Here is a 57,671-nt window from a genome sequence, read left to right as displayed (position 1 = left end):
CATTGATAAATTTCAATGCAGAGTGGGTTACGAAAACCATTTAACGCTTGCCGATGTGAATGGAATGTTCGGCGAGGCTTATCATGTCCGCACCCCTCTTCATGCTGCGGGACCATATGAAAATTTCAATCCGCGCCATGGAGATAAATTATATACCCTGGGCTTTCAAAACCCCGCCGCAAAAGGAGTTTTCGTTGAAATTGTTGTTGCAACAAAGAATGATCTAGTATCCCTATCAAGGGATGCCGGCAAGTTCCCTGTTCTTCCTTCTAAAGAAATACTTAAATACGGTCACGATATCCAAGTGGTAATGATAAAATTTTCTATAGACGATTAAAAGACCTGATAGCACCATCTAGGATAACGCCTTCAGGCTCAGTTGACAGAGTGGGGCCTCCATCTGCGCGTAGCGGCACGGCAAGCGCTTGCGATTGCCGACCGGGTTCGGCCTCGAAGCCGGCACTAGGGGTATGGCGATGGAGAGAATTTGGGAATTCGCGCCTTGGATGCCCGATCATATCGAGCCTGCCGAATTCGCAGAGCATTGCCGTTTCCTGAATTCGGATGCGCTATATGATGCGGGGATGACGCCGGGGGAAAAGCGGTCGACGCCGTTTCCCGTGGCGCAGCTTGCACTGACGATGCCGTCCTTCGACGTGGATTGTTTCAGCTGGGAAGCGCATATTCTTGTGTCGGAGCGGCTCCGACGGACGATGGCCCTGCCGGGGGAGATCGTGGACTATTTCCCCGTCGATGCCTCCGCCTCTTCGGCAACCCCGCGATCCCTGAACTACATGATCATGAGCGTTGCCGTGACCGAGTCGATTTCGCGAGCAGGTCTGGGCGACCCCTTCATCTATGAGCCGGAGTCCATTGACATCCGAGCCGTACCTCAATTTCCGCTCTTTCGGGACGAACAATATCTCGGATCGATGTTTTGCTCGGATGCAATGGCAGTCTCAGTTCTGGAGAGTGGTTGCACCGGGGTAAGATTCATTGCCCCCGAGAGCCGGGATTTCATTCGCCCCATGCGTTATCGAACGCTACGCGGCCTGGAAGAGGATGCGGGTTGGGACGAGAATGGCGAGAGGCGACCCACCCTGCTGGTGGAAGCTGTCTCCTAGGTGGCGATCGGGGGCATCGTGGTTGACGCTCCACAAGCGCCACCGCCCCCGCTCAGGGACCGCCGAAGCGCTTCGACAAGGTGACGGCGACGGTTCTGGGATTGGGCGGGTTGTTGTACGGATCATAGCCCACCACCCCGTCGACGATCCGCGGCTGGACCCGGTCGAACACATTGGCAACGACGAGCTCGAGCGTCGTGTCGCGCAGCCAGGATGCGCGCGACAGGCGGCCAAGGTCGAAGCTGGCGAACAGCGAGGCGGTGGTGAAGGATCCGACCCGGCGGCGCGGCTGGCCGGCGCGATCGTCCACGAAGCCGTCGACATAATTGATCATCGACCCGATCGAAAAGCCGTTACGGCCCCAGGCGATCGTCCCGTTGAAGCGCAGGTCGGCCGGCTTGGCATAGCCGTCGAGGCGCGAGATCGCAGTCGCGCCGCCCGCCTTCAGCGCGAGGTTGAGGATATACTGGCCCGACAGGGTGAACGAGGCGGTCCCTCCGAACAGCCGGGTCTTGTAATCCAGATCCAGATCGATGCCGTCGGTGGATTCGATGGCGAAGTTTTGCGAGCGGATGTCCGCGATCAGCTGGATCTGCGACAACAGGCTCGTCGGCACCTGGCCCGCATTGTCGAAAAAGGTCAGCTCGCCGCCATTATAGCCCGGCACTTCGGCAAAGCGCCGGAAGACATCCGGGTTCCCCAGCACGGCCTGCAGCTGCGCCATGCTCGGATTCCTGGTGTTGAAGATCTGGAGATCCGCAACGGACAGGCTGTCATCGGGAGTGGGCTTGCCCACCCGGCCGGTGATCTTGATGCGGTAATAATCCGCCTTGATCGTCAGGCCCGGAATAAAGGCCGGCGTAAGATCGGCGCCGATCGTGAAGGTATCGGCATTCTGCGTCTTGAGCGCGGGATTGGCACCGGCGCGATACATCACCAGCGTCTGGCCCGCCGGAAGCGCCGGGTTCTGCAGCGCGGGATCGAGGAACTTGTAGGGATAGAGCCCGATCGAGACCTGCTCGGCAATGCCGATCGTGCTGCGGAAGCGCGGCACCAGGAACGAGCGCGCATAGGTTCCCCGCAAGGCGATCGAGCGATCGACCTGCCAGCGCAGCCCGAGCTTGGGCGAGAAGGCGGTATCGAAGCCCAGATCCTCGTAGCGGCCGGCCGCCGACAGGGTCAGCGAACGGACCAGCGGGACCGCCTGATCGACACCGACCAGCGGCACGTTGACCTCGCCGAACACCGACTTGGTCTTTCGCGAACCGCCGCTTCGGTTGAAGAAGATCCTCGCATCGGTCCAGAGCGTCTCGGCGCGATATTGCGCACCGGCTGCCGCGATCACCGGGCCCGCGGGCAGGCGGAACAGCTGGGTCTGCCCATGCAGTTCGGCAACGAACAGCGTGTTCGAATAATTGCGGAAGCTGGGCGAGCCCGTGGCGCGGCGTGAATCGCTGTTGGTATCGTTGCGGCCGTAATCGACATAAAGGTCGATGGCCGTCAGCCCCCGCCCCTGCCAGTGCAGATTGTTGTAGAAGGAATAGCCCGAGGTGCCGGTATGGAAGCGCCGATTATATTGGGGCTCGTCCAGGTAGCGCTGCTGCGACCTGCGCTCGCGCTCGAAATAGGAAGCATCGAGCGAATAGGTGAAGTCGCCAAAGGACTGCTGGCCGCCGGCATAGAAGCCGGTGAGCAGTTCGTCGGGCAACTCGTCTATCTGGAGATATTCGTCCGATACGCGGACGGGGTCGCGTGTGAAGGGCGCGCGCTTCTGGTACATCGCCATGCCGTAGATCGAACCGCTGCTCCAGCTGTGCCCGGCGAGCGCGCTGGCCTGGAGGCTGGTCTTGCCGGTCTCGGTCGTCATCGCGTTGCGAATTTCGACTTCGAGGCCCTGTTTGGGCTTGCGGGTGACGATATTGACCACGCCGGCGACCGCATCGGCGCCATAGGTGGCGGAGGCGCCATCCGGAATGATGTCGATCCGCTCGATGAGCATCGAGGGCAGCACCGAAACGGTCGGCGATTCGGTCATCCCGACCGACGGCATGCGCCGGCCGTTGAGCAGCGTCAGCGTCGCATCCGAGGCGAGCCCGCGCAGCGCAAAGCCGGCAAAGCCGTCAAACTGGTTGTAGGTCGTCGCATCGCCGAGCGGGCTGCCGATACCGGCGCCGGTGGTCGCGAATTCGCTCAGATCGCCGGTGAAGTTCTGCGGGATGGTCAGCAGGAACTCGGCCGTCGAACCAGCGCCCGATCGGTTGATGTCGATCCGGTCGCGCGTGAAGACCGGGCTGGCCATATATTCCCGCGGCAGCCCCCGGATCAGCGAGCCGGTCACGATGATGGCACCGGCTTCGGGCTCCGCCTCGCCGTCACCGGGCACCGCCGGGCGATCCCGGCTCACTTCCCGCTGCGGCGCTTCGCCATTCCTGGTTTCCTGCGCGAAGGCAGGCTGGCAAACGCACGCCAGCGACGCCGCCAAGGCGCCCATCCCGGATAAATTCACGAAGCCCCCTTTTATGATATGTTGCATCATATCCTTCAGGCTTCGTATTTTCGCGGCCACTGCGTGTCAACCACTCGCAGGCAGCCACACGCCGGCACATCCCTCTGTCCGCTCATGCAGCGTGATCCTCGCCGGGTCCCGGCGCTCCGCAACGTCGGCCATGATCAGCGCCGCGCCCGCAGCTCGATCGCCGGCGTCGTCCCTTGCGGATGAAGATTAATTCTTGGTAACATTTGCGTCACTTCAGGGCACATTCACAAAATCTGCGTGCAGCTGAATCTTCCCAGCTGTAGTGTAAATCGCTTAAATGCCGGGAATCGAATGGAAACCTGGAAACAAAGCAACTCCGGAGCGTGATTTGGCATCACATCCCGTCCATGTTTACCGTTACACGACCGCAGATATTGCCCCCAGCGAGCGCTTTGACGCATGGCAGGGCCACTGGCCGAATGTCGGCCCGCTCTTCAGCACCGAACCCCTGGAAGCGTTCCGCGTATCGAGCGAACTCGTGCGGCTGGGCGAGATCGGTTTCATGTATACCGACATCTCCTCGCAACGCTGGAAGCGCGACAAGCGGCTGGTCGACATCGGGCGGAACTCGATAGCGGTCGCCGTGAACCTGGACGGCAAGGCAGCCGGCATCGCGGGCAGGAACGACTGGGTGCAGATGCCGGGCGCCGCGGTGCTCGTCGACCATGGCCAGACATCGCTCCACGATTCCGCCGGCGGGCGCAGTATCGGCTTTTCCGTGCCGCGCCACCTGGCGACCGAGGCGGGACTGGATGTCGCCAGCTTGCACGGCATGGTGCTGAGCCCGGCGGAAAGCGCCATGCTCACCTCGCACATGCTTCAGGTGCGCGAGGCCCTGCCCCGCTTCGGCGAGGAAGATGCCGCCCGGCTCGGCAGGTCGATGCTCGACATGCTGATTCTGACGTTGAAGGGCGCCAATCGCGGCGAGGCACCGGGCTTCCGCGAGGATCCCGCCACGCTGCTGCTGCGCACCCGCAAGGAGATCCAGGAACATCTCGGCTCGCCGGGCCTGACGATCACCAATCTCTGCCGCAAGCTGGGCGTGTCGCGCAGCACCTTGCACCGGCTGTTCGAGGAGAGCGGCGGCGTGCAGGCCTATATCCGCGACATGCGGCTGGAAGCGGCACGCCAGGCCTTGCTCAACCCCGAAAATCCCGAACGGATCGGCGATATCGCCGAGCGGCTCGGCTTCAGCGACGCCGCGCATCTGAGCCGTCTGTTCAAGGCCCGCTTCGACGAAACCCCCAGCGATTGCCGCGCGCGGAGCATGCTAAGCCGCTGATGTCCCAACGCGGGACCCGTGCCGCCGTGCGACATCGATCCAAATCGGTGAGACGGGCGTTCAACAGCAAAATCCCCGCCCGGGCCTAAGGAATTCCCCATGTCTGCCGTGTGTCCCGATGAGTCGGGGCCCACGGTCCTTAGGATTTTCGGGGGCTTCTGAAATGATCGATCGTGGCAATGGCGCGCGTGCGTCCAAGGCGGTTTCCGTGCGCGTGGGCCGCGAGGCGCTGTTGCGCAAGGCACTGCTCGGTTCAACGGCGCTGATCGGCATTGCCCTCGCCACGCCGGCGCTGGCCCAGTCGACCTACCCCACGGACGGCGGCACGATCTCGGGCACGGGCACCTATACCGATGCGACCGGCACCGGTGGCGGCGTGACGGTGACCAACACGGTCAACGCCGGCATCGTCATGACCGATGTCACGATCAACAACACCACCGGCGACCCCAACGGCATCGCCTACAAGCAGGTCGCCGCCGGCGGCCAGAGCGCGGTCCTCTTCACCGCGGGCACCAACGCGCTTCGCAGCGACCAGAACGGCGCGGCGCTGTCGCTGCAGGCCGCAAATGGCAATGTCACCTGGGCCATCGGCCAGTTCGATGACTCCTCGACCACCGACCTCACCGCCACCTATGGCGCCTATCTGATCGCCACCGGCTTCGTGAACGTCGTCGATTTCGGCACCATCAGCAGCCTGCGCAACGTCACCGCCGACGGCGCCGGCGTGGCGGGCATCTATGCCAGCTCCAGCGGCTCCACGGTGAACCTGTCGCTGAAGGCACCGGTCATCTCGGGCTTCGCCACGGGCATCTCCGCGATTTCGGCCGCGGGCGCCGTCGTCACCACCACTGGCGGCTCGATCAGCACCCTGGCCAGCGGCACCGGGATCAGCGCGACCGCGAGCAACGCCGGGGCCCCGGTCATGGTCAGCTCGGGTTCGGCGATCAGCACCAGCATCGCCGGCATCGGCATCAACGCCGCGTCGAACAACAGCGCCACCAGCGTGATCACCACTGCGGGCGGCACGATCAATGGCGGCAGCACCGGCATCCAGGTGAATGCCGCCCTGACCGGCCAGAGCAGCACCGTGACGGTGGGCGCCGCGATCGGCAATTCGACGCGCCCGAGCTCCGGCGTGGTGTTCCAGGGCACCGGCGTGGTCGGCGGCACCAACACCGTCAACGCCAACGCCAATATCAGCAGCGGCACCGGCTTCGCCGCGATCGGTTCCAACACCATCAACACGGATCTCGCCGTGAACGTGGCGTCGGGCGTGACCGTCGCTTCGCAGGGCTCCTTCGCGATCCGCGCCGGTCGCAACATCACCGTGGTCAACAACGGCACGGTCAGCGCGACCAGCGGCGCCGGAACCGGCGTGAGCAATTCCCAGGCGCCCTCCACCCTCAGCGTGACCAACAACGGCGCGATGAGCGCCGGCAAGACCGTGGTGGACGGACAAGGAACCACCAACGTCACCAATGCCGGCACGATCACCGCGACCAACGGCATGGCGATTTATTCGGGCCGCGGCGGCACGATCACCAATAATGCCGGCGCCACCATCACCGGCGGTTCCGACGCGACCACCGGCTGGGCGGTTCGCTTCGACAGCAGCACCTTCTCCGGGGGCCAGGTGCTCGCAAACAACGGCACCATCACCGGTGGCGGCGCCGGTGCGATCCGGCTCGACGCCACCACCGCCTCGTTGCTCAACTTCAATGCCGGGTCGACCACGAACGGCCTGATCCAGATCACCGGCAGCGGCCCGACCACCACCAGCCTGGCCGGCACGCTGAACGGCAATTACAACGCCGGCGCCGCCACCGGCGCCCAGAACTTCACGCTCGGCGCGACCGGCGCGATGCAGGGCGCGACCTTCGGCTCGGGCAACGACACCTTCACCTGGGGCGGCGGCGCCATCGGCGGCACCGTCGATGCCGGCACGGGCACGGACACCTTCGCGGTCGATATCGGTTCCACGACCAACCGCACGATCAACCAGAACAGCTTCTTCGCCAACATCGTCAATTTCGACGCCTATAGCCTCGTCTCCGGCAACCTGACCCTCACCGGCAGCCGCGACGGCGGCCCGGGCTGGACGGTGGCGGGCGGCAACGCGACGATGCTCGCCCTCAACGGCGCGCTGACCAATGTCGCGGGCAATGCGGTTACGCTCACCACTGCCGACCTGATGTTCATCCAGGCGGGCGCGCAGCTGAGCGCGACCGGCGACGTCATCTATTCGACCGCGACCGGCAACAACATCCAGAACAGCGGCACGATCACCTCGGGCACCGGCATGTCTTCGGGCATCGCGATCGGCAGCGGCACGGTCGATAACTTCGGCCTGATCACCTATGCCGCCGGCGGCTTGAGCGCGACCCAGGGCAACGGCGTTTTCGCCAGCGCCAACCAGCTCAGCCTCGTCAACCATGCCGGCGCGAGCATCTATGGCCGCTGGGACGGCGCGCGCGCGAACAACGGCGCCTATATCGTCAATGACGGCCTGATCCAGGGCGACCGCTTCGCCGGCGTCGAGATCAGCGGCACCAGCGTGGTCTTCAACAACGCCACCGGCCGCATCTATGGCGCGACGAGCGAAGGCGCGGGCGTGCTGATCAACAGCGGCAGCGTGCAGGTCACCAACGCATCCGGCGGCCAGATCGTCGGTGCGGGCTATGCCGGCATCTACAATGGCGGCACCGGCCTGCTGAGCGTGAGCAATGCCGGCAAGATCGCCACCGGCACGCTCGACGGCTCGAACAACTATGTCCAGGGCGGCACCACCACGGCGATCCGCAGCGCCACCGCCAACATCACCAATAGCGGCCTGATCGAAGGCGCATCGGGCGGTATCCAGGCCAGCAGCGACCTCACCCTCGTCAACACCGGCATGATCCACGGGACCGGGACCGGGACGCTCAATCTCGACGCCGTCTATGTCGGCGGCGTGGCGAACATCCTGAACGCCGGCACGATCAGCGAGGGCAGCGGCGCGGCCATCCATGCCAATGCCGGCGGCACGATCACCAATGCAGTGGGCGCCACGCTGGGCGGCGGCACCATCCCCACTTCCGGCACCGCTGTCTTCCTGAACGGCGGCACGTTCAACAATTATGGCCAGGCGGGCAGCGGGACCGGCACTGCCGTGATCACCGACAATGCCGGCGGCACGATCAACCTGTTCGCCGGCTCGGCCGCGGGCAGCATCACCGGCGGCGCCGGCAACGACACGCTGGCGATCTACAACGGCCAGACCAACGCCAGCGCGGTCACGCAAAGCTATACCGACGCAGTGACCGGCGCGGCGGGCAGCGTGACGCTGCAGAACAGCGGCACGCTGGCGGCGGCGATGTTCGGCGCGATCGACCTGGGCGGCGGCAACAATATACTGCAGCTGCGCGGCGCGGGCACCGGTGCCCAGGCGGGCAGCTTCTCGCTCGCCACCGCGACCGGCGCGGGGACCATCACCAAGCTCGACGGCGGCACCTGGACTCTCTCCGGCGTGGCGGCGGTGCCCGGTATCACCGTCAACGCCAATGGCGGCATGCTGAGCTTCCAGGGCACCAGCGGCGTCGGCACGATCAACGTCAATGGCGGCATCCTGCGCGCCAACGGCGCCGGCGCGTTCGGCGGCGCGGCCGTCCACATGCTCACCTCGAACGTGCAGTTCGGCGCATCCGGCGTCTATGCGAACAGCTTCGTGCTCGACATTCCGGCAGTGCTGAACGGCCAGCCGGTCGTGTTCGAGAACCTGTTCGGCGGCAACGCCATCCTGAGCGGCAACATCAGCTCGGGCAGCGGCACCAACGCCGCCGGCCAGGCGATCGGCACCTCGCAGGCCGTGACCTTCGCCGGCATCGGGGGCAGCCTCTTCAACCTGACCGGCACCAACAGCTGGACCGGCACCACGACGATCAACTCGGGCGTGACCGCGCGCGGCTCGACCACCGCGATCTCGGGCAGCGACATCGTCAACAACGGCACCGTCACCTATGCCCAGTCGGGCAGCAGCTCGAGCGGCAGGGTGATCTCGGGCAGCGGCGCGCTGCGGCTGGAGAGCGGCCAGGTCACGCTGACCGGGGCCAACACTTATACCGGCGGCACGACCGTCGCCGGCGGCCGCCTGCAGGTGGGCGACGGCACCACCAACGGCCGCATCACCGGCGCCATCACCGTCGATTCGGGCGGCACGCTGATCTTCAGCCGCAACGACAATTACGACTTCGCCAGCGCGATCAGCGGCGCGGGCGACGTCCAGGCGCTCGGCACGGTCACGCTGAGCGGCCCGATCACCAACACCGGCGCATTCAACATCAACTCGGCCACCGGCGGCACGGTCACGCTCACCGGCGCGCGCAGCGGCGCGTACAGCGGCGGCGCCACTGCCGCCGCTGTCACCCTGGGCGGCGCCAACAACATCCTGCGCGTCGGCCAGAGCGGCACGATCGCGGGCGGCCAGTATCTCGGCGTCTATCTTGGCGGCACCGGGAACGGCGTCGACAATTTCGGCACGATCAGCAACACCGCCACCGCCCTCGACCAGGACTGGGGCAGCGCGATCGGCGTCGCCGCGACCAGCGGCACCTCGATCATCAACAATGGCTCGGCCAGCAACGCCACCGCGACGATCAGCGGCCGGAATACCGGCATCAACCATCTCGGCTCGGACGGCGTGATCGCCACCGGCCTGCTGTCGGTCAACAATTACGGCCTGATCGCCAGCAACCTCGCCAACGCGATCGAGAACCAGAACGGCTCGGGCAACCTCACCGTCACCAACTACGGCACCGGCAGGATCGTCGGCCAGGGCAATGCCGGCGGCACGAACGGCTATGGCATCTACGCGGCCGGCTCGGGCGGGCTCGGCCTCACCAATGCCGGCCTCATCGTCGGCCGCGTCGGCGGCGTCCTCACCGGCAGCGCGGCCAGCATCACCAACAGCGGCACGATCGCGGCGGGCACGCTCTCGGGCGGCACCAGCGGCACGCTGGTCGCAGGCGGCGGCAACGGCATCCAGGCGGTGGGCGGCACGATCACCAACCAGGCGGGCGGCGTGATCCGCGGCTCGTTCCTGGGCGGCAACGGCAGCGACACCAACGCAATCACCTCGACCGCGGCGACCACCATCAACAATTCCGGCCAGATCCTGGGCGTCGCGTTCGGCTCGACCTCGAATGTTCGCACCAACGGCGTCTATGTCTCGGGCGGCGCCGGCAAGGTGACCAACTATGCCACCGGCCTGATCACCGGCGGCTGGGACGGCGTATACGTCACGGCGGGCGGCACGGTGACCAATTCGGGCGCGATCGCCGGCTATCAATATTATGGCGTCGAGAACGCCAGCACCCTGACCAACAATGCCGGCGGCCGTATCCTGGGCGTCACCGGTGGCGCGTCGATGCAGGCGGGCGGCATCGTCAACAACAGCGGCCTGATCGCCGCGGCGACGTACAACGCGTCGACCGACACTTACACCCCCAGCGCCGGCACCGGCATCACGCTGAGCTCGGGCAGCGTCTCCAACCAGTATAACGGCACGATCAGCGGTGCCTCCGGTATCACTGCGACCGGCACGCTGGGCCTGGGCAACACCGGCACCATCACCGCCACGACGAACGCGGGCGTGAACCTGCTGGGCACCGGCAACACCATCTACAACTGGGGCACGATCACCGGCGGCACCAATGCGACGCTGGGCTATGGGGTGCGCTTCGTCCCCGCCGCCGGGGGCACGCTCAACAACCAGTCGGGCGGCCTGATCAGCGGCACCGCCGGCGGCGTCTATTCGGGAAGCGCAAGCGTGTCCGTCGACAATGGCGGTACCCTCGTCGGCACCGGCACGGGCAGCCGCGGCGTCTATCAGCAGTTCGGCAACGCCGTAGTCACCAACCAGGCGAGCGGCGTGATCGTCGGCCAGGGCTGGGGCGTCCAGGGCGGCGCCACCGCGAACATCAACAATGCCGGCTTCATCGGCGCGGGCACGCTTTCGGGCGGCACCTCCGGCACCTTCACGGCGAACGGCACCGGCAGCGGCGTCGTCTTCAATGGCGGCTACCTCACCAACGGTGTCGGCGCGACGATCGTCGGCGGCAACTACGGCGTCTATTCAGGCGGCACCACCGCGGTGAACATAAACAACAGCGGCACGATCACCGGCGGCAATTATGCGATCTACCTGACCGGCAATAACGACAACACGATCAGCCTCTATGCCGGCTCGGTCACCAATGGCGCGATCGTGCTCGGCAACGGCAACGACACGGTCAACTGGTATGGCGGCAGCTTCACCAGCATCCAAGCCGACGCCATCGGCTTCGACAGGTTCAACGCCAGCGTCTCCACCCCGACCACGCTCGACCTCACCAAGGTCCGCAATTTCAAGCAGCTCTCCCTCAATGGCGGCGATCTGACGCTGACCGGCGCGTCGGCCAACATCGGCGGCTGGACCGTCACCGACGGCACGCTGACGCTCGACGGCACCGTCCAGATCGGCAGCGACGGCACGGCCGTCACCCTGGCCAACAGCGGCACGAGCCTGACCATCGCGCATGGCGCCACGGTGATCGGCAACCTGGGCAACGGCGTCTTCGCCCAGGCCGGCACCACCGTGACCAATGCCGGACTGATCCGCTCGACCGACGCCGACTATAGCGGCGTCGCCATGCTCGGCGGCACGCTCGGGAACCAGGCCGGCAGCCTGATCGTCGCCGAAGGCAATGGCGTCACCGTCTCGGCCGGCGCAAGCACGATCACCAATGCCGGCATCATCGTCGGCCGCACCGGCGGCGTGATCGGCAGCGACGACTATCAGACGCTGAACAACACCGGCATCATCGCCGTCGGCACCGCGGCCAATACGGTCACCCAATATTGGCAGATCAACCAGGACTACAGCACCGGCGACGGCGTCCGGTTCACGGCCGGCGGCACGGTGACCAACACCCGCGGCGCCAACAATGGCGGCACCATCGTCGGCGGCGCCAACGGCCTGGTCATCACGGGCGGCGCGGCGACGATCGTGAACTCCGGCACCATCCAGGGCAATACCGGCTACGGCGTCTCGCTGGACACGGCGGCGGGCCAGACCTCGACGATCACCAACCTTATGAGCGGCGCGTTCGTCGGCACCACGGGCGCGGTGCTGCTCTCCGGCGACGGCACGGTCAACATGACCAACGAGGTCGGCTCGGCGATGTATGGCAGCATCGTCTCGACCGGCAACGGCACGCGCAAACTCGACCTGTCGGGCATCGTCTATGGCGATTACGACGCCAGGTCGGGCGCCGGCACCGACAACGTCATCATGCGCTCCGGCCAGATCCGCAATGTGTACCTGGGCGACGGCGACGACAGCTTCACCTATTTCGGCGGCACGATCAGCGGCATCGTCGACGGCGGCGCGGGCTACGACAAGCTGTTCGCCGATTTCGGCGCCGGACAGAGCTACAATGTCAGCCTGGCCAACTTCATCAACTTCGACAGCATCGGCCTGGTCTCCGGCGACATGACGCTGACCGGCCCGAGCAACGATCCCAACCAGGCGATCTACGCCGGCATCGGCGGCGCGCCCGCGGGCACGATCACCTTCGACGGCACGAGCGGCCTCACCGGCGACATCTATGTCAATGGCGGCGCGATCCGTGCGGCAACGGCGGGCGCCTTCGGCACGGGCACGATCCACATGATCGACCCGACCGCGACCTTCGGCGCCACCGGCAGCTATGCCAACAACATCTCGCTGGAAGTGGTCACCCCGTCCTCGGCCAACCCGTCGACGCTGAACGCCGATGCGGGCGTGACCGCGACGCTGACCGGCGCGATCACCACCGGCGCCGGCGCAGGCGTCGATCCGAGCCAGGACCTGGTGATCGGCGGCCAGGGCACCATCGTGCTGACCAACACCGCCAACCGCTGGACGGGCACCACCATTGTCAACCTGGGCGCGACGCTCCAGGGCGCCAGCGACACGATCTCGGGCTCCGCCATCGTCAACAACGGCACCCTCGCCTATCAGCAGGCCTATAGCGGCACCGTCTCGCAGAACATCACCGGCAACGGCAATGTGCGCGTGGGCGGGCTGGCGGCCGGCAACACCCTCACCTTCTCCGGCACCAACAGCTTCAACGGCTCGATCCTGATACAGGACGCATCGAGAGTCGCGATCAGCGGCGCGACCGGCACCGGCGCTTATGTGAGCGTCGATCTGGGCGCGGACGCCAGCCGCCTCGATGTGGCGGCGACGGGCAGCCTGACCAGCAGCAATATCGCTGTGACTGCCTATGGCGCGAACCAGAGCGTGCACAATCTCGGCTCTATCACCAGCACCGGCAACGCGGCCGTGTATCTGAGTGGTGCCAACGCGCTGCTCGACAATGACGGCACCGTCAGCGGCACTCGCGGTGTCTATGGCGATGCCGCCAATATCAAGCTGATCAACGGCGCCCACGGCACGATCACCGGCAATACCAACAACGCGGTGTACCTCGCCCAGGGCGGCACGATCGACAATTCGGGCACGATCCAGTCGCGCAACGGCTACCCCGCCGTCTATGTCGGCAGCGGCGCAGCCACGATCACCAACAATGCCGGCGGCCTGATCACCAGCCAGGGCACCACCGTGGCACTGTACGATGCCGGCTCGAAGCTGACCAACGCGGGCAGCGTGACGTCGCGCGATGAGACCGCAGTCTATCTGGGCGCGGGCGGCACGGTCATCAACTCGGGCGGCCTCACCGGCGGCACCGGCGGCTACGGCCTGTGGACCAGCGGGGGTGGCAGTTTCACCAACCAGTCGGGCGGCACGATCACCGGCGGCCTGGGCGGCATGTATCTCGACGGCACCGGCACGATCACGGTCAATCTCGACGCGGGCTCGACCACCGGCAAGATCTTCTCCGGCGGCACCGGCGACCGCGTGGTCAACATCTCGGGCACGCTCAACGGCGGCTATGCCGGCGGCACGGGCGACGACCGGATCACGCTCGACACCAGCGCGATCGTGACCGGCGTCCTGGATGGCGGCTATGCGGGCAACAACACGCTGACGCTGACGGGCAGCGGAACGGCAACGCTGGGCGACGTGATGAACTTCGGGAGCGCGGCCAAGTCGGGCAGCGGCACCTGGACCCTCTCGGCCCCGACGAGCATGACCTCGTGGACGATCGCCGACGGCACGCTGCTGCTCTCGGGCGGCAACGCCATCGACGATACGGCCACGGTGTCCATGACCGGCGGCACGCTGCAGCTGGGCGCGTCGGAAGCGATCGGCAGCCTGTCGGGAACCGGCGCGGTGTCGCTTGGCGCCAACGCGCTGACCCTGCTCGGCAACGACACCAACTTTGCGGGCGCGATCTCGGGCAGCGGCAACCTGGTGATCGCCGGCGCTGCCACCCTGTCGGGCGCCAATGCCTATACCGGCCAGACCGTGGTGGCGGGCACGCTCACGCTCGGTGCCTCGAACGTGCTGGCCGACAGCTCGACGCTGGTCGTCCGGGCCGGAAGCACGGTCGACCTGGGCGCGAACAGCGACACGGTGGCCATCGCCGCCATCGCCGGCACGCTGGCGGGTTCGGGCACGCTGACCGCCAGCGAATATGAGCTGACCGGCGCGACGGTGAACGCCAATCTGGGCGCGGGCCCCGTCTACAATCTGAGCGGCACGTCGACGCTGAACGGCACTGCCGGCGGCGACATCACGGTCCGGGGCGGCACGCTGGCGCTCGGCGCGGCAAACCGCCTGGCCGACACCGCCAATGTCGCCGTCGCATCGGGCGCGACGCTGGATGTCGGCGCGTATAGCGACACGATCGGCGCCCTCGGTCTCAACGGCACGCTGGCCGGCACCGGCACGCTGACCGCCAGCCAGTACCAGCTGACCGGCGCGATCGTGAACGCCAACCTCGGTGCAGGCACATTGTTCAACCTGGGTGGCAGCTCGACGCTGAACGGCAATGCGGCAGGGCCGCTCGTCATCCAGGCCGGCACGCTGAGCCTGAACGGCACCGCCGGGGGCGACGTCGCCGTCAATGGCGGCACCCTGGCGCTCGGCGCATCGAACCGCCTGGCCGACACCGCCAATGTCGCCGTCGCATCGGGCGCGACGCTGGATATCGGCGCATACAGCGACACGGTGGGCCTGCTCGGCCTGAACGGCACGCTGGCCGGCACCGGCACGCTGACCGCCAGCCAGTATCAGCTGACCGGCGCTACCGTGAACGCCAATCTGGGCGCGGGCACGCTGTTCAACCTGGCCGGCAGCTCGACCCTCAACGGCAATGCGGCAGGGCCGCTCGTCGTGCAGGCCGGCACGCTGAGCCTGAACGGCACCGCGGGCGGCGATGTCGCCGTCAATGCCGGCACCCTGGTGCTCGGCGCGGCGAACCGCCTGGCCGACACCGCCAATGTCGCTGTCGCCTCGGGCGCCACGCTGGATATCGGCGCATATACCGACACGATCGGCCTGCTCGGTCTCAACGGCGCGCTGGCCGGCACCGGCACGCTGACTGCCAGCCAGTATCAGCTCACCGGCGCGACCGTGAACGCCAATCTGGGCGCGGGCACGCTGTTCAACCTGGGCGGCAGCTCGACGCTCAACGGCAACGCGGCAGGTCCGCTCGTCGTGCAGGCCGGCACGCTGACGCTGAACGGCACCGCCGGAGGCGATGTCGCCGTCAATGCCGGCACCCTGGCGCTCGGCGCGGCAAACCGCCTGGCCGACACCGCCAATGTCGCTGTCGCCTCGGGCGCAACGCTGGATATCGGCGCGAACAGCGACACGGTGGGCATCTTCGCGCTCGGCGGCACGCTGGCCGGCACCGGCACGCTGACCGCCAGCCAATATCAGCTGACCGGCGCAATCATGAACGCCAATCTGGGCGCGGGCACGCTGTTCAACCTGGGTGGTAGCTCGACGCTCAACGGCAACGCGGCAGGTCCGCTCGTCATCCAGGCCGGCACGCTGAGCCTGAACGGCACCGCGGGCGGCGATGTTGCCGTCAATGGCGGCACCTTGGCGCTCGGCGCATCGAACCGCCTGGCCGACACCGCCAATGTCGCCGTGGCCTCGGGCGCAACGCTCAACCTCGGCGCGTACAGCGACACGGTCGGCCTGCTCGGCCTGAACGGAACGCTGGCCGGCACCGGCACCCTCACCGCCAGCCAGTACCAGCTGACCGGCGCGATCGTGAACGCCAACCTCGGTGCAGGCACATTGTTCAACCTGGGCGGCAGCTCGACGCTCAACGGCAACGCGGCAGGTCCGCTCGTCATCCAGGCCGGCACGCTGAGCCTGAACGGCACCGCGGGCGGCGATGTTGCCGTCAATGGCGGCACCCTGGCGCTCGGCGCGGCAAACCGCCTGGCCGACACCGCCAATGTCACCGTCGCCTCGAGTGCCACGCTGGATATCGGCGCGTACAGCGACACGGTCGGCCTGCTCGGCCTGAACGGCACGCTTGCCGGCACCGGCACGCTGACCGCCAGCCAGTACCAGCTCACCGGCGCGACCGTGAACGCCAGCCTCGGCGCGGGCACGCTCTACAACATGGGCGGCACCTCGGTGCTGACCGGCACGGCGGCCGCGAACACCGTCACCGTACAGGCCGGCACGCTGCGCCTGGGGGCCAGCGACCGCCTGGCCGACGGCGCGACGATCGGAGTCGCCTCGGGCGCGGCCTTCGACCTGGCCAACTATAACGAGACCATCGCCAGCATCTCCGGCCCCGGCACGATCGCGCTGGGCACCGGCCGCCTGACCCTGGCGAGCGGTTCCAACTCGGCCTTTGGCGGCGCGATCACCGGATCGGGCTCGATCGACAAGCAGGGCATCGGCACGCTGACGCTGGCCGGCAGCTTCGCCACCACCGGGCGCTTCGACGTGTCGGCGGGCACCCTCGCCTTCTCCGGCGCCACCCAGGGCGGCATGCGCGTCCAGGGCGGTACGCTGATCGGCGGCGGCACGCTGGCGGGCGCGCTGACGATCAACTCGGGCACCTTCTCGCCGGGTGGCCTCGCCACCGGCGCGCTGGGCGCGATCAACCCGATCGGCAGCTTCACCGTGGGCAGCCTGGCCGTCAGCGGCGGCACCCTGCTCTTCGATTTCGGCGGCACGAGCCTGAACTTCGCTTCGGACAGCATCAAGGTGAACGGCGCGGCCACGCTCACGGGCGGCTCGGTGCAGGTCAACGCGCTGACCGCGGCGGCAAGCGACTATCGCTTCAACCAGCTCTACACCATCGTCCAGGCGAACGCCCTCACCGGCACCTTCGCCAACGGCTCGGTGTTCGCCACCGTGGCGAGCAACCCGAACCTGAAGTGGCGCCTGCGCTACGATCTGGTCGCCAACGCAGTCGTCCTCCAGGTGCAGAAGAACATGGAGTTCAACGACGGCGTGGCGGCGGGCGACACCAACACGCTCGCCGTCGCCAATGCGCTCGGCAACTCCACCACCGGCAACGCCTCGGATCAATGGGCGGCGACGCTCAACACGATCACTTCGCTCGACACCCAGCAGCGCGTCGCGGCGTTCAGGACCTTCAGCGGCGAAGCCCTCGCCAATGTCTCGACCGCGACGATTTCGGCGAACAATCTGTTCACCGACCTGCTCCGCCGGCGCGTGGGCGACGGCAGCGATGCGCTGATCGGCGGCGGGTTCGCCGGCGCGAGCCTGGCCGATGTCCGCACCACCAGCACGGCGGGCAACGGCTTCGCCAGCGCACTCTCCGGCGCGACGCTGCCGGGCGGCGACAATGGCGATACGGGCAATGGCGGCGTCTGGGGCCAGGTCTATGGCGGCTATCAGAAGCTGCTGGGCGGCAGCGTGCATGCCGGCCTCGACACCACCGTGGCGGGCGTCGCCATGGGCGTGGAGACCCGGCTGGACGGCTTCACCGCGGGCATCGCCGGCGGCGTCGCCCAGATCGATGCGGATATGGACAGCCGCGCCTCGACGGTGAGCGGCAACCAGTATCAGCTGGGCGGCTATCTGAGCTACGATGCGGGCAGCGCCTTCGTCGCCGCCTCGGGCAGCTGGTATTCGAGCGACCTGAACAGCAAGCGCACGCTGGCCATCGGCACCACCACGGCGCTCGCCACCGGCGACATCCACGCCACCGGCTATTCGGTGGGCGTCTCCGGCGGCTTCCGCACCGAGTTCGCGAACGGCCTGCGCCTTGCCCTGATCGGCAGCGCAAGCAAGGTCCGCGACCAGCGCGACGGCTTTGCCGAGAATGCAACCGGCGGCCTGGGCCTGCAGATGGCATCGGCCAACCGCGACCTGTTCACCGCAGGCGCGGAGCTGCGCCTCGGCGCGAGGGTGAAGACCGGCGGGGGCACGGCGATGCCCTGGGTCAGCATGGGCGTCCGCTACAATTCGGGCGATCTCGATACCGTGGGCACCGTCCGCTTCTCGGGTGCGCCGAGCGGCACCGGTGGCTTCGGCGTGAGCGGCGTGCGGATCGCCCCGGTGCTCGGCACGCTGGGCGTGGGCATCGATGCCCGGGCCAGCAAGAATGTCCGCCTGGGCATCGCGCTGGAAGGCTCGGCGGGCGAGAACACCCGCGAGGGCCGCGCATCGGTCCGCGTGAAGATCGGTTTCTGACGACAGTCGGCGCCACGGTGCGGAGGGTTTGGAATCCCGCTCCGCACCGTGGCGCCGTTGCGGGCCTCACTCGGGGGGGCCGAGAGCCCGGGCAGGAAGACTGCACGGGCTCTCTTGTCATCCGTCGCCGTCGCCATCCTCGTCCGGCGCGCCGTCAGACCAGCTTCAGGTCGGCCGGCCGCGCCTGAGGAAAGACCGTCGCCATCCGGTCGGCCGACAGCCCATATTGCCGCGCGACCAGCCCGCCGATCAGCGCGCGGTAATCGGTCAGCACCGGCAAGTCGCGCGCCTGGTTGAGCGTCGCGGCCGACACCGCCACCTGCGGACCCGCCATCCGGCCGCCCGCAATGTCGCCGCCCATCACCCAATAGATGCTGCCATGGCCATGATCGGTGCCCTTGTCTCCGTTCTCGCGGAAGGTGCGGCCGAATTCGGAGACGACGACCACGGTGGTCGATCCCCAGGCCCTGGCGCCGATCGCGTCGACGAAACCGGCCAGGCCGCGTCCGAGTTCGCCGATCCGGTCGGCCAGATAGCCGGTCGCGTTGCCCTGGTTGACGTGCGTATCCCATCCGCCGACATCGACGAACGCCAGGTTGAACCGGTCACGCATCAGCGCGCCGATGCGCCGGGCCGAAAGTTCGAACCCCTTGCTGCTCACCGCACCGCGGCCAGCCGCCTTCATTTCCTCGTCGAGCGTCTCGAACACGGTCTCGCGCACATGGAAGCCCTGGGCGACCGACTGCGCGAGCTGCCCTTGCTTGCCGTACATCGACTCGATGATCGCCGTCTGGCGCCGATCGATCGGCTTGCCGACATTCGCGAGCCCGAGATTGGGCACCGGCACGGGATCGCCGCGGAAGCACAGCGGCAACTGATCGGTGAAGGCGATGGGCCGGTCGTCCCTGCCCAGCATCTGCGCCAGGCGAGCCAGGAAGCCGGAGCCATAGTTGCGCGAGCCGCCGACGGGCTGGCCCAATTCTATCGTGTCCTGCGTCTCGAAATGGCTGCGGCTCAGGTCGTCGGTGCCGGCGAACGGCACGAACGCGATCTGCCGCTGCCGCCATAGCGGAAGGATGCTTTCCTTGAGCGCGGGATGCAGGCTCCAGTCGCCGTCCAGGGGCAATGCCGCCTTCGGATCGGCGGGATTGGGCCTGGCGAGCGCGATCGTCGGGCGCGACTGGTAATAGAAATCGCTGCCCGTCGGGACGATGATGCTCGTCGCGTCATAGGCGCCCCGCAGGAACACGACGAGCAGCCGGCTGCCGGCCTGCGGCGCGGCAAAGGCACGGCCGGCCACGATCGCCGGCGCGAACGCGGCCGCACCCTTCAGAAGATCTCGACGTTGGATAGGCGGCATCGCGACATCTCCTGCCGTTCAACGGTGCATGAATTCGGGGGAGGACAGGAACAGCGCGTTCCACTCCTGCGGCGAGGTCGCCTTGGCCAGGGCGTCGCGCGTCGGCTGGCCCAGCGTGGTGCCTAGCCCGCCGAAATAGAGCGCATTCTGCAGCTGCGGAAAGGCCGGCTGGTCGGCGGTGGCGCCCGGCGGGCGAAACAGGCCGGCCGATCCGCCACCGATCTGGCGGGCGATGTCGAACCGCGTCGCCATCTGGCCGGGGCCGGACCAGGCGTCCGACCGCATGTCATAGCCGTCGGGCGTCTCGTGGTTGTACAGCCCTTCGCCCATCCGGTTGAGCCAGCCGACGATCGGCTGGGTGTTGAGGATCACCCGGTCGCCATAGGCGTAGCGCACGGCCGATATCGCATAATGGGCCGGATCCTTGAACACCGTCCCGAGCGAGGCCCTGAACCCCGGCGCCCCGATCATCGCGCGCAGCACCCTGGCGATGTCGCCATCGCTGTGCCGGAACGCCTGCTCCATGCGCGCCACGACGTCCGCGGGGGGCGCATCGCCCATGAAATAGGTCGCGATCTGGAGCGAAACGTGATGCGCGGTCGCGGGCGAGGAAGCGATCAGGTCGAGCGCTTCCGCAACCTCGGCGAAACCACGCCCCTTGATATCGTGCCCCAGGAAATGCTTGTCGCCGAAATCGTGGCGCGCGGGATTGAATTCGAACAGGCCGGCGCGGACGTAGAGCGGTTGCCATTGCGGCTTCAGCTTGGGCGGATCGGGCTTCAGGTCGACGCCGACGCCGGTCAGGATCCGCGCCAGTTCCTGCACGTCCTGCTGCGAATAGCCGGAGCCCACGCCCATCGTGTGCAGCTCCATGATCTCGCGCGCGTAATTCTCGTTGATGTGCCCCGCCGCATTCTGGTCGTTGTCGAGATAGCGCAGCATCGCGGGATGGCGCAGCGTCGCTTCGAGCAGGTCACGGAACTTGCCCAGCGCGCGGGCATGGATCGTGTCTTCATAGTCGCCGACCATGGCGCGGATGTCGCGCTTCGGCGCGTGGACGTTGAAATGGTTGAACCAGAACCACGTCATCTGCTCGCGCAACTGATCCGGGGCGTAGAGCGCACGCAGGATCGACCTGGTGCGCGCTTCGTCGGCAAGCACGTTCATGTCCTTCTGATAGGCGTCGCGTGCCGCCTTGCGCTGGTCGGGATCGGTCAGCGCGTTGGCGGCGCGGATCGCGGAATCCTCCTCGACGACCAGTTGCGCCATCGGCTCGCGGACGATGCGCATCGCATCCACCTGGCGCTGCGCGTCGGGCGGAAGCGCCTCGGGACCGTCGCGCAACTGCGCGTCGAGCCAGCGGCCGGCATCGGGCACGGTGCCGGCGCGGGAGGCGGCCGAACCTTCGACACCCCAGGTCAGCCTGTCTGCCCAGGCCAGATTCTTGACGGGAATGCCGGTGGTCTGCGCCTGCAGCGGCGGCGCCGACACTGCAAAAAGGGCCACGAGAACCGTACGGATGCGCAGCTGAACTCTCATCATCGGCCGACGATTCCCGAGCGAGCGGCCAGTGCGACGCTGCCTGCCGGACCCGCCGGATCCACAAGGCCCTTGCGCTTCACCGGCGCGATTCATTGCCCGCAATGTGCGCGTTCCAAAATGAACCGGCGCTGTCCGGAAGGCGCGTGCGGACGGGAATCGGGCCGCTAGCCGGTCAACCCCCGGCGCTCATATCGTCGTGGCAGGCTCCACCGCATCGGTGGCCAGGCGCGCGCGGAGCGTCCGCTTGTCCACCTTGCCGACGCTGGTCCGCGGAAGGGTTTCAAGCACGAGGACTCGTTCGGGAACGGCGTATCTGCTCAGACGCCCGGCATCGACATGGCGCATCAGGCCTTCCCGCAACAGCTCGGCGCTCGGTGGGCCGCCTGAAGCGGCCGCGACGACGAAGGCGACCGGCCGCTCGCCCCATTTGCCATCCGGCACTCCGATGATCGCAGCCTCCGCCACCCCGGGCAGCTCCATGAGAAGCGCCTCGATGGCGATCGAGGAAACCCATTCCCCTCCGGTCTTGATCACGTCCTTGAGGCGATCGACGATCCGGATGGCCCCGTCCTCGTCCGTGGCGGCGACGTCTCCGGTGTGCAGCCAGCCGCCTTCCCAAAGCGCATCGGAAGCGGCCTGGGAACCATAGCCCTGGGTGAGCCAGGGCGCGCGCAGCAGCAGTTCGCCCCCGCGCGCCGCGTCCACCCGCGCCTGGACCAGCGGAATGGGAAAGCCGGCGCGGCAAAGTTCCGCGACATCGCCGCCCGGTGCGCGGGCAAGCGCAACGACGGGCCCGGTCTCCGACATCCCGAAGCCGACCAGCGTCGACAGGCCGGCGCGCGCCGCCTCTTCCGCCAGCGCGGGCGCCAGGGCCGAGCCGCCGATGATCACCGTCCAGGGGCCAAGCGTCTCCCCATCGTCCCGCGCATCGAGCAGCATTCTCAGGATCGTCGGCACGCAGTGCGAGAAGCTGACCCGCTCGCGCGCCTTCAGCGCCAGCAGGCGCCTTGGATCATAGCGCCCCGGATAGACCTGCTTCAGCCCGAGCATGGTCGCGACGAACGGCAAGCCCCATGCATGGACATGGAACATCGGCGTCATCGGCATGTAGACGTCGCCACGCCGGAGGCCCTGGCCGGTCGGCTGGTTGGCCAGGGTGGTCGCCAGCGCCAGGGTGTGGAGAACGAGCTGCCGGTGGCTGAAGAAGACCTGCTTGGGGTTGCCCGTGGTGCCGGTGGTATGAAATGTGGTGGCGATCGCGTTCTCGTCGAAATCCTCGAACCGGAAGGACGGCGCGGTCGCCGCGATCAGCGCCTCATAGCTGTCCGCCTTCGCATCTTCCTCCATCGGGATCGCACCGCGGATCGCGGAAAGATTCGGCCGGATCGCATCGAACAGCGGCGCGAAATCCGCGTGATGGAGCACGAACACGGCGCCGGATTCGCGCAATGTGTATTCGATCTGCGCGGGCGACAGCCGGACGTTCACGGTCTGCAGGACCGCGCCCATCATCGGGATCGCGAAATAGCATTCGAGATAGCGATGGCTGTCCCAATCCATCACCGCAACCGTATCGCCGGCCTGCACCCCGCGCTCGGAAAGCAGCGTCGCAAGGCGAGTCACGCGATCGAGCAACGCGTCATAGGTGAGGCGCCACTGGCCGCTCACGATCTCCGCCGACGTCTGCTGCGCGACATTGGCGAGCAGATGGCGAAGCAGGAGCGGATAGGCATAGGCATCCTCCGCCGGGGTCGTCAGGATTCTCGGGGTGCCCATGGTTTCTCCGGCGGTCATTGCGATCGGTTGGACGTGGTGCGCCGTGGCGGGCGGCAGGGGCCGCGCTTGCTGGTGTCCGTCCCGGTCACCGGCTTTGCGCCAAGGCTGGGATCGCCGCCCTTGAGCTTCGCCATCGGAACCTTGTCCGCCTGGCGGATGACATCGGCGAGCATCGCCGTCTGGCGCACGGCCAGCCCGGCGTCCAGCTTGTCGATATGGCCGTTGGGCGCGATGCTCAGCAGGTAGCTGGGGCCGCCGATCAGCCCCATGTGCGGAACGCCGCTTTCATGGAACACCACGCCCGTCGTGACTCCCGGCCCCGGCTCGACGCCGTGCCGCAACAAGTCGTGCCGCTTGATGCCCGCCACCACGATGTCGGTCAGCGGGCCGGCCGAGGTCGGGCAGTTCATATATTCATTGTGCCCGGTGGGCGCATAGCCCTTGCCGGGGATATCCAGCCACTCGCTCGAGCCCAGATGCTCGATCGTGAACGCCGCCGCCGCGCGCTTCATGAGTTCCGGATGCGCCAGCGCCCAGCCCGGTGCCTCCGGCATCTCGCCCGTCATATGGCCGGGCCAGCCCGCGAAGACGATGCTTCGGCGCAGCCGCTCGCCCTTGGGCAGGCTCGCAAAGTGGCGCGCGAGGTGCAGCATGGTGATGCAGCCATTCTCCTCGACGAAATTCTGGCCGTCGGTGTGGGTGTCGACGATCATCACCTCGTCGCTTTCGCCGGGCAGGATCGCGGTGAGCTGCGGCACGTCGCCCGTCGTCCATTCGGCGTCGAGGGTGAGGTGCGCCGTCCTGCCGGCCTTGGCCGCGCGGCGGAGCTCCTCGCCCGCGTCCTGGCCGACGAAAAGCGCCGGCAGCTTCGGCCGATAATGCGAGGCATGGGGAGAGTAATTGCCCTCGATCATCGCCGAGGAGACGTCCATGATGATCGCGACGCCGGCAACGCCGCGCGCGGCCAGCGCGTCGAGCTGGAATGCCGGGGTCGTCCACAGCCGGTGATAGGGCGTGTCGAGCGAGGCCGACTTCGGTTCATCGCCGATATGGACGAAGTGCGGATGGGTCAGGCTCCCCATCGTCAGGCGCGGAAGCTGCCCGTCGAAGACGAGGATGCTACCCTTTGGAAAGTCCGGCAACGCATCGGGACCGGTCGGCTTCAGCAAGCCGCCATAGACGAGCGGCCCGGTGACGCCCTCCGGGCCGGTGGGCGCCGAGCGGACGAAGAAGGTGACCTTGGCGATGGGCCGTCGCACGCCATCGTCCAACACATCGAGGCTGACGCGCCTGGGATCCCAGCGCCGATAGCTGTACGATTCGCACGGCCCGAGCATGAGGCCGGCGTCCTGGAACTGGCCGGCCATCCAGTCGACGAATGCCAGGTGGTTGGCGTTGCCGGGAAGCCGGGGACCGAAGTCGACCATCTGCTGATAGTCCCGCCGGATATCCGCGGCGGACGGCAGCGGCACCGGTGCCCGGCGGGGCCGGCCGGCCCCGAACGCGCGGCCCGCGGCACTGGCGCTGGCCAGCGCGCAAGCGGCGGCAAGGAGCGCGCTCCGGCGGGAAATGAGCGATGGGTCATGCATGCGGACGATCTCCCATTCAGATTCGGCAGCGATCTCTCGCCTGGTCAGAATTTGATGTTCACACCCGCCGTGAACTGGCGTCCAGTCACGTCGTAGAGCAGCGGATTGGTGGGGATGAACGTGAAGAGCGTGCCGTTCGGCGCCAGCGGCGGGGCGCGATCGAACAGGTTGTTTACGGTCAGGAAGAAGCGATAGCCGTCCTTGAGCCGCACCGCGGCGGTCAGATCGGTATAGAAGACCGACTTCACGCGATTGTTCTCGATGGTCCTGGGTTCCACGCGCGTGACGTCATAGGTCCCCGCGCCGATGAACCGCTCCTGCACGAAGAGTTCGACCGGTCCGCTCTTCCACTCCGCGCTGCCCGTCGCGCTCCAGCGCGGATTGGCGCTGAGGCCGACTTCCCCCGCCCGGTCGATCGATGGGCCGTTGCTGATGTCCTGCCGCTGCTTGTCGAGATAGCTGGCGATGAACCGCACGCTCGCCGCCCCGCCAAGGACCTGCCCGCGCGGCCGGTAACCGAGCTCGATGTCGAGGCCGGATGTCGCCAGCCGGTTGAGGTTCAGGGTCGGCGACTCGATCCGCGTGATCTGTCCCGCCGTGTTGCGCGTGATGTTCGCGCAGAGGCTTGTGGCGCCCGCAAGGCACTGATTCAGGGTCAGTTGCGGTGTGAGCGACGAGATGATGCCGGCGATGTCGATGGAATAATAATCGACCGACAAGGTGAGCCCCGGCGCGAAGGCGGGGCTCAGGACGATGCCCGCGGTATAGGTATCGGCCTTTTCCGGCTGCAGCGACGGGTTGCCGCGCGCCGCCTGGACGATGGGCACGGTGATGCCGTTCTCGATCACCGAGCCGGTGTTCTGCACGATCCCGGCGAACAGCTCCGGCACGTTGGGCGCGCGGATATCGCGCGAGGCGGTGCCGCGCAGGCGCACCCCGGCGACCGGCTCCCAGACCGCGCCGGCCTTCCAGGTCGTCACTCCGCCGCTGGTGCTGTAGTTGGTGTATCGCACGGCGCCGTTGATATCGAGCGCATGGAGGAAGGGCAGATCGCGGGCGAGCGGCACCGCCGCCTCCGCGAACACTTCCCACAGATGGTACGCGCCCTTCACCGGAAAGACGTTGGTGAGCAGCCAGCCGCCGGGCTGGTTCTGATAGGCCGGGGGAAAGCCGCGGATGCCGGTGGCGTCGTTGATGCTCTGGGCGATATCGTCGGCAACCTGGTTCAGCGCGACGCGACGATACTGGCCACCGGCCGCGATCGAGACCGGGCCTGCCCAGGTGGAGAAAGGCTGCGCGCGCAGCGAAAGGTCGGCGACGTCCTGGGTGAAGTTGGTGGTGTAGCTCGAAGCGCCCTCGACATAGGCTATGGCGGCCTGGGAAGGTGCGCCGGCGCCGAACAGGTTGATCGGAACGCAGCCCGGATACAGCCCCGGATTGGTGAGCGTGACCCGGCAGACGATCTGGTTGGTGGCGGGATCGCGCACCGCGTCCGCCGCGGCATAGAGGCGCTCGAGCGCGACATTGTTGTAGGTCCGGATGTTCGTCCGGTTCCTGCCATGCTCGAAATAGCCCTCGATCTGGAGGCCGCCCGCCCCGGCGAAGCGGAACCCGCCGGTGAGATCGAGCGTGCGCGCCCGCGCCGTCGCGTTCGCCGGCTCCCCGAAGTCGAAATTGACCCGACCCATCGCAAACGCAGGCGTGTTCGTGTCGGTCAGGACCTGCTGGACCGCCGGATTCAGAAAGGCGTTGCCACTGAAGATGGTGAAGCCGTTGAAGCCGCCGGGGTTGAACTGCTGGGCCTGGTTGTAGTGGTTGCGCGCCAGCGCCAGGCTGCCCTGGGCGTAGAGCGTGAGCGACGGCGTGACGTCGAACTCCGCGTGCCCGAAATAGCTGCGGGTGGTGACGTCGGCGGAAAGATTGCTGAACACCTGGGCGCCGTCGCCGCCGACCTGGATCAGCCCCGATTGCGCCGACCCGCGCGAATAGGGAACCAGCGTCCCGCCGGGGGCGAATTGCTGGAACGCCAGCGGACCGCTCAGGATCAGGCCGCCGGGGGACGCAGTCGACGACCGCAGATCGTTCCGAAAGATCAGCTGCCCGGGAACGGCCGGGTTGCTGAGGAAACCGGTGCCGCGCCGCCCCCAGTCCCGATCGCCGACGCTCTGGATGCCGCCCATCTCGAAGTAAGTGGCGCTGGCCACGATCCGCCCGCGTCCCTCCGCGAAGGATTGGCCGGCGGTGATGCTGGCCTTGTAGGTCGGGGCGTCTCCCTTGTCGGAGATGCCGGCCTGCGCCGTCGCCTTGATCCCGGTGAAGCGCGTGTCGAGCACGAAGTTCACGACGCCGGCCACGGCATCGGACCCATAGGCAGCCGAGGCGCCGCCGGTCACGATGTCGACGCGCTTCACCAGTTCCTGCGGGAACAGATTGATGTCGGTCGAACCGTCGCGGGACGAGGGTGCCGCCCGGCGGCCGTCGATGAGCACCAGCGTGCGCTGCACCCCGAGGTTGCGAAGGTTGAGATAGCTTCCGGACTGCGGCCCCACCGCCCCCGTGAAGGCGCCCGCGGGACGCGTCGATCCGCGGAACGACGGCAGCTGGTTGAGCGCCTCGCCGATCAGGCCGGGCTGGGCCTTGGCCAGGTCCTCGGCAGCCATGACCGTTACCGGCGTCGGCGCCTGCGATCCGTCGCGGATCGCCCGCGATCCGGTGACGACGATATCGGCACTTCCGGCGGAGGCCGCCCCCGCATCCGCCTGCGAATCCTGCGGCGGTGCCTCTCCCGGCGCATTCGCCACGGATTGCGCATATGCGGGAACCGCCATCAGCGCCGCCGAGCATGCGGACGCAAACAATATCGGCCTGATCATTGACCGCCCCTTTCCAGCTTGGGCGCGACCATCGTCGTCTGCCCGTCCTCTCCATCCAAAGAACTCCGCCAATAGCCGGCCCGAGTCAATATCTTTCTTTTGTTAGGAAGGAATATGTTTCACGATCACCCCGCCCCCGAGGCGAAGCGCCTCCGGATCGGGACTGAATCTATTTTCTTTCCTGGGAAAAAGTGCCTACCGAAGACCGGAAGATCGAGCATCGGCTCGAGTTTCGACCCCTCCCCGAGAGAGGGATAGCGGCAGCAGTTTCAACCGAGGTCTGGACGTGACAACGCAAGGGAAGTCGAGAAAGTCGCCCTCGTCGCGGCGCTCGAATGCCGAACGCCGCGAAGAGTCGATGACGATCATTCTCGATCACGCCGAGGCGGAATTCGCCTCCAAGGGATATGACGGCACCACCTTCGTCAGCGTGGCCGAGGCCGCGGGCGTGGATGCCGCGCTGATGCGCTATTATTTCGGCGACAAGGAGCAGCTCTTCGCGGCCGTTTTCCGGAGGCGCGGCCCCATGGTCAACGCGCTGCGCATGCAGGCACTGGACGCATATCGGGCGGCGACCGGCGGACAAGGCACGCTCGAGGGGCTCATCGAAGCATTTACCCGCCCCGGCTTCGAATTCGGCTCCCTGAGCGAGGGGCACCGCAACTATGCCGCGATCGTCGCATTCGTGAACAGCTCGCGCGGCACGATGCACGCGCTGATGTCGGAAGTCTTCGACGAAGTTTCCCGCGTGCTGATCGACGACATGCAGCGGCTGATGCCCGACGTCCCGCGCGAAACGCTATATTGGGGCTATCACTTCCTCACGGGCGCCTTCACCTTCTCGCTCGGCCAGACCGGCCGCATCGACCGCATCTCCGGGGGCTCTGTCTCTTCCGAGGACTTCGCGGGAATTGCCGATCGCCTGCCTGCCTTTGTCGCCGCCGGAATAAGGTCGCTGGCCGCGCGCTGATCGCGCCCTTTTCCTGCACGACCAGCCGATCGCGACCGGCATGCACGAACCGGCTCAGAAGGCCGGGATCACCGCCCCGCCATATTTGCGCTCGATGAACGCCCTCGTCTCGGGGCTGTGCAGCGCCGCGACCAGCTTTTGAACGCGCGGGTCGTTCTTCGCGCTTTCCTGGCCCACGATGAAGTTCACATAGGGGCTGTCCTTGCCCTCGATCGCCAGCGCATCGCGCCGCGGGTTCAGCTTCGCATCGAGCGCATAGTTGGTGTTGATCAGCGCCAGATCGACCTGGTCGAGCACGCGCGGCAGCGTTGCCGCCTCGAGTTCGCGGAACTTGAGGTTCTTGCGGTTCTCGACGATGTCCTTGGGCGTTGCTAAAACGGCCTTGGGATCGAGCAAGGTGATCAGCCCCGCCCTGGCGAGCAGCTGAAGCGCGCGACCGCTGTTGCTCGGATCGTTGGGGATCGCGATCGTCGCGCCCTCAGGCACGTCCGCAATCGCCTTCCACTTGCGCGAATAGGCACCCAAAGGCTCGACATGCACGCCGGCAATCGTCACCAGATGCGTGCCCTTGGACCGGTTGAACTCGGCGAGATAGGGCGCGGTCTGGAAGTAATTGACCAGGATCCGGCCTTCCGCGACCTGCGTGTTGGGCTGGACATAATCGTTGAACACCCGGACATCGAGCTTCAGCCCCTGCTTGGCCAAAGCCGGCTTCACGAACTCGAGGATCTCGGCATGCGGCACCGCCGTAGCGGCAACGCTCAGCATATTGGGATCGTCGGTCTTCGCGGATTTTCCGCAGCCGGCGAGCGCGAAAGCGGCAAAAGCGGTGAGGAGCAGGCGTCGTTGCATCGGAAGTCCTATCGGCGGGTAAAGTGGCGGACGAGGCGGTCTCCCGCCATCTGGAGAAGCTGGACGAGGACGAGCAGCAGCGCGACGGTGACCAGCATCACATCGGTCTGGAAGCGTTGATAGCCGAAGCGGATGGCGAGATCGCCAAGGCCGCCGGCGCCGACGGCACCCGCCATCGCGGTGAACGAGACGAGCGCGATCGCTGTGACGGTCGCGCCCGCTATGATCCCGGGCAGCGCCTCGGGCAGCAAAGCCCGGAACACCAGGTCGCGCGTGGTCGCTCCCATGGCCTGGACCGCTTCGATGGTGTTGCGATCCACTTCGCGCAGCGCGGTCTCGACCAGCCGGGCGAAGAATGGCGCCGCCCCGACCACCAATGGCGGGATCGCACCCGCCACGCCGAGCGAAGTGCCGGCCAGCAACACCGTCAGCGGAATCATCACGATCAGCAGGATGATGAAGGGCACGGAGCGCAGCAGGTTGACGGCGAGCGCCAGTCCCCCGCTCACCACGCGATTCTGCCAGATCTGTCCCGGGCTGGTGAGGAACAGCAGCACGCCGAGCGGCAGGCCCAGCGCCAGGGTCAGCAGCAGCGAGCCGCCGAGCATCGCGAGCGTGTCGAGGCAGGCCTGGCCGATCTCGTTCCAGTCGACATTGGCAAACCAGCCGCTCATGCCGCCACCTCGCCGTGCTGGCGAAGCGCCGCGAGCGCGGCTTCGGTGTCCCCGCCGGACAGGCCGAGAGTCAGCTGCCCGAAGCTGGCCTCCCTCAGCCGGCCGATCCGGCCGTCCAGGATTACGAAGTCCGTACCGGTCTCACGGGCGATATGGGTAAGCACCGGCTGCAGGACCGCATCGCCCCGCAGCGTCAGGCGGGCGACCGGCCCATCAAAGGCGAGCGGCTGCGCGTCCGCGCCGTCCTCGTCGATCAGCGCGCGGGTCTCCGCTGCCCGAGGGCGAAGGAAGACGTCGGCGACGCTGCCCGTCTCGACGACACGGCCGGCATGCAGCACCGCGACGCGGTCGCAGACCTGACGGACGACTTCCATCTCATGAGTGATCAGCACGATGGTGAGCCCCAACTCGCGGTTGAGGTCGCCGACAAGCGCCAGGATGCTGCGGGTCGTCTCCGGATCGAGCGCGCTGGTCGCCTCGTCGCAGAGCAGGATGTCAGGGTCGGTCGCCAGTGCCCGGGCAATGCCGACACGCTGCTTCTGCCCTCCCGACAACTGAGCCGGATATTTGGCGCGATGGTCGGCAAGGCCGACACGGGCGAGCAATTCGGGCACGCGCGCGGCGATCCGCGCCTTGTCGGCTCCGGCGATCCGCAGCGGCAGCGCGACATTGTCGAATATGGTGCGCGAACCGAGCAGCCCGAAATTCTGGAAAATCATGCCCACGCGCCGGCGCAGCGCGCGCAGGCCTTCGCCGGAAAGGCCGTCCAGCGCGATGCCGTCGACCTCGACCTTGCCCGTGGTGGGGAGCTCGAGCCCGTTGAGCAGCCGCACCAGGGTGGACTTGCCCGCGCCCGACCGGCCGATGATACCGAACACTTCGCCGCGCGCGATCTCGAGGTCGACGCCGGCCAGCGCCGCGTGGCCATTGGCGAAGGCCTTATGAACGTTTTCGAGATGGATCATGGGCTTTCCGGATGGCGCCGGGCTGAGAGTGCCCGGCAGGTTCACGAGCGACGTGGATAGCGCTTCTGCTTCGCTGCACGCACGAGATGAGCTTTAGCGCGCGATAGCCGAACTTGCTTCTTAATGTCCATCTAATCAGTATGAATTTAGCGTGTACCGATGAAGCCAGCATTCGCTCTCGTCCGGCTTCGTCGCTTCCCCGGGCTAGGTTATCCCCCCGAGCTCAGGTCTGGGCCGCGCTCTCCCCCTTGGGGCGCGGCCCTTTTTTCCCTCAGCCCTCGGGCCTGACGGTCGGCCGGGTGTTGGGATAGATCTGCTCGACCCTGGGCTCGCCGGGCGCCGGGCCGCGCATCCCATAGGCGTTCACCGGCTGCGAACGGTTCACCCAGAGCGCATAGTAGAGATGGTCGGCGCGCGGATCCTCGGTGTTCGGGTGGAGCAGGATGGTGAGGCCGAGACTGTTGAGCTGCAACCACGGCACGATCACCGGCAGCAGATCGTTGGTGAAGCCGAAATAGAAGGACGGCGTGACGTGCGGTCCTCGCGGCTCGAGGTTCCAGTTGCCGAGTTCGACGGAGAAGCGCTCGGCCGCCCATTTGCGGATCAGCGCCGCCTTCGCGTAGCTGTCCTCGTCGAAATAGATATGCGCATGATAGCTCTCGATGTCGGTATAGGCGCGCGGAGCCGAAGGCAGCACCGCCTCGCCCGGACGCACCGATCTGGGGCGCGGCGTCGGCTCCTTGTAGGTCTCATAGCCCCAGGGACTGCGGCCCGTTGTGATGGGCCCGGGAGCGGCAGCGGGAACGGTCTGCGCCCGCGCGTCGCGCGCCAGCCCGAGCGCAGCCAGCGCCGCGGCACCGCCGCCGAGCAAGGCCCGGCGCCCGGGAGAAAGCAGATCGGCCCACATCTGGTCGTCGCGTTCGTTGAAGAAATTGGGTTCCAGCGACATGAGGCATTCTCCGATACGGTTCAAAGGACCAGCTTGCCGCCGACGATGGCGAGCGTTCCGGCAAGCACGGGACGCAGCACGCGGTCGGGGACGCGCGTAGCGATGAGGCTGCCGACGACGATGCCGGGCACCGATCCCAGCAAGAGCGATCCGAGCAGTACGAAGTCGATCGAACCGAGAACCCAATGCCCGGCACCCGCGATCAGGGTCAGCGGCACGGCATGGGCGATGTCGGAGCCGACGAGGCGATTGGTCGGGAGGCGCGGATAGAGGATCAGCAGCACGGTCATGCCGAGCGCCCCCGCGCCGACGGACGACAGCGAGACGAGCACGCCGAGCACCGCGCCAAGGGTGATCGTCAGCGCGGCCACCTGGCGCTCGGGCCGCGGCGGCCGGTCGTTCGTGAAATATTCGACGATCCGGCGCCGGAAGAAGATCGCCACGGAGGTGGCGATCAGGGCGATGCCGAGCGTGAGGCTGATCACGCGGCCGGTGCTTTCGAGATGCGTCCCGAGCGCCGCCAGCGCCAGCAGCGTGGCCAGCGTGGCCGGCACGCTCCCGATGGCCAGCCGCCGCACCACCTTCCAGTCGACCGTGCCGCCGGCGCCGTGGACCGCGGTGCCGACTGCCTTGGTAGCCGAGGCATAGAGCAGGTCGGTGCCCACCGCGGTGGCCGGATGGAAGCCGAAGACCAGGACGAGCAGCGGCGTCATCAACGAACCGCCGCCGACACCCGTCATGCCGACGAGCAGGCCGACCAGCACCCCGGCGAGCGAATAGAGCGGATCGAAATGCGTCACCGACGGGACGCCGCCCGGCGATAGGCCGGATCGCGCGCATCGAGCGCGGCCTGCCAGACCCGCAGCACATTGCCGCTCCACAGCTTGTCGATATCCCCCGCCGAATAGCCCCGGCGCTTCAGCTCGGCAGTGACGTTGCCGCCCTCGCCGACATCGGCCCACCCCTCGACACCGCCGCCATGATTGAAGTCCGAGGACAATGCGACATGATCGATGCCGATCCGCTTCACCGCATAATCGACCGCGTTCACCAGATCGGCGACGCCGGCGCGCGGCTCCTTGCCGACAATGTCGTGATAACGCTGGTCATATTCGGCCTGCTTGCCGAGGGAGAGCGCGGCGCCACCGGGCTTGAGGCCATATTCCCGCTGAAGCGCCGCCACTGCCGCGAGGGTTTCCGGCGAGCGTGCGCGCAGATAGGCGCTGAAGGCATTGATCGCGACGACGCCTCCCCTGGCCTTCAGCGCGTCGAGTTGCCCATCGCTCAGGTTGCGGCTGTTGTCGACCAGCCCGCGCACGTCCGAATGGCTGGCGATGACCGGTGCGCGGCTCAGCGCCAGCACCTGGTCGAACGCGGCGTCCGAGAGCTGCGACACGTCGATCAGCACGCCCAGGTCGTTGAGCCGCCTGACCGCGGCCTTGCCGAGCGGCGACAGCCCGCCATTCTCGCCGGGGGTGTCGCCGAACTGCAATGCGGGACGCGAGGAGTCCGCGAACTGATTGTTGCCGGCATGAACGAAGCCGAGGATGCGGACACCGCGACCATACCAATAGTCGAACTGGTCGAGATCGTTGCCGAGCGGCCAGGCATTCAGGAAGCTTTCGATCACCGCGAACTTGCCGCTCGCGGCCGCATGCCGGACATCGGCCGGAGAGCGCGCGAACACCGCCAGCGCGGGATTGCGTTCGACGATCGCGTGGATGGCACCATCGCGGGCACGAAGCTCGGCCTGCGCCTTGGCGAGCGTCGATGCATCGCGCGTGCCTTGCGGCACGAACAGCGCGATGGCGGCGGCAGCGAGCCCGCCGGCCCGCGCGCGATCCAGGTCGAATTGCGATGTCGGGTCGGTTTTCCCCGACCAGCCCGGCGCGGCGGCGGATTTGGGCAGGTCGACATGCGGATCGATGGCGAGGGACTGGGCAGCCGCGGGCGCCGCGGCGATCGAGAGGCTGAGCACGAACAGGCTGATCTTCACTGGGTTTCTCCCATGGTTTGATCCCGCAAAGCGAGGCCATGGCCGCCTCCCGTTTATTCCTATTCATTAAATAGGAATTTAGGCGCGTGAAAATCTATCGCTGCCACAAGCTGGCGTTGCGCATGATGGGCCGAGCTATCGGATTGATTTTCCCGGGTGCGCCATGGGCGACCGCGCCGAAATGCCGAACCCGTGACAGCTCCGCTATCGCCACCCCAAGAGCTTCTTCTGACTCAATTCCCATTGAATGAGTAGGATATTTAGCCCGGCCAGCAAGAACAAAAAGGGGCTCCCATGCGCCATATCCTCCTGCTCCTCTCGAGCGTCGCCTTCCTCCCCGTTCCCGCGCTCGCACAGACCGCAAGCCCGCCATCCGACGAGAGCGCGCCGGCGCAAGGCGAGATCGTCGTCACCGGCACGCGCTTCGCCAACCGCACCGTGACTTCCTCCCCGGTGCCGATCGACGTGCTGAACGGCGAAGATGTGCGTGCCTCGGGCTATAACGAGACCAGCGAAATCCTGCGCCAGCAAGTGCCGTCCTTTGCCTTCGCGACGCCCACCACGCCGGACGGCAACACGCATATCCATTCCGCTTCGCTGCGCGGGCTTTCGCCCGACGAAACGCTCGTACTGCTCAACGGAAAGCGCGTGCACACCGCGGCCTGGGTCAATACCGGCGGCACGATCGGCAAGGGCGCCGTGCCGACGGACCTCAACCAGATCCCCGGCGCTTCGATCGGACGCATCGAGATCCTGCGCGACGGTGCCTCCGCCCAATATGGCTCGGATGCGATCGCGGGCGTGATCAACGTAATCCTTCGCACCGATACCGCGATCCACGGCACCGCCAGCTTCGGCAGCACCTATGATGGCGGTGGCGACACCTATGAGCTGTCGCTCGGCTCGGGCGTGAAGCTGGGGGATGACGGCTTCCTCAACGTCACCGGCTATTATCGCAACCACAAGGCCGCCAACCGGGCGGAGCCCGACACCCGTCAATTCTATTTCGGCATCTCGCCCACCGGCGCGCCCCAGGCCCTGTCGGCGCGCTATGGCTCCGGCATCAGCCTCAATCCGCCGGGCGGCGTCGCCGGCACGACGCTCGATCCGCGCGAGGCCGCGGTAGACCGCAACGTCTGGCGCTTCGCCGATCAGGGCGACCTCGAGGATGTCAGCGGCATCGTCAATTTCGCCAAGCCGCTCGGCGGCGATGTCGAACTTTATGGCTTTGGCGGCTACCGGGTCAGCAAGGCGCACTCCAACGCCTCCTTCCGCCGCCCCGGCCAGGACGAGAATGTCCGCGCGATCTATCCGAATGGCTTCCTGCCGTTCGTGAATACCGAGAGCACCGATTATTCCGCCGTGGTCGGCGTTCGCGGAAAGCTTGGCGGCTGGAACTGGGATCTCTCGACCGTTTATGGCGGCAACACGATCGAATACCGCACCGAGAACACGCTCAACGCGACGCTGGGCGCCGCGAGCCCGACCAAATTCTACAACGGCAAATACGGCAATTCGCAATGGACGACCGACCTCACCCTATCGAACAGCTATGATATCGGGCTGGCCGCGCCGCTGAACCTGGCACTGGGCGCGGAATATCGCCGCGACGGCTACAAGATCGGCGCGGGCGAACTGGCGAGCTACCAATATGGCGCGGCACGCATTCTCGACGGGCCCAATGCCGGCGCGGTGCCGACGATCGGATCGCAGGGATTTGCCGGCATCCAGCCTGGCGACGTGGTCGATACCAGCCGCGACGCAATCGGCGCCTTCGCCGAACTGGGCCTGGAGCCCCTGCGCGGATGGCAGGTCGATCTCGCCGGGCGCTACGAACACTACAGCGACTTCGGCGATACCTGGAACGGCCAGGCGTCGACCCGGCTCGGCCTGGGCGCGGGCTTCGCGCTGCGCGGCTCGGCGGGCACCGGCTTCCACGCCCCTGCCCTCGCCCAGCAATATTTCAGCTCGACCAGCAGCCGCACCATCGTCAACAACACCACCGGCTTCCCGGAATTCGTACTGGTCCGCACCGCGCCGGTCGGCTCCGGGCTGGCCCAGGCGCTGGGGGCGCAGCAGCTCAAGCCGGAGAAATCGACGAGCTTCGGTGGCGGCCTGACCTTCGACAATGGCGGGTTCAGCGCCTCGGCCGACTATTACCACATCGATATCGACGACCGGATCTTCCTGTCCTCCAATTTCGTCGATGCCTCCAATAGCCGCCGCCTGCGCGACTATCTCGCCAGCCTCGGCTATCCCGGCGTGACCAGCGTGCGCTATTTCACCAACGCGGCGGACACACGCACCGAGGGTGTCGACGTCACCGCCTCCTATACCGCCAGGTTCGGCGGAGACGCGACGCTGCGGCTGACCGCCGCATATAACCACAATACCACCCGGCTGCGGCGCGTTTCGGCGACGCCGCCGCAGATCACCGCGCTCGGCATCACCACGCCGCTGTTCGACATAGTCGAGCGCACCCGCGTTCAATATGGTCAGCCCAAGGACAAGGTCGCGCTCGGCGCCAATCTGAAGATCGGCATCTTCACCCTCGATGCGCGCACCACGCGCTATGGCGAAGTCGAGCAGGTCGCGCTCACCAACCAGACGCCGGCCAATGTCGCGCTCGCGGCGCTAGGCGGCACTCCGTTCCGCACCCGGCCGACCGAATCCGGCACGGCCGGCAATCTCGACGTGATTCAGAAGCTGGAAGCCAGATGGGTCACCGACCTGAGCATCACCGGCAAGATTACCCGGAATGCGTCGCTGACGGTCGGCGCGAACAATCTCTTCAACGTCTATCCCACGCAGAACATCCGCTCCACCTCGGCGCTCACCGGCGCCGATACCAGCGGCGCCTTTCCGTACAGCGAATTCTCGCCCTTCGGCTTCAGCGGCGGCTATTACTACGCCCGGATCGGAGTGAACTTCTGATGCATGCCACCTTTTTGTCGCGCCGCAGCCTGATGGCTGCGGGCGGCGCTGCTTCCGCCGCGATCCTGACCGGCGCCAGCGCCGGGCCCGCTCCGCAGGAGATCCGGCTCTCGCTCAACGAAAATGCGTTCGGACCATCGCCGGCGGTCGCGCGCGCGATCACCCGGAACCTGTCCAGCCTGCATCGCTATGTCGATCAGGCAGAGGTCGACACGCTCAGCCGCCAGATCGCCGCGCTGGAGGGCGTCCCTCCGGAACAGGTGGTCATCGGCGAAGTGCTGGAGCCGCTGGGTCTCTATCTCGCCCGGCAGCGCGGTGGCGGAGGCCGCATCGTCCATTCCTCCCCCGGATACACCGCGCTCGTCGACTCTGCGGCGCCGCTTGGCGCCAAGGGCTTGGCCATTCCCCTCAATGCCAGGCTGGAGAACGATCTCCCCGCCCTGTCGGCGGCGATCGACGGCGGCACGCTCGCCGTCTCGCTCGTCAATCCGCACAACCCGTCCGGCACGGTCGACGAGGTCGCCGCGCTGGACCGCTTCATCCTCGATTCCGCCAAGCGCACGCTGGTCGTCGTCGACGAAGCCTATCTGGAATATGACGACCTCCCCCGGCGGAGCGCCATCCGGCATGTTCGCGCCGGCGAAAACGTGCTGGTGTTCCGCACGCTTGCCAAGATCTACGGCCTTGCGGGGCTCTCGATCGGCTACGCGGTCGCGCCTGTCACGCTGGCCAGGGGGCTGCGCGATGCCGGGATCGGGGCACCGCATTCGCTGTCACGCCTGGCGCTGGTCGCCGCCGGCGCGGCGCTCGCGGATCAACATCATGTCCGCTCCATCCATGACGCCGTGGCCCGCGAACGGGCCCGCCTCCACCAGCAGATCGACCGGCTCGGCTGGCAAAGAACCGAGAGCCGGGCGGACTTCGTCTTCTTCAGACCGCCTTCGGCCCCTGCGCTCCGTCGCGCGTTCGAACAGGCCAATATCGCCATAGCGCGCCACTTCCCGCCGCTGGACGACTGGATTCGAGTGACGATCGGCACTCCAATCGAGAATGAAGCTGTCCTGGCGGTGCTGCGAAGGGGCTCGGGCCGCTGACCCGGCGTGGCGGCGCGGCCGGGTGCCCGACGGCGCCCGGCCGCTGCGCCTTCCCATATCCGCAAGGATCGGGGTCCCGCGCGGCGCGGATCCCCCTGTGCATCAAGGGCGGAGCAGTATCTATCCCGCACCTTCGGGCAACCTGGCAACGTCGATCTGCTCACCCATCCATGCGCTGAAATCGACCATCGCGTCGTTGCTTCGCCAATCCGTGCGCCGAACGAGATAATAGGCGTCGTCGGTGTGCAGCGGCCGGTTGAAGGGTATGACCAGATTGCCGCTCGCAAGCTCCGGCGAAATCAGGAATTCGGGTATCAGCGCGACGCCGACGCCGGCCGCTACCGCCTGGGCCAGCATCAGGAAATGCTCGAACCGCTGCCCCTGCAACCTGGGCAGGTCGGTGATCCCGCAATCCGCGAACCAGCGATTCCAGGCGTCGAGACGGGATGCCTGGAACAGGAGCGGCTTGTCGATCAAGTCCCCGGGCGATTGGACCGGATGGGATGCCAGCCACTCGGCACTGCAAACCACTACCGCCCGCTCCCCGAACAGGCGCAGATGCGAAGCGTCCGGCCAATCCGGCTGGCCGAAATGGATCGCCCCGTCGAATCCCTCCTCCTCGAGGTCGAACGGAAAGGAACGCGCCGCGAAATTGACGGTCATCTCGGGGTGGCGCGCGGACAATCCCGGCAGCCGCGGCGCGAGCCAGCGCATCCCGAAGCTCGGCAGCGTGGCGATGAGCAGGGTCCGCCCGGTGCCGCTCATCAGCCGGTCGGTGGCCAACCGGATCCGATCCAGCGCCGGCCTGACTTCGTCGGCATAGGCGCGGCCGGCCGCGTTGAGGGTGACCCGGCGTCCGTGCCGGTCGAACAGGCTGGTCTGCAGCCAATCCTCCAGCAACGCCACCTGCCGGCTGACGGCGCTCTGCGTGAGGCCGATATGCGCTGCCGCCCGCGAGAAGCTGCCATGGCGCGCCGCGGCGACGAAGCTGTTGAGCGCCGCCATCGGGGGCAGCATGCGCCTGCCCTCACTCATTCCAAATACTCATCTGTAGATGACACTAATCCGTTTTGAATCGCTCTATTCATACCTCACATGACCGCAAGCCATTGGCAATCAGGTCGAGGTAAATGATGAATGAGCATCAAAGCGCGCTGGATGCACTGGTCGGCGCCATCCTGCCCGCGGATCGGATGCGGGCAGCGCGGGACATCCTACAACCCATGGCGGATCCGGCGCGGACCACGCCCGGGGTGAACGCGCTCGACTTCACGGTGGCGCTCAACACGATCCTCTTCGCCGACCTGCTCGATCGCACCGCGACGGGTGCGGCCTATGTCGACGATGTCCGCCGTTCCGGCCGGCGCGTCCGTTTCGACCATGGCGCGCTGCGGACGATCTGCCTGCCCCGCGGCGGCACCGGCGCCCTGCCCGCCGGCGAGCAGGCATTTCGCCGGATCCTCGAGCCGCTCGGCTATGCGGAAGCGGCGATCTATCCGTTGCCCCGGCTGCGGATGACGGGCCGCGCCTATCGCCACCGCACCCATCCGGAGACCATCCCCCAATTCTTCGTCAGCGAACTGCACGTCGACCAGTTCGACGCGGAATTCGCCGGCGCGGCGGCGCGCGTATTCGGCACGTCCCGGGATCCGATCGACGCGGAGACCGCAGCGGCACTCGCCCGGCTGGGCGGGGGAGAGATACTGCCTCCGGATGCCGCGGCGCATGCGCTGCGCGTGACCATCGGCGCGTTCGGGCGCCAGCACGACCGGCCGATGCTCGCGGATTATGAGATCCTCAAGCGCGCCTCGGCAGAGGCCGCCTGGATCGCGACCGAAGGCAATGCCTTCAATCATGCGACCGACCGAGTGCCCGATGTGACTGCCCTGGCCGAGGCGCAGCGCGCGCTCAGCCGGCCGATCAAGGACAGCGTGGAGGTCTCCGGCACCGGACGCGTCCGCCAGACCGCCTTCCGCGCCGATCCGGTCGATCGCGCGTTCGGCATGCCGGCAGGCCCGGATCGCACCCTGTCGGTGCCGGGCTCGTTCTACGAATTCATCACGCGGGACATCGATCCGGCGACCGGCACGCTCGACCTGTCCTTCGACAGCGGCAATGCCACCGGCATCTTCGGCATGACCAAGGCCGCATGACGGAAGCCGAAGCCCCCCTGCTCGATATGCTCGCCGAGATTGTCGGCTCGGCGCAGGTGCTGACGGACACGTCCGACCTGGCCACCTATCGCACCGACGGCCGCGGCGCCGGCGGCGGCGCGCCGATCGCGGTCGTGCGGCCGAGCGACGCGGCCCAGGTCTCGGCCCTGGTGCGGCTGGCGGCCGGAGCGAATATCCGCCTCGTCGTCGCGGGTGGCCGCACCGGCCTGGCCGGCGCGGGTCTGCCTGCCGAACGCGAGCCGTGCGTACTGGTAAGTCTCGAGCGGCTCGCCAGCCTGATCGAAATCGATCCGGTCAATCGCACCGCCACCGTCGACGCCGGGGTTCGGCTATCCGCGCTCAATGCGGCAGCGTCCGAGCACGGGCTCTTCTTTCCGATCGATCTCGGCGCCGATCCGGCTATCGGCGGCATGATCGCCAGCAATACCGGCGGCGCCCGGCTGCTGCGCTATGGCGACGTGCGCGCGAACCTGTTGTCGGCGGAAGTCGTCCGCTCCGACACGAAAGGGTCGCGCATCGCGCTGGGCGCACCGCTCCGGAAGAACAATACCGGGCTCGACCTCAAGCAATTGCTGGTCGGCGGCTGCGGATCGACCGGGATCGTCACCCGCGCCACCGTCGCCCTGCATCCCCTGCCCGCCGCGCGATTGACCGCATTGCTCGCGCTCGACGACCCCCATTCCGCGCCGCGGCTCCTGCTGGCGCTCGAGCGTGACTTCGGCAGCTGGCTGTCCGCCTTCGAGGGCATGAGCGAAGCGGCGATCCGCGCCGCGGCGGATCACGTCCCCGGCCTCCGGCTGCCGTTCGACGACGTTCCACCCTATGCGGTGCTGGCCGAGCTGTCCGCCGGCGCGGCGTTCGACGAGAACCTGCTGGAGGAGCGGCTCGCGGCCGCGCTGGAGCCGTTCATGACCGGCGCCGATGCCAGCGTCCGCGACGCGGCGATCGATCGGCGCGACAGGCTCTGGGCCTTGCGGCACGCGATTCCCGAGGGCTTGCGCGCGAGAGGCACGGTGGTGGCCTGCGACATCGCGCTGCGCCGCGGCGACGTCATGGTCTTTCGCGAGCGGATGGCCGGCCTGCTCGCACAGCAGGCGCCCGGGCTGGTGCCGCATGATTTCGGTCATGTCGGCGACGGCGGCCTCCACTATAATCTCGTCTGGCCGCGCGCCGGCGGCACGCCGGACCCGGCCCTGCTCGACAAGGCCCGCACGCTGATCTTCGACACCGTGGTGGGCGAATTCGGCGGCAGCTTCAGCGCCGAACACGGCATCGGCCCGCGCAACATCGCGAGCTACCGGCGCTTCGTGCCGGGTGCGGTGCGCCGCCTGGCCGGCGAGATCCAGAACATCATGGCCCCCGTGTCGATCGGCCGGGTCGATTTCGGAACGACAGGAGAAGGCACGGAATGAGCGAAGCATTGATGGGCGTCTACAACCGCGCCCCGCTCGAAGTGGAACGCGGCAACGGCATGTGGCTCCACACCCGCGACGGACGAACCTTCCTCGATTGCGTGGCGGGCATCGCCACCAACTGCCTGGGCCATGCCCATCCGCGCCTGGTGGCGGCGCTGGAGGAGCAGGCACGCAAGCTGTGGCACGTCTCGAACATCTTCCGCATTCCCGGACAGGAGGAACTGGCGGCCCGCCTGGTCGGGGCGACGTTCGCCGACGCGGTGTTCTTCGGCAATTCGGGGTCGGAGGCAGTCGAATGCGCGCTCAAGGCCGCGCGGCGATACCATGCGGTGAACGGCGCGCCGGAACGGATCGACATCGTGGGGTTCGCGGGATCCTTTCACGGCCGCACCTATGCTTCGGTCAATGCCTCGGGCAATCCCGCCTATCTCGACGGCTTCGGCCCGCGCCTGCCGGGCTATGTCCAGCTCACCATCGACGACCGGGCTGCGATCGACGAAGCGGTGCGGCGCCCGACGACGGCGGCGGTGATCGTCGAGCCGGTCCAGGGCGAAGGCGGTGCCCGGGCGCTCGACGGCGAATGGCTGTCGTGGCTGCGCGGGCTGTGCGACGCGCATGGCGTATTGCTGATCCATGACGAGGTGCAGAGCGGCATGGGCCGCACCGGCCGGCTGTTCGCCCATCAATGGTTCGATGGCGCGGAACCGGACATCATGGCGGTCGCCAAGGCGCTGGGCGGCGGCTTCCCGATCGGCGCCTGCCTCGCTACCGCCGCGGTGGCCGAGGCGATGACGGTGGGGGTCCATGGCTCCACCTTCGGCGGCAATCCGCTGGCGATGGCGGTGGGCATCGCCGCCTTTGACGAGATCGCCCGGGAAGAGACACTGGCCAATGTCCGCGCGGCTTCTGACCGGCTGACGACGGGCCTGCGCGAACGCGTCGCCCGTTTCCCGGACGTCGCCGTCGACGTGCGCGGCAAGGGCCTGCTGATCGGCATCAGGATGGTGCCGAACAACCGCGAGGTCATGGCGCTGGCACGCGACCACGGGCTGCTGGTCGCGGGCGGCGGCGAGAATTGCATCCGCCTGCTGCCGCCGCTCACGATCACTCCTGACGAGGTCGACGAAGTGCTGCGCCGGATCGAGGCGACGTTCGCGGCGGCACGCATCCGTTTCGCCGCCGCGGCCTGATACCAGTCGTCTGGGCCTTGCCGGGCGAAGTCGCGACAGCCTTCCTATATCCGGGGCCGATGCGCATGCGTAGGGCGTGCGCATCGGCGACCATGCAAGCGAGTGAATGCCATGTTCCTGCGATCCACCGATCCCTCTTCCGGCGAGACCATCTGGGAAGGTCGGCCGACCAGCCCGGCGGAATGCCTTGCCGCGGTGGCGCGCGCGCGCATCGCCTTTCCCGGCTGGGCTCGCACGCCCTTGACCGAACGCATCGGAATCGCGCGCCGCTTTGCCGAGATCCTGCGCGAGGAAGCCGAGGACCTCGCCACGCTGATCGCGCGTGAGACCGGCAAGCTGCTGTGGGACAGCCGGGGCGAAGTGGCGGCCATGATCGGCAAGGTCGAGATATCGATCGCCGCCCAGGCGCAACGCGCCGGCCTCGACGAGACCGCCATGCCGTTCGGCCGCTCGGTCCTGCGGCACCGTCCCCATGGCGTGATGGCGGTGCTCGGTCCCTATAATTTCCCCGGCCATCTCCCCAATGGGCACATCGTCCCGGCGCTGCTGGCGGGGAATTGCGTGGTCTTCAAACCGTCCGAGGAAACGCCCGCGATCGGCGAGCGCATGGCCGGCATCTGGTCCCGTGCCGGGCTGCCCGGCGATGTGCTGCAGATCGTCCAGGGCGGCCGGGAGACCGGGGCGGCGCTGATCGAGGCCGATATCGACGGCCTGCTGTTCACGGGATCGGCCGAGACCGGCCGCCATTTCCGCCGCGCGTTCCTCGACCGGCCATCGGTGATCCTCGCGCTGGAGCTTGGCGGCAACAACCCGCTCATCGCCTGGGACGGCGATCCCGAGGCGGTGGCGACGCTGGTGGTCCACTCCGCCTTCGTCACTACCGGCCAGCGCTGCTCGTGCGCGCGCCGGCTGATCGTGCCGGACGACCGGCGCGGCGCCGCGATCGTCGACGCGGTGCAGGCATTGGCCAGGCGCCTGCCTGTGGCGGCGTGGAACGACGGCATCGACGCCTTCATGGGGCCTCTGGTCTCCGCCCGCGCGGCGGCATCGGCCGGGGCGGCGTTCGACGGCCTGGTCGTCCAGGGCGCCAAGCCGCTGCTGCCCGGCGGCCCGGTCGCGGGGCGTGGTCCGGCCTTCATCGCTCCGGCGCTGTTCGATGCGACCGGGATCGATCTGCCCGACCGCGAGATCTTCGCGCCGGCGCTCCAGGTGACGCGCGTCGCGGATTTCTCCGCGGCGATCACTCGCGCCAACGCCACGGCCTTCGGCCTGTCCGCCGGGTTGATCTCGGCCGATCCGGCGCTGTGGGAGCGTTTCTCCACGGAGATTCGCGCCGGCGTGGTCAACTGGAACCGGCCGACCACGGGCGCCGCTTCCAACCGGCCGTTCGGCGGCCTGGGGGAATCGGGCAATCATCGCCCGAGCGCCTTCTATGCGGCCGATTATTGTGCCTATCCGATGGCGAGCTTCGAAGCAGAAGCGATCGAGGCGCAGCCGGTGCCCGGCCTATAGGCATTGCCGATCCCTTGTCAGCCGATCAAATGCGCGCCCAAAATGCGAAACGCCGGATGGACCGTCTGGTAGGGGCCGTTCGACCACAGCAATTCAGGAGCCGCGCGCGATGACGGGAATTTTACGGGACCAGGTTCGGGTGATCCTGAACGATCTCGGCGTAGCGGCATCGGCGCTGGAGGGCGGATCGCTGGTGGCGACCTCCCCCATCTCCGGCGAAGCGCTGGCCGAGCTGACGGTGCACACGGCGGGGGATTGCGATGCCGCGGTGGCGGCGGCCGTGGCTGCGTTCCGGCAATGGCGGCTGGTGCCCGCCCCGCGCCGCGGCGAGTTCGTCCGCCGGCTGGGCGAGAAGCTGCGCCTGCACAAGGACGCGCTCGGCCGGCTGGTTACGATCGAGGCCGGGAAGGCCCTGTCCGAAGGGTTGGGCGAAGTCCAGGAGATGATCGACATCTGCGACTTCGCGGTGGGCCTGTCGCGCCAGCTCTACGGCCTGACGATGCCGTCCGAGCGCGCCGACCACCGGCTGGCCGAGCAATGGCATCCGGCCGGCCCGGTCGGCATCATCTCCGCATTCAACTTCCCGGTCGCGGTGTGGAGCTGGAATGCGGCGCTGGCGCTGGTGTGCGGCGATTCGCTGATCTGGAAGCCGTCGGAGAAGACCCCGCTGACCGCGCTCGCCGTCCAGGCCCTTTTCGAGCAGGTCGCTGCGGACTTTGGCGACGATGCGCCCCGCGGCCTGTCGCAGTTGCTGATCGGCGGACGCGAGCTGGGCGAGCGGCTGGCCGAACATCCGGACGTGCCGGTGGTGTCCGCGACCGGGTCGACCCGGATGGGCCGCGAAGTGGGGCGCGTGGTCGCCGCCCGCTTCGGCCGCAGCATCCTGGAACTGGGCGGCAACAACGCCTCGATCGTCACGCCCTCGGCCGATCTGGACCTCGCCTTGCGCGCGGTCGCGTTCGGGGCGATGGGCACGGCGGGCCAGCGCTGCACCACGCTCCGCCGGCTGATCGTCCACCGCGACATCGCGGACGATTTCGTCGCGCGGCTGCACAAGGTCTATGCCGGAGTGACGGTGGGCGATCCGCTGGACGGCAATGCGCTGGTCGGCCCGCTGATCGATCGCGCAGCGTTCGATGCGATGCAGGCGGCTTTGGCCGCGGCGAACACCGCCGGCGCACGGGTCCATTTCGGCGAGCGCCTGCCGATCGGCGGCGAGGACGCCTTTTATGTCCGCCCGGCCCTGGTCGAAGCCGATCGGCAGGACGGGCCGGTGGTGCAGGAAACCTTCGCGCCGATCCTCTACGTCCTGCGCTATTCCACGCTGGACGAGGCGATCGCCCTTCAGAACGGCGTGCCGCAGGGCCTGTCCTCCTCGATCTTCTCGAACGATATCCGCGAAGTGGAGCTGTTCCTGTCGGCGGCCGGATCGGATTGCGGGATCGCCAATGTCAACATGGGGCCGTCCGGCGCGGAGATCGGCGGCGCGTTCGGCGGCGAGAAGGAGACCGGCGGCGGCCGCGAAAGCGGCAGCGACAGCTGGAAAGCCTATATGCGGCGCCAGACCAACGCCATCAACTATGGCCGCTCGTTGCCGCTGGCGCAGGGCGTGCGCTTCGACCTGGAAGTGTGAAATCCGCACGGAACGCTCCCACGGAGCGTTCCGTGACGCTTATGTGTAAAAACGCCCGTCCTCCCCGCTAAGCAGCGCGGGGCCCGAGCATCGAAGATCGAACCATTACGGCGCGTTCGATTGCCGATGCTATTGGGAGGGCATGGAGATGGCGGGAAAGAAAGACCGGCTACTATATTGCGCGACGTCACTGGCTGCCCTGCTCGCGCCAGGAGTCGCCACGGCGCAGGAGGCGGCGGACCCGCCCTCCCAGGCCGATATCGTCGTGACCGCGCAGCGGCGGGCGCAGAACGTCGTCGACGTGCCGCTGACCGTCAACGTCCTGTCCGGATCGGAGCTGACCAAGCGCAACATCACTTCGCTGCAGGATATCGCCGACAACGTGCCCGGCCTGGACGTCTTCTCACAGGGAGGCGGCAAGCAGCTGATCCAGATCCGCGGCATCAACAGCCTCAGGGGCACATCGTCGCTCGTCGGCATCTATCTCGACGAAACGCCGCTCACCGGATCGCAGGACGGCTTCTACCCGGTCTATGCCGATGCGGGCGCGCTCGACCTGGCGCGGGTCGAAGTGCTGAAGGGGCCGCAGGGCACCCTGTTCGGCGAAGGGGCGATGAGCGGCGTCATCCGCTACGTCACGAACGACCCGAAGCTCGACCGGATCGGCGGCACGATCGACTATTCCTTGTTCGCCACCGATGGCGGGCGCGCTTCCGCCCAGGTGAAGGCGGCGCTCAACCTGCCCCTGTCGGATACGCTCGCGGTGCGTTTCGCCGGCGAGTATCAGAACAATGGCGGCTGGCTCGACAATGTCGGCACCGGGGCCAGGAACGTCAATTCCAACCGGATCTATGACGGGCGCGTCAAGTTGCTGTGGCAGCCGGACTCGCGGCTGCGCGTCGTCGGCATGGTCGACATCCGCCACAATGACGAGGATTCCCCCTCCTACGCCAATATCCTGCCCTATGAGAAAGGGCTGTATCGCCACGCCATCGACCCCCATGGCCGGACCAGCGGCGTGTCCGAGCTCGACCTCTACAGCCTACGCGTGGAGTATGACCTCGGCTTCGCCGAGCTGATGAGCAACACCGCGCACAGCAGGCGCTACAGCAACAGCAATCTCGACCAGATCTATTACGCCACCAACGATCCGGCCGCGCCGATTACGCTGGAGATCGCTAACGCGCGCTATCTCAACAAACAGTCGATCACGAGCCAGGAACTGCGCCTGACCTCCAAGGGGGACGGCCCGTTCAAATGGGTGCTGGGCGGCATCTACAAGGACGACGACCTGCTGCGCCACTTCCTGGACGGCGCGGAGCTGCTCTATCCGCCGTCCACCACCGTCACCATTCTCCAGGAGCCGATCCGGACGACCTCCAAGTCCTGGGCGGTCTATGGCGACGCTTCCTATTCGCCGTTCCCCCGGCTCGAGATCGGGGGAGGCCTGCGCTATTCGCACGACGACCGCAGCTTCACCGACGGCACCCTGCCGACCGCTTCCGGCACCTTCTCGCGCGTGACCTATCGCGCGTTCGTGAAATACGACATCGCCCGCGACGCGAACCTGTACTTCAACGTCGGCAACGGCTTCCGCAGCGGCGGCTTCAACGCCGTGGTCAACCCCGCCTTCCCGCCTCCGCTGAGCTACGCGCCCGAACGCTCCATGGCCTATGAGGCCGGCTTCAAGGCGAGCCTGCTCGACGGGAAGCTGGGCGTGAACGTTGCGGCGTTCCAGCAATATTATCGCGGCCAGGTCTATGATCGCGTCGTGCTGACCCCGGTGTTCCTGCAATATACCGCCAATGGCGGCAACACCCGGATCCGGGGCGTGGAATGGCAGCTGACCGCCAGTCCGGTGCGCGCCCTGCGGCTGTCCGCCAGCGGCACGGTGATGGGATCGGTGTTCGTCGCCTCCACGCCCGAGGCGGAAGTGGATTTCCCGCCCGGCACCAGCCCGCTCGCGCTGCCCAAATATTCGATCCAGCTCAGCGCCAACTATGCCTTCAACTGGGCCGCCTCGGTTCCCGGCTATCTCGATATCGACTTCAACCACAAGGACGAGCTGGTCGGCGGACAGGGCGTGACCCGCATCGTCACCGGGCCGCAATCCTTCCTGGGGGCCAGCCTGGGCGCGACGGTGCAAGGACTGGACATCGCGATCTTCGCGCGGAACCTGTTGAACGAGCATTCGCCCTATTACCCAACGCTCGGCGGGATCGGCGCGGTGCCGCGGCCGCGCCAGATCGGCATAAGGCTCGGAAAGTCGTTCTAACCAAGCGGAGGGCCGCCCGTGTACCCGATCGACGTCGCTGCCTTTCTCCTGCTGGGCTCGGCCGCCGCGCTGGCCGCGATCGGCCGGCGGCGACCCGCGCTGCTGGCGGCGCTGGCCGCGCTCGGAACCTCGCTGGCGGCGCTTGCCCTGTATCATTGGCAGGCGGCTCCGGCGACGGCGATCGGAGCCATCGCTGCGGCCGGCCTGTGGCATGGCCCCAGCTTGCGAAGACGCTGGATGCGGATCGCCGCGCGCACGGCGTTCGCGCTCGCAATCCCGGGTGCGGCGATCCCCTATTACCTGTTCCCGCTCTTCTCGCTGCCCGCACCGGACGGCCGCTATCCGATCGGGACGGCGCGCATCGAGCTCATCGACGCCGGCCGGCATGGCGTGCTGGAGGATGGCGTGGCAGAACCGCGCCGCGTGACGGTGCAGCTCTGGTACCCGGCCTCGCCCGGGGGCAAGCCTCCCTTCGCGCGATATCTGCCGCGCGATACCGTCGCGACCGACGCGGGATCGATCGCCCGCAACGCCCTGCATCGTTCGTTCGAGCTGCTGCATCTCGCCGCCGTCCCGACTCATGCGCTGCTGGATGCCGAACCGGCGGGAAGCGGCCATCCGCTGCTCGTCTTCAACCATGGCTATACGATGTACCCGGCCCAGAACACGCCGCTGTTCGAGCGCCTGGCGAGCCATGGCTATGTCGTGGCCAGCATCGGCCACCCCTATGATTCCGCGCGGCATGAATTCGCCGACGGATGGAGCCGTGAGACCACGCCGCTGGTGGTGTCCCCGGCGATGGTCGAAACGCTGGGCGCGCTGGTGCAGGACCAGAGCGCCGCGGGCTGGCGCCGGCGCTTTCCGGCCTATGCCGCGGCGGCGGCGAAGGACCGGCTGATGCGAAGCACCGAGGCGTGGCTGGCCGATACCCGCTTCGTCCTGGCCACGCTGGAGCGCGGCCGGCCGTCGCCACTCGTCGCGCGGATCGCAAGGTCGACGGATTTCGCGCGCCTGGCGTTCGGCGGCATGTCGTTCGGCGGCGGGATCGCGGCGCAAGCCTGTGTGCAGGAGCCGCGGTGCCGTGCCGCGATCAGCCTGGACGGCGTGACCTATGACCCCATGATGTTCGATCGCGCCGCCGGCCGGCCGATGCTGTGGCTGCACTCGGACTGGCCGCGCTATCCGCTCTATCCGAACCAGCCCCGCGATCCCCGCACCCATCCGATGGACTTCGCGTTCCGATCCTGGACCATGCCCGCCGCGCCGGACGATTTCCGTTTCCGGGTCGAGGGGTCGGGCCATCTCGCCTTCACCGACCTGATCCGCATGTTCCGCCATCGGGCACCGCCGGCGCTCTACGGCACCATTTCCGCCGCCGAGATGGACGGCGTGATCGGAGACTTCTCGCTCGGTTTCCTGGATCGGTTCGTCGAGGGGAAGGACAGCGGCTTCCCGCAGGCCCAGCAATCGCGGCACCCCACCGCGATCCGGCATCAGCCCGGGGCGGGCGCTCCGCGCTAGGGGGAGCGCCCGCCCCCTCACTCAGTTCAGCAGCACGTCGAGGATGCGATCGACGCCGTGCCGGATCGGGTCGCTGCAAGGCAGTCCCGTCTGCGCTTCGATGTCCCGGATCGCGGCGTCGATCGCGGCGGGTTCCATGCGCGAGGTGTTGACGCTGATCCCCACCACGCGCGCCTCCGGATTGGTCAATTGCGCGGCGGCGACGTTCATGTCGATGCAGCGCCGCAAGTCGGGCACGCCATAGTCGAAGCCGAGCAGATGGGTGCGGACCGGTTCGTGGCACACCACCAACGCGTCCGGCTGGCTGCCATGGATCAGCCCCAGCGTGACGCCGGCATAGGCCGGATGGAACAGCGAGCCCTGGCCTTCGATCACGTCCCAATGATCCGGCGCGGCGTCGGGCGACAGCCATTCGGCTGCGCCGGAGATGAAGTCGGCGATCACCGAATCGATCGCAACGCCGCGCCCGGAGATCATGATGCCGGTCTGCCCCGTCGCCCGGAAATCGGCATCGACCCCGCGCGCCCGCAATCCCGCCTCCAGCGCCAGGGCGGTGTATTTCTTGCCGACGGCGCAATCGGTGCCGACGGTCAACAGCCGCTTGCCGGAGCGCTTGCGCCCCGAGCCGGGCAGGAAGCCGCGATCGGGCTGGCGAAGATCGAGCACCGCGCGCCCCGTCCGGTCGCGGGCTTCGGCGATCGCCGGTATGTCGTTGAGGCGCTGGTGCATTCCCGCGGCAAGGTCCAGCCCCTGTTCCAGCGCATCGACCATGGTCGCGACCCAATGCTCCGGAATGAAGCCGCCGACATTCACCACGCCGACGATCATGGTCCGCGCGCCCGCGCGAGCAGCCTCGGCAGGCGTCATCTCGGCGATGCCGAGATCGACCGTGCAGCCGGGCAGCCGATGCTGCGCCAGCACAAGCTCGCGCCGCCACTGATTGACCCCCGCAGCCGTTTTCGCCGCGCTGAGCTCGTCCACGTCGCCCAGGAAAAGCAGATATGGTGCCTGCATCGTCATCCCCGTTTCATTGCCAGAAGGCGATGAGGGGTGGCGCAACGCCGGACGGACCGCTTTGCCATTCCGGGCCCGCCATTAGCCGTCACGGTTTCGGCGGGAAAAATCGCGAACTGGCGCGCCTCGACGGCTAAACCGAAATGCCCGGAATGGTTTCAAATCATCGTCGTCAATCAATGTGGGACGGACGACGCAACCGATGCAGGATATCGCGGAACAGACACCCCTGGCGCCAAGAACGACGATGGCATGGGAGATCGGCCGCCTCGACGCGCATGACCAGGCCGCGCTCGTCCGCCGGGGCGAAGTGTCGGCACGCGAATTGTGCGAGAGCGCGATCGAGCGGATCGAAGCACTCGATGGCGCGCTGAATGTGATCACGCACCGCGACTATGATGCCGCGCTGGCCCGCGCCGACCGCGCCGCCGGGCCGATGGCAGGCGTGCCGTGGCTGCTCAAGGACGGGCTCGACTATCGCGGCATGCCCAACCGCAGCGCCAGCCGCCTCCACCGCGATGCCGCGCCGGGCGATGTCGACTTCCCGTTCACCCAGGCCCTGGACGACGGCGGTCTGGTCGCCCTGGGCAAGACCAACGCGCCGGAATTCGGCCTGTTGCCGACCACCGAGCCGCTGCTCTACGGCCCGGCGCGCAACCCATGGGCGGCGGAGCGCTCGCCCGGCGGATCGAGCGGCGGCGCGGCCATCGCGGTGGCGACCGGCATGGTGCCCCTGGCCCATGCGGCGGATGGCGGCGGCTCGATCCGCATCCCGGCTTCGTGCTGCGGGCTGGTCGGCCTGAAGCCGGGGCGCGGCGCGACTCGGCGCGCCCGTGCGCCGCACCTGATGGAGGACCTGCTCGCCTGCGACATGCTGCTCGCCCGCAGCGTGCGCGACGTGGAATGGGCGATGGGCATGGTTGCCGCGAACGCGCCCTCGCCCGCACCCCTCCGCGAGAAGAAATTGCGGATCGCCGTGGTCACCACCAACCTGAACGGCGACCAGCCCCATCCGGACGTGCTCGCCAGCACCCTGCGCAGCGCCAGGCTGTGCGAGGAACTGGGCCATCATGTGTTCGAGGCGCCGCCGCCCTATGACGGCCCGGCGGTGATGGTGGCATTCAAGGCGATCTGGGCCTATCTGGCGCGCGACGTGCTGCAATCGGCCCGTGCGCGTTTCGGCGCCGCCGCCGATATCGCGGTCGAGCCCTGGACGCTGGGGCTGGGCGAATGGGCGGCCGGCGCCGCGATCGACGATATCGACCACCTCTTCCGCGCGACGGAGGATGCCCGCCGCGCGCTGGACTCCGCGTTCGGCGATGCCGATGTCATCCTGTCGCCGGTGCTCGGCCTTCCCGCGCTGCGCATCGGGGAACTGGCCCCTGACGCGGATTTCGATCACATCATGCAGTTGATGTTCGATTATGTGTCCTACACGCCCCTGCACAACCTGACCGGCCATCCGGCGATGTCGCTGCCGATCCAGCCGGGGCCGGACGGCGTGCCGATCGGCACGATGTTCGCCGCGGGGCGGGGCGGCGAGCCGCTGCTGCTCGACCTGGCCCGCCAGCTCGAGCACGCCGCGCCGTGGAAGGATCGCTGGCCCGGCTGCGTTCCCGGCGCGAGGATGGGCTGACCGACGATGACCGACCCGCCCCCGCCCGAGATCCTCTCCCGGAGCCTGCACGACATGCTGGCGCAGCTTCGCGACCCGGCCGCTGCGGAGGGGCTCTCGACGCGGAAATCGGACGGCTGGAGCCATCCGACGCCCGGCGGCCTCGGCTTTCGCTACGAATATGACAGCAATGTCGCCAAGGGCGGATGGGAATTCTACGAGCTGCACAACGGCGTTTGCGTCGCCCTGGTCAACATGGTGGCGCGCCGCCAGCTCGCCCGAAGCCACCGGTGCGACGACTATCTTGCCTTGTCCGCGGTGCTGAACGGCAATGTCCGGCTGACCGATGCAGCGGGCACCGACGGCGAACTCGCCGACGGCTATTGCACCATCTACGGCACGGGCGGCGGGCGCAGCTTCGACACTGTCTACGAGGCGGGCGACCATCTGCGCTGGGTCACCCTGTATTTCGAGCGCGGGCGCTTCTTCGAGCTGACCGGCCTGACCGAGAGCGACATCCCGGCCGATCTCGCGCATTATGTCCGTGACGGCGGCGACTATCCCGTCCGCAACGTGCCGCTGTCGGAACTGGCCTCGCTCACCGCGCACCAGCTCATCTCGCCGCCCTTCGCCCGCGCCTTTCGCGGCGCGTTCATGTCCGCCAAGGCGCTGGAGCTCGCCTGCCACATCCTGTTCGGCCTGTCCCAGCCGGACAGCGAGCAGTTCGGCGGCCGGTTCGAGGCAGAGGACCATCGCCGGCTCAAGCGGGCGATGCAGATCATTCGCGACAATATCGACCAGCAGATCAGCATCCACGAGATCGCCGAGATGGTGGGAATGACCCGCCACCGTCTGCAGATCGGCTTCCGCATGATCTATGGCGAGACGGTGGGCCGCATCCGCGACAAGCTGCGCATGGAGCTGGCGCTCGACCTCATCCGCGATTCCAAGATGTCGATGATGGAGATCGCGCTGGAGACCGGATATGAACATGCGGCGAGCTTCACGCGCGCCTTCAAGGCCGCGTTCGGCGTCTCGCCGATCCAGATGCGCAAGGTGGCGAACGATGAGTTGCGCGTGCGGCACCTTGCCTCCAGCCTGAAACGCGGCGCCAGGCCGGCGAGCGAAGGGGACGACGATGCGGCCTGAGGCACGCGGGGCGAAGATCCCGCGGGGCGCGATCGTGCTGCTGTTGAGCGCGATCTACGCCGTCAATTACATCGACCGGCAGATCCTCGCGATCATCCTGGAGCATATCAAGCACGAGTTCCGGGTTTCCGACACGCTGCTCGGGCTGCTCGTCGGCCCGGCCTTCGCCCTGTTCTACGCGACGCTGGGCATGCCGATCGCGCTGGCCGCCGACCGGATGAGCCGTTCGCGGATCATCATCGCCTCGCTCGCCTGCTTCAGCGCGATGACGCTGGCGTGCGGGCTGGTCGCGCGCTTCTGGCAGCTCGTCGTCGCGCGGATGCTGACGGGCGTCGGCGAAGCCGGCACCGGGCCGGCCTCGCAATCGATCATCTCCGACCTCTACGGCCCGTCCGAACGGGCGACGGCCCAGGCGATCTACGCCACCGGCGTCAATGTCGGGCTGATGATCGCCTTTTTCGCGGGCGGCTGGATCGCCGACGCCTATGGGTGGCGCGCGGCCTTCATCGCCGCCGGCCTGCCCGGCCTGCTGCTGACCCTGCTGGCGATGGCGGTCCTGCGCGACCCGCCCCGGCCCGCGCCGGTGCAATCGCCCTCGCCCGCCGCCGTGCGGCTCGGCTTCCTGTGGCGGCAGCGCTCCTATCGCTACATCGTGCTGGGAACGGCGATGAGCGCCTTTTCCGGCTATGGCATCACTGCCTTCGTCCCCGCCTTCCTGATCCGCTCGCATGGCATGGGCTCGACCGAGGTGGGCCTGATCTTCGCGCTGATCGTCGGCCTGGGCGGCGGACTCGGCACCTATGCCTCGGGCCGCTTCGCCGACATCGCCGCGCGGCGCGGCGGGATCCATCGCAACCTGCTGGCGCCGGCCATCGCCGCCGTCGTCTCGATTCCCTTCTGGGTGCCGTTCTTCCTGGCCGGCAATGTCGCGGTGGCGATCGCGGCGGCGGTCATCCCCGTCTCGCTCAGCGCCGCGTTCATCGGCCCCTGCATCGCGACGATCCAGACGATCACGCCGCCGCCGATGCGCGCGCGTGCCGCGGCGATCCAGCTGTTCGTCGGCAACCTGATCGGCCTCGGCCTCGGCCCGCTGGTGATCGGGGTGCTGAGCGACCTGCTGCGGCCGGTGTTCGGCGCCGACTCGCTGCGATACGCGATGTTCGCCGGCGTGGCGGCAGCCGCTGCCTCGATCCCCTTCTACCTGGTCGCCGCCCGCCATGTGCCCGAGGACCTGAAGCGGCTGGACGGCCGCGACTAGCTTCCGCGCTTCAGCAGCCGTCCGGCACAGGCGCCGGTCACGCCCTGCCCCTCGCCATAGGCCAGCCGGCCGTTGACCCATGTCGCGACGACGCCTGCCGACAACAGGGTCGGCGCGGTGAAATCAGCACGATCGATGATGCGCGCGGGGTCGAACAGCGTGAGATCGGCATAGGCGCCCTCCGCCACGATCCCGCGGCCGGATATTCCAAAGGTCTCCGCGGTCAGCCCGGTCATCTTGTGGACCGCGGTCTCGAGCGGGAACAGCCCCAGGTCGCGGGCATAGTGCCCGAGCACGCGCGGGAATGTGCCCCACAGGCGCGGATGGGGCCGCTCGTCATGCGGCAGCCCGTCGCTGCCGATCATCGTCAGCCGGTGCGCCATGATGCGGCGCACCTCGCCCTCGTCCATCGAGAAATAGACTGCCCCCGCCGGCACCAGGCGCGCCGCCGCCTCATGCAGCGGAACCCGCCATTCGGCGGCGATCTCCGCGAGCGACTGCCCGGCGCGGTCTGGATGCGGCACCGACCAGCTCACCACCGTCTCGATATCGGGGCGCACCCATTCGGGGCGCAGCACGGTGCTGGATGCGCAATAGGGATAGACGTCCAGGCCGATGGGATGGTGGGCGGCGCAGGCGTCGATCATCGCCAGCGTCGCGTGCGACTTGCCGAAATTCTCCGGGGCGGTGCATTTGTGATGGCTGATGACGATCGGCAGGCCGCCGGACACGCCGATGCCGATCGCTTCCGCGACCGCCGCCTCCACCGCGTTCCCCTCGTCGCGCAGATGCGTGACGTAGAGCCCGTTCCGCGCCGCCGCGCACCGGGCGAGCGCAACCAGTTCATCCCTCTCTGCGCCGCCGCCGGGGGCGTACCAGAGACCGGTCGACAGGCCTGCCCCGCCCTGGTCGAGCGCCTCGGCCAGCCGAGCCGCCATCCGCCCGACTTCCGCGGAAGTCGCCGCCCGCCCGGTGTCTCCGCCCATCGCCTCGATCCGGATCGGCATGTGGCCGACCAGCGCCAGTGCGTTCACCGCCGGCGGGACCTCCGCCAGCTGCGCGGCATAGGCGGCGAAGCTGGGGAAGCGCCACCAGCGCGCGTCGCCGAGCAGATCGAGCGGCGCAGGCGGGCGGCTGTCGAACGCGACCGGAGACAGGCTGATCCCGCAATTGCCGACGATCACCGTCGTGACCCCCTGCGACAGCTTGCACAGCATCGCCTCCGCCCCGCCGAGGATCAGCCGGTCGTCATGCGTGTGCGCATCGATGAAGCCCGGCGCGAGCGTGAGCCCCGCTGCATCGACCTCCTCCCGCGCCACGCCGATGTTGCCGCCGATCGCGACTATCCGGTCGCCCTCCACCGCGACATCCGCGACGATGCCCGCCGCACCGGTGCCGTCGATCACCAGCGCGCCGCGAATGGCGAGGTCGATCACGCCTCCGCCTCCAGCCGTTCGGCGTTCATGGCCGCTACCCAGCGGACCAGCGCATCATCCTCCAGATGGTCGAGCGTTTCGCGGACCACCGGCGGCGCCTCGTCCTGGGCAAGCTTGAACCGCGCATCGACCTTCAGGATCGTCGCCGTGAACCCGATCACGCGATCGCGCAACGCGGCGTAGCGATGCGCGATCTCCGTCACGCGCCAGCGCTCGGGGCGGCCCTGCTCCATCTGGTGGACCAGCAGGTTGATCGCGCGATCGGTCAGATCCGCGCGCAGGGTGATATCGGCGGTGAGCGTCGCGTTGACATAGATCCATGTCGGCGCCGAATCCCGATCGGCGTACCAGCTCGGCGAGACATAGGCATTCGGCCCCTGGAACAGGATCGCCGCACGCGGCCGCTCGCCGAGGCGCGCCACCAGCGGGTTCGTGCGCGCCATATGGCCCAGCAGTAGCATCTCGCCGTCCTCCGGCGGCAGCACCAGCAGCGGCAGCTGGCTGCTCAGCACTTCGCCGGCTGGATCGACGCTCACCAGCCATGCCAGCGGGCAGGTGCGCACGAGCGTGGCGACATCCTCCGGCGAACGGGGCGCGAAAGGCGAATTCACTCGATGTTTCTCCGGATGCCAGGCCGGCGAGACAGCCACATCGCGCCGCGCCCTGCTTTGCAATCCGACCCGCGAATTCGCGAAACCGCGCGCCGGACTGCAAAGCCGGCCCGCGCCGCGCCGCTATGCCGGCGGCACGGAGGAAGCGCGCAATGAAGGTGGATGCACGAACCGAACAATGGGAAATGGCGGAGCCGTTCCGCATCTCCGGCGAGACCTTCACCCATGCCGAGATCGCCGTGGTCACGATCGAGGATCGCGGCGTCATCGGCCGCGGCGAGGCGTGCGGCGTCTATTATCGGGGAGACACCGCGGCGCGGATCGTCGAGCAGGTGACGCGGCTCGCGCCCGTGCTCGCGGAGGGGATCGATCGCGCCTGGCTTCAGCGCCTGCTGCCGGCCGGGGGCGCGCGCAACGCCCTCGACGCCGCGCTCTGGGAAATCGAGGCGGGCCATGCCGGAAAGCCGGTATGGCAGCTCGCCGGCCTGTCCGGGACACGATCGCTCCCCACCGTCTTCACCATCGGCATCGCTTCCCCGGGAGAAATGGCGCGTAAGGCGGCGGGCATGGCGCACGCGCGCCAGATCAAGCTGAAGCTGGAGGGCGATGGCGAGGACGGGGAACGGGTCAAGGCGGTGCGCGCGGCGCGCCCCGATGTCGCGATCGCCGTCGATGGAAACCGCGGCTTCGATCCGGATGGGCTCGATGCGATCCTGCCGATATTGCGCGCGGCCGGCGTGACGCTGATC

General features: G+C 67.7%; 34 protein-coding genes (2 of these 34 only partly in view). 18 read left to right on the top strand and 16 right to left on the bottom strand.

The genetic code is table 11. The features are described from left to right. Positions 1 to 337 carry the 3' portion of a hypothetical protein gene (locus CAP40_RS20160; RefSeq protein ID WP_218822132.1) on the top strand. It extends 272 nt beyond the left edge of the window, so only the last 337 of its 609 coding nucleotides appear in the window; its start codon lies off the left edge, out of view; the stop codon is at positions 335 to 337. A 169-nt stretch (positions 338 to 506) separates the two neighbouring features. Further along, on the top strand, positions 507 to 1,124 hold the full coding sequence (locus CAP40_RS10155) for a hypothetical protein (protein ID WP_144034306.1): 618 nt from the start codon (positions 507 to 509) through the stop codon (positions 1,122 to 1,124). A gap of 52 nt (positions 1,125 to 1,176) precedes the next feature. Here CAP40_RS10155 and CAP40_RS10150 read toward each other — a convergent pair whose 3' ends face one another. After that, positions 1,177 to 3,528 carry a TonB-dependent siderophore receptor gene (locus CAP40_RS10150; RefSeq protein ID WP_179188054.1) on the bottom strand — a complete coding sequence of 784 codons (2,352 nt, stop codon included), beginning with the start codon at positions 3,526 to 3,528 and terminating at the stop codon, positions 1,177 to 1,179. A 460-nt stretch (positions 3,529 to 3,988) separates the two neighbouring features. Here CAP40_RS10150 and CAP40_RS10145 point away from each other — a divergent pair, with 460 nt between their 5' ends. Both CAP40_RS10145 and CAP40_RS10140 read left to right on the top strand, forming a co-directional pair. Next, on the top strand, positions 3,989 to 4,942 hold the full coding sequence (locus tag CAP40_RS10145) for a helix-turn-helix transcriptional regulator (protein ID WP_179188053.1): 954 nt from the start codon (positions 3,989 to 3,991) through the stop codon (positions 4,940 to 4,942). A gap of 163 nt (positions 4,943 to 5,105) precedes the next feature. Then, a complete protein-coding gene (locus CAP40_RS10140) occupies positions 5,106 to 18,545 on the top strand; it encodes an autotransporter-associated beta strand repeat-containing protein (RefSeq protein ID WP_086129324.1) in 13,440 nt (4,479 codons plus the stop codon). A gap of 154 nt (positions 18,546 to 18,699) precedes the next feature. Here the strand turns inward: CAP40_RS10140 and CAP40_RS10135 are convergent, their stop codons facing one another. The 5 genes from CAP40_RS10135 to CAP40_RS10115 all read right to left on the bottom strand — a co-directional run bounded on the left by CAP40_RS10135 (position 18,700) and on the right by CAP40_RS10115 (position 27,640). Beyond that, positions 18,700 to 19,905, bottom strand: coding sequence for a DUF1501 domain-containing protein (locus tag CAP40_RS10135; protein ID WP_218822131.1), 1,206 nt, complete (start codon positions 19,903 to 19,905; stop codon positions 18,700 to 18,702). An 18-nt stretch (positions 19,906 to 19,923) separates the two neighbouring features. Then, positions 19,924 to 21,411, bottom strand: a complete 1,488-nt coding sequence (locus CAP40_RS10130) for a DUF1800 domain-containing protein (protein WP_256924121.1) — start codon at positions 21,409 to 21,411, stop codon at positions 19,924 to 19,926. A 222-nt stretch (positions 21,412 to 21,633) separates the two neighbouring features. Beyond that, positions 21,634 to 23,223: a long-chain-fatty-acid--CoA ligase gene (locus tag CAP40_RS10125; RefSeq protein WP_086129429.1), complete on the bottom strand. Its 1,590-nt coding sequence runs from the start codon at positions 23,221 to 23,223 to the stop codon at positions 21,634 to 21,636. Between the two features lie 14 nt (positions 23,224 to 23,237). Continuing rightward, positions 23,238 to 24,812, bottom strand: a complete 1,575-nt coding sequence (locus CAP40_RS10120) for a hypothetical protein (RefSeq protein WP_256924120.1) — start codon at positions 24,810 to 24,812, stop codon at positions 23,238 to 23,240. Positions 24,813 to 24,856: 44 nt separating this feature from the next. Next, positions 24,857 to 27,640, bottom strand: a complete 2,784-nt coding sequence (locus CAP40_RS10115; RefSeq protein ID WP_086129320.1) for a TonB-dependent receptor domain-containing protein — start codon at positions 27,638 to 27,640, stop codon at positions 24,857 to 24,859. A 403-nt stretch (positions 27,641 to 28,043) separates the two neighbouring features. Between CAP40_RS10115 and CAP40_RS10110 the strand changes: the two genes are divergently transcribed. Continuing rightward, positions 28,044 to 28,655 carry a TetR/AcrR family transcriptional regulator gene (locus tag CAP40_RS10110; protein WP_086129318.1) on the top strand — a complete coding sequence of 204 codons (612 nt, stop codon included), beginning with the start codon at positions 28,044 to 28,046 and terminating at the stop codon, positions 28,653 to 28,655. Positions 28,656 to 28,709: 54 nt separating this feature from the next. Here CAP40_RS10110 and CAP40_RS10105 read toward each other — a convergent pair whose 3' ends face one another. The 6 genes from CAP40_RS10105 to CAP40_RS10080 all read right to left on the bottom strand — a co-directional run bounded on the left by CAP40_RS10105 (position 28,710) and on the right by CAP40_RS10080 (position 34,091). Next, positions 28,710 to 29,507, bottom strand: a complete 798-nt coding sequence (locus CAP40_RS10105) for a MetQ/NlpA family ABC transporter substrate-binding protein (protein ID WP_086129316.1) — start codon at positions 29,505 to 29,507, stop codon at positions 28,710 to 28,712. Between the two features lie 8 nt (positions 29,508 to 29,515). Continuing rightward, the gene (locus CAP40_RS10100; protein WP_086129314.1) at positions 29,516 to 30,181 is read right to left on the bottom strand and encodes a methionine ABC transporter permease; all 666 of its coding nucleotides are present in this window, start codon (positions 30,179 to 30,181) and stop codon (positions 29,516 to 29,518) included. Further along, positions 30,178 to 31,146 carry a methionine ABC transporter ATP-binding protein gene (locus tag CAP40_RS10095; protein ID WP_086129312.1) on the bottom strand — a complete coding sequence of 323 codons (969 nt, stop codon included), beginning with the start codon at positions 31,144 to 31,146 and terminating at the stop codon, positions 30,178 to 30,180. Before CAP40_RS10095 ends, CAP40_RS10100 begins: the two co-directional genes overlap by 4 nt. 271 nt (positions 31,147 to 31,417) lie before the next feature. Then, complete coding sequence (locus CAP40_RS10090) at positions 31,418 to 32,095, bottom strand: DOPA 4,5-dioxygenase family protein (protein WP_086129310.1); 678 nt, start codon at positions 32,093 to 32,095, stop codon at positions 31,418 to 31,420. A 20-nt stretch (positions 32,096 to 32,115) separates the two neighbouring features. Beyond that, complete coding sequence (locus CAP40_RS10085) at positions 32,116 to 32,895, bottom strand: sulfite exporter TauE/SafE family protein (protein ID WP_086129308.1); 780 nt, start codon at positions 32,893 to 32,895, stop codon at positions 32,116 to 32,118. Next, positions 32,892 to 34,091: a dipeptidase gene (locus CAP40_RS10080; protein ID WP_179188051.1), complete on the bottom strand. Its 1,200-nt coding sequence runs from the start codon at positions 34,089 to 34,091 to the stop codon at positions 32,892 to 32,894. Before CAP40_RS10080 ends, CAP40_RS10085 begins: the two co-directional genes overlap by 4 nt. A 294-nt stretch (positions 34,092 to 34,385) precedes the next feature. Between CAP40_RS10080 and CAP40_RS10075 the strand changes: the two genes are divergently transcribed. Both CAP40_RS10075 and CAP40_RS10070 read left to right on the top strand, forming a co-directional pair. Further along, positions 34,386 to 37,025 (top strand): TonB-dependent siderophore receptor, encoded by a 2,640-nt coding sequence (locus CAP40_RS10075; RefSeq protein ID WP_086129304.1) that lies wholly within the window; start codon positions 34,386 to 34,388, stop codon positions 37,023 to 37,025. Beyond that, positions 37,025 to 38,119, top strand: coding sequence for a histidinol-phosphate transaminase (locus CAP40_RS10070; protein WP_256924119.1), 1,095 nt, complete (start codon positions 37,025 to 37,027; stop codon positions 38,117 to 38,119). Before CAP40_RS10075 ends, CAP40_RS10070 begins: the two co-directional genes overlap by 1 nt. Positions 38,120 to 38,239: 120 nt before the next feature. Here CAP40_RS10070 and CAP40_RS10065 read toward each other — a convergent pair whose 3' ends face one another. After that, entirely contained in the window at positions 38,240 to 39,154 is a 915-nt protein-coding gene (locus CAP40_RS10065; protein ID WP_086129302.1) for a LysR substrate-binding domain-containing protein, read from the bottom strand. Positions 39,155 to 39,249: 95 nt separating this feature from the next. Between CAP40_RS10065 and CAP40_RS10060 the strand changes: the two genes are divergently transcribed. From CAP40_RS10060 to CAP40_RS10030, 7 genes are all read left to right on the top strand, one after another. Continuing rightward, positions 39,250 to 40,272, top strand: coding sequence for a 2-oxoadipate dioxygenase/decarboxylase family protein (locus tag CAP40_RS10060; RefSeq protein WP_086129300.1), 1,023 nt, complete (start codon positions 39,250 to 39,252; stop codon positions 40,270 to 40,272). Next, on the top strand, positions 40,269 to 41,705 hold the full coding sequence (locus tag CAP40_RS10055) for an FAD-binding oxidoreductase (RefSeq protein ID WP_086129298.1): 1,437 nt from the start codon (positions 40,269 to 40,271) through the stop codon (positions 41,703 to 41,705). Before CAP40_RS10060 ends, CAP40_RS10055 begins: the two co-directional genes overlap by 4 nt. Beyond that, positions 41,702 to 42,898 carry an aspartate aminotransferase family protein gene (locus CAP40_RS10050; RefSeq protein ID WP_086129296.1) on the top strand — a complete coding sequence of 399 codons (1,197 nt, stop codon included), beginning with the start codon at positions 41,702 to 41,704 and terminating at the stop codon, positions 42,896 to 42,898. Before CAP40_RS10055 ends, CAP40_RS10050 begins: the two co-directional genes overlap by 4 nt. Positions 42,899 to 43,009: 111 nt before the next feature. Further along, positions 43,010 to 44,410 carry a succinylglutamate-semialdehyde dehydrogenase gene (gene astD, locus CAP40_RS10045; protein WP_086129294.1) on the top strand — a complete coding sequence of 467 codons (1,401 nt, stop codon included), beginning with the start codon at positions 43,010 to 43,012 and terminating at the stop codon, positions 44,408 to 44,410. A 109-nt stretch (positions 44,411 to 44,519) separates the two neighbouring features. Further along, on the top strand, positions 44,520 to 46,043 hold the full coding sequence (locus CAP40_RS10040) for an aldehyde dehydrogenase family protein (RefSeq protein WP_086129292.1): 1,524 nt from the start codon (positions 44,520 to 44,522) through the stop codon (positions 46,041 to 46,043). Between the two features lie 148 nt (positions 46,044 to 46,191). Next, on the top strand, positions 46,192 to 48,318 hold the full coding sequence (locus CAP40_RS10035) for a TonB-dependent receptor (RefSeq protein ID WP_179188049.1): 2,127 nt from the start codon (positions 46,192 to 46,194) through the stop codon (positions 48,316 to 48,318). Between the two features lie 18 nt (positions 48,319 to 48,336). After that, a complete protein-coding gene (locus tag CAP40_RS10030; RefSeq protein WP_086129287.1) occupies positions 48,337 to 49,839 on the top strand; it encodes a hypothetical protein in 1,503 nt (500 codons plus the stop codon). 21 nt (positions 49,840 to 49,860) lie between these two features. On the opposite strand, the gene dgcN is transcribed toward CAP40_RS10030, so the two are convergent. After that, a complete protein-coding gene (gene dgcN, locus CAP40_RS10025) occupies positions 49,861 to 50,853 on the bottom strand; it encodes an N-acetyltransferase DgcN (RefSeq protein ID WP_256924118.1) in 993 nt (330 codons plus the stop codon). A 247-nt stretch (positions 50,854 to 51,100) separates the two neighbouring features. Here dgcN and CAP40_RS10020 point away from each other — a divergent pair, with 247 nt between their 5' ends. Genes CAP40_RS10020 through CAP40_RS10010 form a run of 3 tightly spaced genes read left to right on the top strand, consistent with a single transcriptional unit; the run spans position 51,101 to position 54,875 of the window. Next, the gene (locus CAP40_RS10020; RefSeq protein ID WP_179188047.1) at positions 51,101 to 52,489 is read left to right on the top strand and encodes an amidase; all 1,389 of its coding nucleotides are present in this window, start codon (positions 51,101 to 51,103) and stop codon (positions 52,487 to 52,489) included. A 6-nt stretch (positions 52,490 to 52,495) separates the two neighbouring features. Next, positions 52,496 to 53,617: an AraC family transcriptional regulator gene (locus tag CAP40_RS10015; RefSeq protein WP_086129281.1), complete on the top strand. Its 1,122-nt coding sequence runs from the start codon at positions 52,496 to 52,498 to the stop codon at positions 53,615 to 53,617. Then, positions 53,607 to 54,875, top strand: coding sequence for an MFS transporter (locus CAP40_RS10010; protein ID WP_086129279.1), 1,269 nt, complete (start codon positions 53,607 to 53,609; stop codon positions 54,873 to 54,875). Before CAP40_RS10015 ends, CAP40_RS10010 begins: the two co-directional genes overlap by 11 nt. Here the strand turns inward: CAP40_RS10010 and CAP40_RS10005 are convergent. Both CAP40_RS10005 and CAP40_RS10000 read right to left on the bottom strand, forming a co-directional pair. Then, the gene (locus CAP40_RS10005; RefSeq protein ID WP_086129277.1) at positions 54,872 to 56,311 is read right to left on the bottom strand and encodes an amidohydrolase family protein; all 1,440 of its coding nucleotides are present in this window, start codon (positions 56,309 to 56,311) and stop codon (positions 54,872 to 54,874) included. The genes CAP40_RS10010 and CAP40_RS10005 overlap by 4 nt on opposite strands. Further along, complete coding sequence (locus CAP40_RS10000; RefSeq protein WP_179188045.1) at positions 56,308 to 56,922, bottom strand: FMN-binding negative transcriptional regulator; 615 nt, start codon at positions 56,920 to 56,922, stop codon at positions 56,308 to 56,310. Before CAP40_RS10000 ends, CAP40_RS10005 begins: the two co-directional genes overlap by 4 nt. Before the next feature lie 152 nt (positions 56,923 to 57,074). On the opposite strand from CAP40_RS10000, the gene CAP40_RS09995 reads away from it, so the two are divergent. After that, positions 57,075 to 57,671, top strand: the 5' portion of a protein-coding gene (locus tag CAP40_RS09995) for a dipeptide epimerase (RefSeq protein ID WP_218822130.1). The gene runs 402 nt beyond the window's last position; only the first 597 of its 999 coding nucleotides appear in the window; its start codon is at positions 57,075 to 57,077; the stop codon falls past the right edge of the window.

This window comes from Sphingomonas sp. IBVSS2, from assembly GCF_002127225.1.
In the GTDB taxonomy this organism is placed as follows: Bacteria; Pseudomonadota; Alphaproteobacteria; order Sphingomonadales; family Sphingomonadaceae; genus Sphingomonas.
This window is presented reverse-complemented; position numbering and strand designations above follow the sequence as displayed.

Coding starts and splice junctions, on each gene's coding strand:
- CAP40_RS10155 (WP_144034306.1), top strand. CDS start 507: ATGCCCGATCATATCGAGCCTGCCGAATTCGCAGAGCATTGCCGTTTC.
- CAP40_RS10140 (WP_086129324.1), top strand. CDS start 5,106: ATGATCGATCGTGGCAATGGCGCGCGTGCGTCCAAGGCGGTTTCCGTG.
- CAP40_RS10135 (WP_218822131.1), bottom strand. CDS start 19,905: ATGCCGCCTATCCAACGTCGAGATCTTCTGAAGGGTGCGGCCGCGTTC.
- CAP40_RS10125 (WP_086129429.1), bottom strand. CDS start 23,223: ATGGGCACCCCGAGAATCCTGACGACCCCGGCGGAGGATGCCTATGCC.
- CAP40_RS10120 (WP_256924120.1), bottom strand. CDS start 24,812: ATGCATGACCCATCGCTCATTTCCCGCCGGAGCGCGCTCCTTGCCGCC.
- CAP40_RS10115 (WP_086129320.1), bottom strand. CDS start 27,640: ATGGCGGTTCCCGCATATGCGCAATCCGTGGCGAATGCGCCGGGAGAG.
- CAP40_RS10110 (WP_086129318.1), top strand. CDS start 28,044: ATGACGATCATTCTCGATCACGCCGAGGCGGAATTCGCCTCCAAGGGA.
- CAP40_RS10105 (WP_086129316.1), bottom strand. CDS start 29,507: ATGCAACGACGCCTGCTCCTCACCGCTTTTGCCGCTTTCGCGCTCGCC.
- CAP40_RS10100 (WP_086129314.1), bottom strand. CDS start 30,181: ATGAGCGGCTGGTTTGCCAATGTCGACTGGAACGAGATCGGCCAGGCC.
- CAP40_RS10095 (WP_086129312.1), bottom strand. CDS start 31,146: ATGATCCATCTCGAAAACGTTCATAAGGCCTTCGCCAATGGCCACGCG.
- CAP40_RS10090 (WP_086129310.1), bottom strand. CDS start 32,095: ATGTCGCTGGAACCCAATTTCTTCAACGAACGCGACGACCAGATGTGG.
- CAP40_RS10075 (WP_086129304.1), top strand. CDS start 34,386: ATGCGCCATATCCTCCTGCTCCTCTCGAGCGTCGCCTTCCTCCCCGTT.
- CAP40_RS10070 (WP_256924119.1), top strand. CDS start 37,025: ATGCATGCCACCTTTTTGTCGCGCCGCAGCCTGATGGCTGCGGGCGGC.
- CAP40_RS10065 (WP_086129302.1), bottom strand. CDS start 39,154: ATGAGTGAGGGCAGGCGCATGCTGCCCCCGATGGCGGCGCTCAACAGC.
- CAP40_RS10060 (WP_086129300.1), top strand. CDS start 39,250: ATGATGAATGAGCATCAAAGCGCGCTGGATGCACTGGTCGGCGCCATC.
- CAP40_RS10055 (WP_086129298.1), top strand. CDS start 40,269: ATGACGGAAGCCGAAGCCCCCCTGCTCGATATGCTCGCCGAGATTGTC.
- CAP40_RS10050 (WP_086129296.1), top strand. CDS start 41,702: ATGAGCGAAGCATTGATGGGCGTCTACAACCGCGCCCCGCTCGAAGTG.
- astD (WP_086129294.1), top strand. CDS start 43,010: ATGTTCCTGCGATCCACCGATCCCTCTTCCGGCGAGACCATCTGGGAA.
- CAP40_RS10040 (WP_086129292.1), top strand. CDS start 44,520: ATGACGGGAATTTTACGGGACCAGGTTCGGGTGATCCTGAACGATCTC.
- CAP40_RS10035 (WP_179188049.1), top strand. CDS start 46,192: ATGGCGGGAAAGAAAGACCGGCTACTATATTGCGCGACGTCACTGGCT.
- dgcN (WP_256924118.1), bottom strand. CDS start 50,853: ATGCAGGCACCATATCTGCTTTTCCTGGGCGACGTGGACGAGCTCAGC.
- CAP40_RS10020 (WP_179188047.1), top strand. CDS start 51,101: ATGGCATGGGAGATCGGCCGCCTCGACGCGCATGACCAGGCCGCGCTC.
- CAP40_RS10015 (WP_086129281.1), top strand. CDS start 52,496: ATGACCGACCCGCCCCCGCCCGAGATCCTCTCCCGGAGCCTGCACGAC.
- CAP40_RS10010 (WP_086129279.1), top strand. CDS start 53,607: ATGCGGCCTGAGGCACGCGGGGCGAAGATCCCGCGGGGCGCGATCGTG.